This window comes from Olivibacter sp. CPCC 100613 (assembly GCF_036959255.1).
Taxonomy (GTDB): Bacteria; Bacteroidota; Bacteroidia; order Sphingobacteriales; family Sphingobacteriaceae; genus Olivibacter.
Genome location: NZ_JAWMTI010000001.1, coordinates 1,499,301 through 1,556,971 on the forward strand (window position 1 = coordinate 1,499,301; position 57,671 = coordinate 1,556,971).

The window sequence follows — 57,671 nt, forward strand, 5'->3', positions numbered from 1 at the left end:
CAGGGGAGGAAGACCAAGGACAATACGATCAAGCAGGCTATGTGAACTACGGCCCTACCACCTTTATGTTATTGGCAAGGGAAGTACTGGAGAAAGTGGGACCGATGGACGAACGATATTTCGCTTATTACGAAGATACGGATCTAATATTTCGAGCCACGCAATTAGGTTATAAAATCTATTACATGCCAAGCGTCGTAATTTTACATAAAGAGAGTTCACTAACAGGAGGACAACGCTCATCTTTTTTTGTGTATTATATTAACAGAAACCGCATTTTCTTTATTCGCAAACATATGAAAGGAATAGCTAAATTGAAAGCGATGCTCAAGGCGGCGGTCGATTTTTTACGTATGTTCAGGCACTATCAGTATACGCAGCGAAAAGTATTATTAAAGGCTATACGGGATGGCATGCTGTCAAAACGTTTCGGGATTCAAAATGCAACCAATATATAGTGAACTTGAATTGTAGCGAATTACGTTATTTTCATCGTTAGATTCGCATAGTAGAATTAGCATAATTTTTGCTGCGAGACAGCAGCTTCAAAAGCATAACAAAAATGCACTAAATGAGAACATTTCTATACAACATAACCTTCTCACTTCTTTTTTTAAGTAGTTTTTATCAGCAGGCACTGTCGCAGAGACTTTCCCTAGGTACCCCGGTACTAGACGATTATTATCGCCGTTTGCAATTGCTGGGGCAAGTAGATTCAACGATCTCGTTTAACATACGCCCTCTTAACGCTGGTGCTTTAGGTGTTCAAGATGTGTACAGGCCCGATAGTTTAAACGGCAGTTCCCGTAGTATTGTTTGGCAAAAAGATGGGCAAGGGATGGTTCAGATCCTTCCAATTATCTGGCAAAATCAATATACCAGCGGATTTCCAACGGGTTATAATGATGGCCCCATGATTCCCAATGTGGGTTATCAAACTCTTTTTAGTGCGGGGTTTTATGCACAGTATAAGTTTTTAAGCATTCAATTCAGGCCAGAGATAGTATATGCACAAAATAAATCTTACCCTATTTTTACGGGCGGTAGTGAAAATGCGATGCGCGTTTGGTATGATTTCTACAATAATATCGATATGCCCACCCGTTTTGGTGATGGTAATTATTTTCGTTTTCTCCCTGGACAAAGTAGCATACGAGCTACGTTTGATCCCGTGTCGGTGGGTTTCAGTACGGAAAATCTATGGTGGGGCCCCGGGATTCATAATTCCCTCTTGATGAGCAATACAGCTCCCGGTTTTCCACATATTACCGTTAATAGCAGTAAACCCATACGAAGTAATATTGGATCATTCGAAGGACAAGTGATTGCCGGTGGTCTTACGGCTTCAGGTTTTGCTCCCAGGCAGGTAGGCCAATCCACCGATTTTGACTACCTGTATGAACCCAAACCAAGTAGCTGGCGCTATATTGGCGGAGCTATTTTTTCTTATCAACCCAAGTGGGTTTCAGGGCTATCACTAGGTGTTTCACAAAGTTTCGTCGTATATCGCGATTCAATGGGAAATGGACTCAATGATTATCTGCCTTTTTTGGGACCATCCTCAAAAAACAGCACGGCCAATGGACCGACGAGTCGAGAAGAAAGACGTAACCGCGATCGCTATTCCTCCTTTTTCGTTCGTTGGGCCTTGCCGAAAGGTAAAGCGGAGTTTTATGCCGAATACGGGCGTAATGAACCCGCTTGGAATGGCCGCGATAAGATCGTGGAGATGGACCACTCAAGAGCCTATATACTAGGCTTCCGAAAATTAGTACCTATGAAAGGAGGAACAGAGCACCTTCAAGTTGGTTTTGAATTTACGCAGTTAGATAAAACCAGAACTTACCGAGTACGCCCTTATGAAAGTTGGTATAGTAATTCGATGGTGCGCCATGGCTACACCCATTTAGGTCAAATTTTAGGTGCCGGTATAGGTCCGGGCAGTAATGTGCAGTCATTAACACTTAGCTGGTTAAAAGGACTGAAGCAGCTGGGAATATTGTTTGAGCGGCAGGAACAACAAACTGACCTATTTTATGGCTTACTTTCCTACAGTGGAGATTATCGACGTAATTGGGTGAATTTATCAGCTACCTTGAATGGCGAATGGGATTATAAGAATTTTCTTTTTATAGCGCGGATGAAATTCATGAACGGATTGAACTTCAATTATGACATCAAGTTAAAACCCGGTGGAACTTTTTGGGATTTTATTCCCCAAGATAAGTTTAATTTCCAGGGACAGCTGGGTATGATGTATCGATTTTAGCCGATGGCTGGTAATATTTCTGAAGAAGTAAAGAATACACATGAAGAAACAAAATATACTTTTAGTCTATTTTTTAATAGCGACTTTGAGTTTAAAGGCGCAGGTACTTCCAGTTGGAACACCGGTATTAGAAGATTATTACCGTCGTTTGCAATTATTAGGTAAGCTTGACTCCACCATTTCTTTCAATGTAAGACCTTTAAGCAATGAAGCCTTAAAGCAAGCGAATATTTACGATCCTGAGGGGTCACAGGAGCATAGCAATAGCATTTATCGATCGCGAGATGGAAAGGGGATGATACAGTTAATGCCCCTAGTGTGGCAAAACCAGATTAACAGCAATTTCCCTTACGGCTGGAATGATGCAGGGATGATTCCGGCAGCAGGTTATCAAACCATGGTCGCAGCAGGAGTGTATGCACAGTATAAATTTTTGAGTATCCAATTACGGCCAGAGTTTGTATTTGCACAAAATAGTAACTTTCAGGGCTTCGAAGGACTCGATAGGAATTGGTGGGCCAAATGGTACCGCTATATGAACGGAATTGATGCGCCGGAGCGCTTCGGGACAGGGACTTACTCGCGCTTCTTTCCTGGCCAGAGCAGCGTACGTTTAAATTTTCACCCTGTTTCAATAGGGGTTTCAACAGAGAGTCTATGGTGGGGCCCCGGTCTGCGCAATAGCTTATTAATGAGTAACAATGCACCGGGGTTTTTACATGCTACCATTAACACAACACGGCCGATCCGCACATCTATTGGTTCCTTCGAAGGTCAATTAGTGGCCGGTAGGCTGGAAGACTCCGGTTATCCCCCTACACCTTTGGGGAATCCCACCCATTACGATGAACTGTATCAGCCCAAACCGGATGACTGGCGTTATTTCTCCGGTTTGACTTTGTCCTATCAGCCAAAATGGCTTCCTGGATTTAGCTTAGGTTTTAATACCGTATTTACTGTTAACCACAAAGACATGGGAAATAAATTAGGAGATTATTTACCCTTTTTCCCTTCGAATTCAATGAATGAGAATTTTGATCCGGACGATATCAATAATGTGGCCGATCAAGCCGCACAGGATGTGAATGCGTCAGTGTTTTTTCGATGGCTTATACCCGAAGCCCAATTCGAAATTTACGGAGAGTATGCGCGAAATGATCGTTCATATGATTTACGCGACTTAGCAGTTCAGCTAAATCATTCTCGGTCCTATATGTTTGGGCTACGAAAGATGTTTCCTGTCCGTATAATTGACCAGCAAGACCTGTTTGAGGTTGCGTTTGAAATGACTCAATTAGAACAATCAAAAAATGCCGATATTCGTCCTACAGAACCGATGTACTACCACTATATCGTCAGAAGTGGTTATACAAATCTAGGTCAAATCCTTGGGGCTGGCGTAGGTTATGGCAATAACGTACAGTCTCTGCACATAAGTTGGTTAAACAAGTTGAAAAGACTGGGCGTTCAGGTAGAGCGCTTAGTACATAATAATGCCCTTTTCTATGACTTGATTGGGGATCGACGACGTAACTGGATCGACCTAAATATCGGAGCCTTTGGAGAATACGACTTTAAAAGATTTATTTTTCAAAGTAAATTAATTTTTACAAAGGCTTATAATTATCAATATCAAATTGGTGAAAGTACCAATTTGTGGAGTTTCAGAAAAAAGGATAGTGGCAACATTCATTTTCAGGCCGGTATGCTGTACCGTTTTTAGTCACTTGTTAAAGTATCGATCTATGATTACTTAAATAACCGCTACCTATTTTACAAAAAAAAGTGTTTCTTTGCAAATTATATTAAAACTATTACACTCTATGCAATTAAGATCTCGGATTAAGTGTTTCTTGGTGTTTTTGGGCTTCCTTTGGATTGGTACAACTGTTTTAGCACAAAATATCAATACACAAGATCTCAGTACATTGAACGTAGACGACCTAAGTGACGATCAGATTCGGGAAATGATGCAGCAAGCACAATCGGCCGGACTAAGCGAATCTCAAATGATCCAAATGGCTCAGCAAAGGGGCATGAGTCAAAGCGAAATAGAGAAATTAAGACAACGCGTTCAGCAACTTGGCGGTCAAAGTCCGATAAGCACGACCGACACGAGTACGCAACAAAGTAGTGCCCGAAGCTATGTCACTACAGATAGCATAAGGTTCCTCAATGGTGATATTTCAACGAAGACACCGCAACAATTGAGAGAAGATTCTTTACGTGCGCGTATTTATGGCGCTAGCTTATTTTTAAACGTTAATCCGGTTTTCGAACCTAATCTTAATATTGCTACGCCCGAAAGTTATGTGATTGGCACAGGAGACGAGTTACAAGTTGATATTTACGGTAACTCAGAGGCAAGTTATACGCTTAAAGTGAGTCCTGATGGGAACATTAACATTCCTTATGTAGGAATCGTTAAAGTGGGAGGTGCCAGTATACAGCAAGCTACTACGCGAATTAAAGCGAAAATGGCGCAGATTTATTCCGCTATGTCAAGCGGAGCAACCAAGGTAAATATTAGTTTGGGAAATATTCGAAGTATTAAAATCATTATTACAGGCGAAGTATTAAAGCCCGGAACCTATACCCTGCCATCCGTTGCCTCTGTTTTTAATGCCTTATATAGCGCAGGTGGGCCAACTTCAAATGGTTCGCTCCGCAGTATAAAAGTAGTTCGAGGAGGGGAAGTAGTAGCCGATGTTGATCTGTACGATTTCCTGCAGACTGGAATCATGGAAGGCAATGTGAATTTACATGATCAAGATGTAATTCAGGTGTCGCCGTATATCTCGAGGGTGGAGATGATCGGTGCCGTTAAAAGACCATTGTTATTTGAAACCAAACCTGGAGAAAGCTTTAGCGACCTACTCGGGTATGCTGGAGGTTTTACTGAAGACGCCTATAAATCTCGTCTGAGTGTAATTCGTAATACCGGTAAGGAGTATCGTATTGAAGATGTTTTGGAAAGTCAATTCAATCAGTTCGAAGTAAAGACTGGAGACAAATATACAATAGAAAAGACTTTGAACCGTTTTGCAAATAGAGTATTGCTGAATGGGGCAGTGTTTCGTCCAGGAGCCTATGAATTAAGTCCAGGCCTCACGCTTTCGATGCTTATTAAGAAAGCTGATGGCTTAAAAGAAGATGCGTATTTGAAGCGCGGATATATTGTACGATTAAAAGAGGACTATCAAAGGGAACAGGTGAGTTTCAATGTTGCTGAAATATTAGCTGGTACGCAAGCAGACATTGAGCTGAGAAGAGAAGATGTGATTTTTATACCATCACTATTCGACTTGCGTGAAGAATATATGGTTGAGATCAACGGCGAAGTTAGGAAGCCTGGCAAATATCGATATTCAGAAGGTATGTCATTGCAAGAATTAATTTTACAGGCAGGAGGCTTCACCGAAGCAGGAAGTGCGGAACGGATTGAAGTTGCAAGACGGGTGCACAATAAAGATAAAGAAGCTGTCAATACCGCTGCGCGAACAGCAGAAGTTTTTAATGTGGATGTAGATCGCGACTTAAATACGGATGCCAGCTCTTTTGAACTACAACCATTTGACTTGATCAACGTGCGTTCTTCCGCCGGTTACGAGCGTCAACGCACGGTCCGTATAGAAGGAGAGGTATTGTATCCGGGAAATTATACATTGAGTCGAAAAGATGAACGCGTCTCTGACCTTATTAAACGCGCGGGTGGTTTTACCGCGTATGCCTATGTTGAAGGGGGTTCTCTAAAACGCCATCCACTACAACAGGTGGTAAGTGATAGTACCAGTAAAGCTGACAAGGCCGAACAAGCGTCTCTTAAAACATTAGAGGCAGAGCGAATTGCGCGTCTCCAAAATTTACAAGCGACCACCGTTAATCCAAATACGAATAGGGCAATTCAATCACAACAGGATAATTACGTTGGTATCAACTTGGAGGTAATTATACAGAACCCTGGGAAAGATAATGATCTCTTGTTAGAGGGGGGTGACGTGATCCGAGTACCTAAGCAATTGCAGACAGTGAAAGTGAGTGGCGAGGTGCTGTCACCAGTTACTGCTTTATTCGATCAAAATAAGAGTTTCAAAAGTTATATCTCCGAAGCAGGTGGCTTTAGCCAGAAAGCGTTAAGAAAACGTAGTTTTGTTGTTTATGCCAATGGATCAGCGCGTAGTACAAAGAAATTCCTGTTTTTTAATAATTACCCGCGAGTTAAACCCGGAGCGGAGATATTCGTGCCGCAGCGTTTACCGCGTGAGCGCCTTGGCGCAGCGCAGGTTGTTGGATTAGGAACCGGTTTAGCGTCGTTAGCAGCTATTATTGTTTCCTTGTTACGCTAAGAAAAGGTAAGTGAAATAATGACAGAAAAAAGTCGAGACTTTATGCAACGAACTAAGGTCGATGATGAAATCGGATTAAAGGAATTGATTGTCAAATTACAGAATTGGTGGCGTTATTTACTTTCCAAATGGTCAATTATTTTAATTGCAGCAGTAGCTGGCGCCGTTTTTGGCTTGTCGTACAGCCTGTGGAAAAAGACCCTTTATAAAGCGTCTCTTTCTTTTGTTTTAGAAGACCAAAAAGGGGGCGAAAACCTAAGCTCCATGGCTAATTTAGCGTCTTTAATCGGTATTAGTCTAGGCGGGATGGAAGGTGCAAGCTTATTTACTGGTGATAATATTTTGGAGTTTATTAAGTCCAAAAGGATGATTGAGAAGACCTTACTCACAAAAGTGGTGTTGGAAGGAGAAGAACAGTTGTTGGTTGAACGTTACGTCACAGTAAATAAACTTGCTGAAGGGTGGTCAAAAAATGCTAAATTGACCAACTTTAAATTTATCCCTGATTCGGTGGATTATTTTCTCCAGGATTCATTATTAGCTAAGTATCACAAGGCTATTGTTGAGAATGACTTGGTAATTGAGAAGCCAGATAATAAGCTATCTATCATTCAACTAGACATTACGAGTCCAGATGAATTGTTTGCGAAAGCATTTTGTGAAACGTTAATTGAAAATGTAACCAATTTTTATGTAGAAACACGGACGAAAAAATCCGCGGAAAATTTGGAGATATTAACCAAGCAAGTTGATTCTGTTAGAAGGGAGTTAAATGACGCTATCGGAGGGGTAGCATTAGCTGGCGAGGCGAATCCCAATGCCAATGCCGCTTTTCAACGTTTGCGCGTACCTTCGCAAAAAAGACAGATCGATGTACAGGCGAATACAGCGATTCTAAGTGAGCTAGTAAAGCAACAGGAAATTGCAAAACTGAATCTAAGGAATGATAAGCCTCTTGTACAGGCCTTGGACAAGCCTAAATTGCCTTTGGAAAAGGAAGTAATGAGCAAAATAAAAGGCGTTCTTTTAGGAGGATTTGCTTTTAGTTTTCTAACTATAATTGGCTTAATAGTTAAACGACTTTATAGAGAGATCATGGACGAACATTTTGAATAGTTTTAATCGAGGTAGACCGCTTTTCTTATTATCATCGAACGGTAGCTTCGGTGGATAGCACAATATACAGAAACGAATAGTTATGCAAGCATCCAGTAGAGTCGCAGTTAATACGGGCATCTTGTATGTTCGAATGATGGTGACGGTAGGTATTTCTTTGTATTCCACGCGTTTGATATTAAGTGCGCTTGGCGTTGTTGACTTCGGGATTTTCAATTTGATTGCTGGAATAATTGCATTATTGGCATTTGTAAACAATGCCATGTCAACATCTACTCAGCGATATCTTTCTTTTTATCAAGGCGCGGAGAATAAGCGTTTAATAGTAAATGTCTTTCGGCATAGCTATCTTTTGCACTTGATAATCGGAATTAGTATGGTTGTAATCTTGGGCGGTTTAAAATTTATATTATTTGGGGGCTTTTTAAATATACCAGTTAGTCGTCTTGGCGCGGCCGTATACGTTTATTACTTCATGATAATAACCGTCTTTTTTAATGTTATTTCAGTGCCTTTCGTAGCATCGCTTACAGCTCACGAAAATATGCTATGGGTAGCCGTCGTTGCTTGTGCAGAAGTTTTATCCCGTTTAGCTATAGCATTATTGCTTTTAAATATCTCTGAAGGGAGGTTAGAGATATTTGCTGCTCTTACTGCCTTAACTGCCCTGATCAGTTTCCTTATGTATGCCATTTTCTGTATACGGCGATACTATGAATGTTCGTTGCATTTACCTGTTACTATTGAGGTTAAATTAATGAAAGAGTTGAGTACATACGCGGGATGGAATTTGTTTGGCACACTATGTTTTCTAGGCAGAACACAAGGGTTAGCTGTTCTATTAAATCTTTTTTTGGGGTCGGTGGTGAATGCAGCTTATGCAATAGCCAATCAAGTTACTGCCCAGTTGAGTTTTTTTTCTACAACTATGCTCCGCTCTCTCAATCCACAAATTATGAAGAGTGAAGGCGCAGGTGATCGAGAACGGATGCTCAGACTAGCTTTAATGGCCTGTAAATTTGGTTTTCTTCTATTAGCGATGATAGCTATTCCGGCTCTTTTTGAAATGGCAGCCATAATGCGGTTTTGGCTTAAGAATGTGCCGCCTTATACGGTAGTGTTCTGTCAATTGGTGATTATCGCAACCTTAATAAATCAGTTAACGGTAGGTTTACAATCGGCTATACAAGCCACAGGCAATATTAAAGCATACCAAAGTTTAGTAGGTACGCTCATTTTATTGAATTTGCCACTAGCGTACATCTTATTACTTCTTGGTTTTTCGGCAGAATCAGTTTTGAAGAGTTATTGTTTGGTAGAGCTTATAGCCTGTGGTTTACGTCTAAATTTCGCGAGGAAGCTTGCCGGGCTGTCAGAGCGGAGATATCTTAATGAGATGCTATCTAAACTTCTTGTTCCTATTATTGGTGCAGTGACGATGAGTTATTTTTGTACAAGTCGGCTACACGAGTTTCCTTATCGCTTCGTTTTAAACTTTAGCATTATTGTTCCTTTTTTTTGTGTTTTAGTTTATTTTTTTAGTTTAGACAGCTCCGAAAAGAAATTAGTAAATGGCATAGTAATGAAAATCTTTTATTTTATTAAAATAAAGTGGGATACAGCAAGAAATAGATAATGGATATACAGAACAAAACATCGAGCATCACGCAGCTCTTTGACACAGTCGTAAGTGGCGGGTATTGCATCGGTTGTGGCGCCTGTGCCGCTTTGGAGGGATCTCCAATTAATATCGGCCTTGATTCATTTGGGAGATTAGTTGCCCAAAAGAACGTGAGTGATGGAGACGAAGCACTTAGTTCTCTTCCGGTGGCCGATGTTTGCCCTTTTTCCAATTATAGCAAAAATGAAGACGAGCTGGGAAAATCATTATTTGGACAAAACGCCCAGTATAGAGATAAGCTTGGCTATCATATTTCTACCTATGCCGGATATGTGAAGGAAAGCGGTTTTCGATCCCAGGGTAGTTCAGGAGGGATGGGTTCATGGATTGCGTGTACTATGTTGGCTAAGGGTATGATAGATGGCGTTATCCATGTTAAACAAAAACGTCCAACGGAAGATGACCCCCGATTGTTTTATTATAATATTTCTACAACAGCAGAAGAAGTTGGAGAAGGGGCCAAATCAAAATATTATCCGGTTGAGTTGTCTGAGGTCATTCATTTTGTTCGAAATAACAAGAGGAAATATTTACTCGTAGGGGTTCCGTGCTTTATAAAGGCTGTACGGCTCCTCAGTAATCAAGATCCGATCATAAAAGAGAGGGTTGCGTACTGTGTCGGGTTGGTTTGCGGTCATTTAAAGAGTAGTAAATTCGCTGAAATGTTTTCTTGGCAATGTGGTATTGCTCCGCGGAACCTTTTATCTATTGATTTCCGAACCAAGTTGGAAGGATTTGGCGCTAATCAATATGGCGTAACAGTAACGGGTTATAAAGGTGGTCAGCAAGTACGTCGAGTAAGCCCGCCCGTTAATACGATGTATGGTACCAATTGGGGACTTGGATTCTTTAAGTATCAAGCATGTGATTACTGTGACGACGTGGTAGCTGAAACAGCCGACATTACAATCGGAGATGCTTGGCTACCGCAGTACGTTGGTGACGGTCTTGGAACCAATATTATCATAGTTAGGAATCCGCTTATTCAGTCGCTTGTCGAAGATGCGGAACGTTCCGGTAAAATAAATCTTGACCTCCTAAGCCCAGACGACGTTATCGAATCGCAGCGAGCCGGTTTCTACCATCGTCGAGAGGGATTAGCATATAGACTGTTGCTTAAGGATAAGCAATCTCAGTGGCGTCCCCGTAAGCGAGTTAGTGCCAATAGCCAAAAGCTTTCCCGCAAAATCAGAAGACGATTTAGGCTTCGCGAAATAATGGCGGAGGAAAGCCATATTGGGTTTAAGAAGGCCGTTGAAGCGAATAATTTTAGTGTTTTTGAAGCGTATATGGCACCGATCGTGACCGATTACTACAGACAATATGCTGCGCCGCTATGGAGGCGGATTGGAAGTGATTTAAAAAAACATATTAAGAAAATTTTCAGAATAAATATAGTGTAAGACAGATGAGAATAGGAATAATGACATTTTGGGAGAGTCAAGATAATTACGGACAACAATTACAAGCGTTTGCTCTCCAGACATTTCTTCGCCAACTGGGACATGATGCATTTTTAATTAAGTATCATCGGCACGGGTCAGTTCCTCCTAGAAAAACACTTTTACAACGCATAGTCCAATTTAATCCTATTAAATCTGCCAAGGCACGAATAGCTCATTCCAAGCTGCGAAAATTTAGTGCGTTCGAACAGGCGCACCCACGGCATTTTAATTCTTTCAAGGATAATCGTTTAGTTTTTGGTGATCGACTATATACTTCGTTGGATGAGCTTATGACTTTTCCGCCAAAAGCTGACGCCTATATTTGTGGAAGTGATCAGATTTGGAATAATACCTTTTCGGTTTCTTGCGAACCTTATCTGCTAGGATTTGGGGACCTTAAAACGAAGCGTATAGCCTATGCCGCCAGTTTTGGACAAAAAGTGCTTTCAGCTGATACCCTTCGTTTGTTTAGACGATATTTACCTAAATTCGATGCTGTTAGTGTACGGGAGAAAAGTGGGCTAACGCTTTGTAAGAAGATTGGTTATACAAATGCTATTTGGGTGCCTGATCCTACGTTGCTTTTTGATAAGTCACATTGGACATCGCTTTTAAAGAACGATAAAGAATTTGATAGAAAAAAAAATACGCAGTTATTTTTGTATACACTAGGAAACAGCAAAATCAATCACAGGGAACAAATCATACATTATCTAAAAAATAAAGAGGCAGTAGATACTCTTCATGTATCCGCTAATCGTGACATGAGCGGTGATTATTTTCCAAGGGTTGAAGAGTGGGTACACGCAATTTCACAATCGGATTATTTGGTGACAAATTCGTTTCATGGGGCAGTTTTTAGCATTCTTTTCAATAAAAATTTCATTGTGCTGCCTAATACGGGCGTAGCTACAGGAATGAATGAACGTGTACTTAGCCTTTTAGAAAAATTGAACCTGACTGAGCATTTATTATGGCAGTTCGATCCGCAGCGAATTGATTTTCTGTTACAAAAAAAAATTCCATGGGCCAAGATTAATGCCGATATTGCCTCTTGGCGAGAAGATGCAAGGCAATTTTTAAAGAGCGCTTTAGGTGAATGAGCTTAGTGGGACGGTAATCTTATTAGGAAGTTACTTTGTCAAGTAGTTTGATGTAGAGTGTGCTCAGCCATGGAGAAAAGTTTTCGAGCGGGATCAATATTCTATTGTGAATTGGAAACTGTTTTCGTAATTTAATGGGACATGGTTTGTAAAATATCCGATATAAAAAATCGAAATAATTTTTATCAAACTTTGATCCCCTTCGTTGTTTGATGGCTGCTATAATCTTTGAAATGGCGTGTAAACAAAGTTGGTTGTAGACAAGATTGTGCGTTAGTAGACCTTGATTATACAAATAGTTGTACATCCAGTGTTCAGCCTTTAAAACGTTTAATGCGTTATCAAATGATAGATTACTAGTAATACTACTTGCCGTCCTTTTGTATCCATAAATGACGGTATCAACAGAAGTAACTCGAAAAGATGATTGTGCAAAGATCTGCGTATTAAGAATGAGATCCTCACCGTGATAAATATTATCGGGGACGGCGAGTCCATTAAAGAGGTTTTTCCGATAAAGTTTTGCCCATAAAGTACGAAAAGAATGGGTGAAGAAAAAAACGAGTTTGTCAACGGGGTCGGTTGTATCGATCATCGGAGGAATGACCCTATTAATCTGGATATCATCTATAATTTCGTATCCGCCTATTATCACATCCCCATTTGTTTTTATCTGCTGTTGGCATAATATATTGATTGCGCTTTGCGAGGGGATGTAGTCATCGGCATCCAAGAAAAACAAGAAATCCCCAGTTGCTTTTTTGATTCCTAAGGGTCTCGACTGTTGGGGCCCCAGATTCATCCGATTATGGATAACATGAAACTGAAAGTTTTCGTTAGCATAGTGATTACAAATAGCTGCAGAACCGTCTGAGCTACAGTCGTTGATTGCGATAATTTCTAGATCATCCCATTTTTGATTTAAACAGCTATTAAAACATTTCTCTAGGGTTTTTTCTGCATTATAAATAGGAATAATAATCGAGACGCGCATGTTCTTCATTTCTGTTTTCTTGTTATACTAGCGATGGTTACCTCAAAATCACCGCCACCGGATTAAAAAAGATTTCTTTTTCGGCGTAAATATAAGGTTTTCTAGGCGGGTTGGTTTTACTTTACTTAAGCTGAGGCTCAATAAATTTTCCTCAACATCTGTATACTTTGTAATGTTATTCTTACATTTGCCGTTTAGCAAATAAAGAACCTTACAGATACGACGGCAACTGATAGATCCACTTTAATGAACAAGAAAATAATTTACGCCATCATACCTGCTAGATCAGGGTCAAAAGGATTACCGAACAAGAACATCAAACTACTGAATGGTATACCGCTTATAGCCTATTCTATTAAATTTGCACAAGCACTTGGCTGTGATAAAGTAATCTGTTCTACTGATTCGGAAGAATATGCTGCTATTGCTATTAAATATGGAGCAGAAGTTCCATTTTTGCGTTCGGATTATGCTGCAAATGACACAGCAATGGAGGAGGATATTTTGCGGGATCTAGCTTTAAAATTTGAAGAATATAAACTGCTTATACCAGACGTTTTGGTTTGGCTAAGACCGACTTTTGTTTTTAGAGATCTTGAGGTTATTCGGCGCGGGATCGATTTACTCGTGGAAAACAATGATTTTACCGCAGCAAGGACGGTTTGTGAATCAGAATCTAGATTATACAGCCTTAAGCATGGTGTTTTAAAGCCTGCTTTTGACGATCGAGGAAAATCCATGATACGCAGACAGGATATCGGAAGATTTTATAAAGTATTCAGTACGGATATTATCCGTTTTAACGCGAAGTCAATTAACGACGATTTTTTAGGAAGGCATGTTTTAGGCTTGGAGATCAATAAGCTTTGCGGTCTTGATATAGATGACGCAGAGGATTTTCAAATTATTGAATCAATAATTCAAAACAATAGGATGTTGGTAGAAAAGTATTTATTTGTATAACCCGCTTATATATTGAACTGATGAATATTTGTGGAGAGATAAAGACACTTATTACGAATAATATAAAGCAAGTTTGTTCCTTAAGAAATATCAAAAGGAAAAAAGAAGACGATAGCTACGTGTCGGAGGGAGATTTACTCTTTGAATCATTGATAAAAACATATTTAGCGGTTCATTATCCTGACTTTTTTCTTGTATCGGAAGAATCTCCGGAACTCAATACACTTCATGTCAAAAAAGCTAATGTAATCATATTGGATCCTATAGATGGTACAGAAAATTTTGTGTCTGGGTTGAAAGAATGGGGCGTTGCTGTTTGTGTGTATAAAGAAGGAAAACATCAGCAATCCATGTTAGCGTTACCAGAACTGGGATGCTATTTAGTTACAGGAGAAAAAATAGAAAGATATGAGTCCCGAATAGCCGGGATATCTTCTAGTTTGACTAGAGAAGATTTGCTTAAATTAGAACCTGGATTTGAATACCGTATAATAGGTTGTTGTGTGTACAATATGTATAACGTTATTACGGGTTCTTATTTTTCATTTGAAAATCCGAAAGGAGCAAAGATCTGGGACATTATTCCAGGCTTAAATTTAGCAATCGAGCACGGATTAAACGTTATAGTAAATGATAAACCATACCATGGAGAACTACTTGACCCAAATCAGCGATATTGTTTTAAGATCTGGCAAAACTAAGCTAGCGATAATAGGAAAAGGAAATTCGATAAATGATGTCAAAGTTGCTAAACTGAAAGATTTTTTCATAATTAACCTGAATGATTCCGAAAAAATTATAGCAGGAGATGTGGCTCTGTTCTATCGTACAGATGTCTATGAACCTTTAAGAAACCTCGGTTTCCGAGCCAAGAAATACATTGCACCTGCTTATTTAAAGATTCCATCAGAAAAGCACATAGAAGTCGCTCATCATACATCAGGGCAAGATAGCTTTGAATATACTTATGATTATTTTCAGGAAGAACAGTTCTATCTAGTAGATTTCATTATCTTATCAGCTATTAAGCTAGCCATACATTACCAGCAAATCCTTCAAAAGAAAATCGAAGTTTATTTTATCGGATTCGATTTTTTTGCAAGTAGTATCAAGCCAGATGAAAATCAAATGCATGATTTAGACTATGTGAATGTCTTGCTTAAAACACAAGGTTCCTTTTTTTCTTCTATCTTAGAAACTTTTCATGAGGCGTATCCTGAAATTTCGCTGTATCATGTAGGAGATAAGAAGTATAGCAATTTATCTATTCAAGGCTTTAATAATCTATTAAGCGAATTGTCGCAACATCAAAAGCTTGGAGGAAAAATATTAAGTAATAGCGAATTATATAAGGCGCTATTAGAAGAAGTAAAGGAAGAAGACAAGGTGATTGTTGTGGCAGAATTCACCAATAACCATATTGCTGATCCGAAACGTCTACGTAAAATGATCGAATTGGCAAAGGAGAGTGGAGCAGATATTATTAAATTACAGAAAAGAGATGTGGACGCTTTTTATACGCCAGAAGAACTCGCAAAGCCTTACCAGTCGCCTTTTGGCAAAACGTTGGGCGACTACCGACGGGGTGTAGAGTTGAATAAAGAATTAATGAAATTGGTGGTGGAAGAATGTGAACGGCATGCCATACCTTGGTTTGTTTCAGTTTTGGACTGGAATTCTTACCTGTTCATGCAGGAGTTTGATACGCCGTTGTTAAAATTACCTTCTACCATATCCAATCACAAAAATTATTTGTTGAAGGTAGGTGAGAATTACGGAGGAGATTTAGTTATCTCTACGGGATTTACAGACGCTAGCTATGAGGATTTTGTTCTTGAGCATTTTTCCGACGGTCGGAATTTGTTTTTGTTGCAATGTACTTCTTCTTATCCCACCCCACCTGAAGCCTGTCAAATTTCGGTTGTTCGCCATTACGGAGAATTGAAAGAGAATAAGTATTCCACTCTTTTTCCCGGTTATTCAAGTCATGATGTTGGCAGTCTTGGCTGTATGTTAGCTGTGGCGGCAGGTGCGCAGATGATTGAAAAGCATGTGAAATTGGGAGATTTAGATTGGATTCATTTCGATGGAGTCGCTATTGATCTTTATAATAACAAATTTCGGGATTTTGTACATGATGTTAGGAAAGCGCAAACAATGTGTGGTAGCAAAAATAAGCAGATTCATGAGCAGGAACACCATAAATATTCGCCTAATTCCTTGAGCAACTAAATAATACCGTATGTCGCATCAGTCTGCAATGTTTGAACGATATAAACAAGTTAAATCGTGCTTAAGGTTTACATATAAGGGGTACGACGCCTCTAATATCATCGCTGTAGACCTCATTTCAATTATATATGGAGTACTGCCATTTAAAAGAAAAACACTGTTCAAGATGTTTTTTTCGATCGATTTTAGTCGATTAAAAAAATCATTCAGCCGGTCGGAGGCGCGTATACTTGTTACATCTGGAGATTTTAATGGGAGAAAAGATTACTACGAAATCATTTCTCATTTCCGAAAGAACAATGAAGAAACTGCTTTTTATGACATGGTTGCACCTAGCTATAGACTTAGTGTTTCCCTGTTTCTTATTGTTCGGGTTTTGGTCGCCGTGGTTTTTAACAAGCAGTTGTTGTTGTCGCTGCGTCAGCGAATACAATTGGCTTGTATGCTTTCCTTTCGTCTGAATTGTGCGAGAGCTTTGGAACGAATCGATTTATCCAAGTTCGAAAAATATGTCGCTTTTAGCTCTGTTCATCCGGAGGAGGCTACTTTTACACGCTATTTTCAAAAGCGGGGCATTCCTACGTATTCACTCCAGCACGGGATTTATCACATTTTTAAAGAGGACAAACCAATGGATGTCATATCTTACGAAAATTTTAATACCGATCATCACTTTTGTTGGGGAGCTTATACTCGGGACGAATTTATGGCATATGGTATCCCAGCGAACCGTTTATTGGTAGGCGGTTATCCGCGCCATGTGAAACGATTCAACCATAAAAAGGAAGTGGGAGGAGCAGAGCGTTTACTCGTTATGTTAGCTCGTGTTCAGTTTGCTGAAAGCAACGATTCCTTGATTCTTTTGATCAGGGATTTTGCGAAACAGAAGCCGAATTTAACGATTGACTTTAAATTACATCCGTCTTTAGATGCTCGAGTTGTAAAAAAAGCGTTAGGAGGAATTAAGGGAGAAGTTATTGACCCGGAAGTTACTGTTACACAGATGTTAAGTAGCGGAAACTATGGGGCGGCGATTGCCAATAATACCTCTGCCTATTACGAATCATATATGTACCACACACCCTGCTTACGATATGTACATAGCTCTTTTACCAATAGCATAGGAGTCTTGGATGACGAATTCGACGGGCTTTCCGCGCTTATAAGTAAATACGCGATGATTAAAGAACAGGCAGACTATGCCAAAATAGAAGAGAGATTGCGATATATTTGTGGTTTTGGAGAGAATAACTATAATCTTCAGCCTTAAAGGACGGTATAACACTTGTGGTACAAAAGTTGCCCAATTTTCACTATTAGTAAATGGTGTCAAGAGATTGTTAACTTAATATCTTTGCTTGAGTACTTGCAGATATGGAAAATAGATTACTATGAGAAAAACTAAGAGCTTTTTATTTGCATTATTGTTTTTAATGTCATTTTCAGCCTGTTCAAATAAAACGACTGGACAGACTGTTACGCTTACTGAAAGCGGGCAAAGTGATTATTCCATTCTCATTGCTGGCAAACAGAATCAATACGAACAGAAAGCAGCAGTTGAGTTGCAGAAATATATTAAACTTATTTCCGGCGTAGAGATTCCTATTAGCCAGAATAGCGAGATAAAAGGAAATAAAATTATCCTTAGTAGTGATAGACAGCTAATTGAGCGGTTTTCAGAGAAAAGCGTTGCTATAGAGCAACTAGGAATAGACGGCTATCATATCAAAACGGTAGGACAGAATTTGGTGCTTGCCGGAGGGACTGGTAAAGGTGTTCTTTATGTTGTATACAGCTTCCTTGAAGATTATTTGGGCTGCCGTTACTATAATCCTGATGTTTTCGTGATACCTGAAAGCAAGCAAATCCGCTTAACGAAAATTGACAAACGCTTTATACCAATATTAACTAACAGGATTGCTCTATTTAAACAATCATTAAATGAGCAATATCGAAACTGGCATAAGCTGGATCTTTATCGAGATACCGAAGATGGGTTATGGGGTAGTTGGGCCCATTCCTTTATGGAACTAGTTCCTCCGACCCAGTACTTGAAAAGCCACCCTGAATATTATGCATTAACTGAGGGTAAACGCCAGGCCACTCAACTTTGTCTATCCAACCCTGAAGTAGTAAAAATTGCCACAGAGAATTTAGCGAAGAAAATACAGCAAAATCCAAAAGCTAAATATTGGTCAGTAGCGCAAGAAGATAATAATAAGAAATGCGAGTGCGACCAATGCAAGGCGCTTGATCTACGGGAGGGAAGCCCCTCAGGTTCGATTATTAACTTTGTTAATAAAATTGCAGCGAAATTCCCTGATAAAGTAATCACAACCTTAGCTTATACCTATAGTCAAAAGCCTCCGAAAACAATTAAGCCGGCATCGAATGTGCTAGTCATCTTCTGTACAACAGGTAACTTCGATCGAGGTAAACGATATACAGGACAGCAAGGGGCAAGCAGTTATACACAGCATTTGGCTGCTTGGGGCAACATATCTAAACAATTAATGGTTTGGGACTATGTAGTAGATTATAAACACTTTTTGTTACCGGTACCCAATCTTCAAGCGGTTTCTACTAATTTAAATGATTTTGTTAAAAATCATGCAACGGGAATTTTTTGGCAGGGTAACATCTATGGTGGAGGCGCTTTTGATGAGCTAAAGAGTTATTTGTTGGCGAAACTCAGTTGGGACCCGACATTGAATTCGAACGACGTGATTGAAGATTTTCTCAAAGGTTATTATGGAAACGCTGCGTCGAAAGTTAGTACGCTGTTGAAAGAAATGACTAATGCTTATGCTGCTTCTGGCAAGGAGTTGGGATTATTCGACAATCCATCAGATCATATCCAAGGATATCTAAGTCTTGTCAATTTAGATAAATACTTTACTTTGCTAAATGAAGCAGCTAAAGCGGTAGAAGGACAGCCTATATTGGTAGATCGTGTAAATAGTTTGCGTGCAGGTTTTGACTATGCTTATCTCGAAAATTCCTTTTTTGATCTTCCCGGCTTGAAAAATGAAATAGCTACAAAAGTGGGTCTGGTTAATAAAGTAAAAGTGTCAAGTGGATCAGCAGTCGTAAACAAGTTGGCTAATGTTGGTAAATCCGTGTTAAGAAGTGGTGTGATGAGTAGCGGCGGCAGAAGTAAAGATCTTTCACAATTAAACAATATTATGCGCGCTCTCCAGAGTCAAAAAATAGCTTATATGAACGAGGCCGGTTTAACACCTCAGCAATATGATGATCGGATGCGACCAGTCTTAAACGACCCGAATACTATTTTGGCAACCGACAATCTGGCAATTGGAAAGAAAATAACTTTGTTGAACAAGCCGACCGACGTTCACGCTAAATACGCTGGAAATGATGCATTGATAGATGGTATACGAGGGTCGATTAGGCTCGAACTGGATACGTGGCAGGGGTTTTATGGAGGGAGTTTTGGTGCTATTGTTGATCTCGGAGCTTCTACGGATGTAAGATCTATAGTAGTAGGCTTTTTAAAACGGCCGCATGTAGGCATTGAATATCCGACTAACTTTCAAGTATCATATTCAAATGATGGAACAAATTTCAAAGAATTGGGTGCGAGTCGAGCCGAGGTGGTAGACACGTTGCCGAAATCAGCTAAACAAGACTATTCCGTTTCTTCGAACGTGAAGTGTCGATATATCAAAGTTACTGCCAAACAATCGGCCAAGGCCGCTATGTTTCTAGACGAAATTATCATAAAATAGCTGCATGCATGTATAGAATAAGGAAATTGATTACGCTATTTTGGTATAAACTTTTTACAAAAAAACTCGGAAGCCGCGCGGTTATCTATCGACCATTCAAATTTTCGTTTAAGTATATAGAAGTCGGAAATAATTTTTACTTGGGACCGCATGCACGTTTGGAGGCTATAACTCGCTATAACGCAGCGGTATTTCGTCCATGTGTCCTGATCGGCGACCAGGTCAGCATTGAACAAGGCTTACATTTAACTTGCGCGGGTTCGATAGAAATCGGTAGCGGTTCAGCGCTCGCTGCTTACGTTTCGATTACGGATATTGCCCATGGACACGAAGACATTTCGCTTCCGCCTGAAAAGCAAGATATTCAGGTTTCGCCGGTTAGGATTGGACAGAATTGCAAGATTTATAACAATGTAGTGATTCTTCCAGGCGTTATGTTGGGAAAGCATACAATTGTAGGATCTAATTCAGTAGTCCGTAAGGGAACTTACCCAGATTATTGTATACTCGTAGGCTCGCCAGCTTATATCGTAAAGCGCTATTGTTTCGAACGAAAAGGGTGGTTTAAAACAAATAAAAAAGGAGAGTTTTTAAGTACATAAATATGAAAAATATATTGATTACTGGTGGGGCCGGTTTTATAGGTTCTTCCCTCACCTGTGCACTTTATGAACGGGGATATCATGTAACGGTGTTAGACTCCCTATCACCGCAAGTTCATGGAGAGCATTCAGCAAGTTCTTATTTATTTAAAAGGATTCAGCATAAAGCCGAGATATATCAAGGATCGGTAACAAGCCGCGAGGACTGGCTTCGAGTTTTAGAAGGGCAAGATGCAGTTATCCATTTGGCCGCCGAAACCGGAACTGGGCAATCTATGTACCAAATTGCAAATTATGTTGATGTCAATATCGGAGGTACGGCCTTGCTATTGGATATTCTAGCCAATTCGAAAGCGCATCGGGTACAAAAGGTGGTAATTGCGTCATCCCGTTCCATATATGGTGAAGGGAAGTACTTGAACGCGCAGGGGGAAGCTGTTTATCCCGGCCACCGTTTGGCGGAAGACATGGACCGGGGCGATTTTGAAGTGAAATATCTTGGATTGGATGGTTTAGAATTGGTCGCCACTGATGAATCTTCTAAAATTCATCCCTCATCAGTTTATGGAATTACCAAGCAGAATCAAGAGCAGTTGGTGATGACAGTATGTCCAACGATAGGTATTGCATCGGTTGCGTTTAGGTATCAAAATGTTTATGGTCCAGGGCAATCGTTAACTAACCCATACACAGGTATACTTTCAATCTTTTCTACTTTAATCAGGAATAGCAAAGCTATCAATATTTTTGAAGACGGGAAAGAGAGCCGGGATTTTGTGTATATTGACGACGTGGTGAACGCGACGATTCTAGGCTTGACAAAAGACGAGGCAAATGGAGAGGTCTTTAACGTGGGCACGGGAGTGCCTATTGATGTACTAAGCGTTGCGCGTACGTTAGTGAACGCTTATGGAATAGAGGTCCCATTGGAGATAACCGGTAACTACAGGCTAGGAGATATCCGACATAACTATGCAGATATAAGTAAGCTGCAGCACTTGCTTGGTTTTCAGCCGTCCTACGATTTTCAGCGTGGCATCGAATCGTTTGTGAAATGGGTGAACGAACAGCCGACAGTAACGAGCAAGTTTGATTCGTCCATTGCTGAAATGAGGAGTAAAGGGCTATTAAAATAAGGGTACATGGCAGTTAGCTTAAAGCAGAAAACCGTTCTTTTTATCGCTCCGAAGTTTTACGATTATCATAAGAAGATTATTGATGCTCTAGAGGAATTAAGCTTTGAGGTGTTCTTTTTTGAGAATAAATTTTTTCGGGAAGATCCTATGTTGAATGATAATGACTTTATCAGTTGGGTTAAAAGAAGGAAGCACCCGAACTATAAAACCGATTATCAAAAGCAGATTTTAACAAAGATAAAAGACCGGACAATCGATCTATTTTTATGTATTGGTGGATTTTCCATTACATCTGGTTTTGTTGATGAACTTAAAAGTATGTATCCACAGATGCGGTGCATAGCTTATTTTTGGGATTCTTTTCGTATTTGGGATTACCGAAATCTAATATCCAGTTTTAATCGTGTTTATACTTTCGATCGTTCGGACGCTAGAAAATATCAGTTGGAGTATCTGCCCCTTTTTTATTATTTTGGTAATACAGAACATATTCCTTATCAAGATCGAACTATCGATTTTCTCTTTGTGGGCTCGGTAGGTTACTATTCTCTTAATAGGCTCAGCATTCTAAAATATTTCGAGCAGTTATCTTCGAAGCAGAAACTCAACAGCTTACTTTGGCTCTATTTTCCAAAGGCTTCCGGTTCCATTGTGAAGAGGGGGGTGAATTGGTTGCGTAGGAGGTCGCCCGGACGATATCGTGGATTACTGAAACTCGTAGGAGATTACGAGAAAACGTGTTCATTTATAAAGCATGAAGTGATAGATAGCGATACGCTGCCTCAATTAATCCGGCAGGCGAAATGTATAATTGATATACCTGTTCCAGGACAGATAGGTCTTACCATGCGTACGATAGAGACGTTGGCGAGTGGGGCTAAGTTGATCACAACTAACCAATCTATCGTAGAAGAACCATTTTACACACCGGAATTTATTCGCTTAATAGATGAGAAGCAACCCGCCGTTGACATCAATTTTTTACAAAGCGATGTCAATACGAAGATAGACATAGAGTATCTCCAATTAAGGCGTTGGCTTACGAAGCTACTGGATATTTAGAATCTTAATTGCCCAATACAATGAAAAGGCTGCAGAGTTTAAGTTATGTTTTTGTTAACTTCATCCTTACGAGGATGGTACCGCTCAGCGTTCTGTCGCCACTAATGAATCTGCTTACATTGATCATGCTTGGAAGCGGCTTGATTAATAAAAGACATTCAGGCAGTAAGATAACCATTTTTGCGATCAATGTTACTTTCTTAACCATAGCTCTTTTGTTCTCTATTGGCTTTGAACGTAACCAGCCTGTCAATGCCATCCGTTCTTATTTATTGTTGGTTATTGTATTGTTTGCCTATTTTATAACCGTAAGTCGCACTGCCTTAAAGTGGTTTGTGTATTTCAATGTTTTTCAAGCTTGTGCCATCCTTATTGCCAGTTTGAGTATGACTTATCTTTTTAATCTAGAGACATACCTTCCGGTTAGGTTCTTTGTACAGGGACGAGAATGGGGCGATGTATACACGTATAATGGCTATTTTTTTATTATTCAAATTAAAGGAAATGCGTTGCTGCTATTCACACTTATGATAATGATTAGTCCTTTTGGTAGGCAATTTTATTTTAAGTATTATAAATTGATGGTGGTTCTGCTGTTTGCTGGTGTTTTTGTAGCAGGAAATTTCGCTTACCTTATCGTATTATTCCTCTATTTGTTGTTATGGTATATACGTAAGCTCCCTGTTCGTCTAAATATCAAGCTTGTTGGTCTGCTTCTACTATTGCTGATAAGTGCTTACCCTATTGTGAGGTATGTGGGGAATACAGTAGAAGCAAAGAAAAGCTCACTGGGAACCCGCGGTGATCAATTGCAAGTATTGTCGCGAGATTTAAATGAAAACGTCTTTACGTTGCTTCTTGGTAAGGGGTTGGGAAATACCGTGAGTGTTGTAACGAAGATGCGAGATTATACTGACCAAGTTTATTACGAGTTACAAGCGTTTTATATGTTGAACCAACTAGGCTTCATTATGTTTAGTTTATACATTATGTCACACGTTCTGCTGGCGTACCTTAATTTTAGGGGTAGTTTATGGATAATAATCATCTATTTGGGATACATCGTTTATGCCTCTACTAATCCTTATATATTAGATACCAATCAGTTTATTGTGATCATTACATTAAACTCACTAGTAAGCCTCCCTCTGCTAGAAAAAGAGAAATCTTTGAGGAAATTAGTAGGAAAAGAAAATGAGAAATAGATGGATACTTGTGCAATATTAGTTCTATACAATCCTGCATGGGAACTTTTATCTGAGGTGCTGAACGGAATAAGGGTGCAGTGTAGTTATTTACTGGTGATTGATAATAGCGATCAGGATCACCAACATCGATTATCTTCCATGATGGAAGATGCGGGCATACCCTATGAATATGTAGCACTTCTTCAGAATAAGGGAATAGCAGCAGCACAGAATATAGGTATAAATATGGCACGCAGACTCAGCGCAGATTTTGTTGTTTTTTTTGATCAGGACAGCGTTCCAGCACCCAAGATGGTGCAATATCTACTCGAAGCGCATCGCACAATTACAGTTGGGGGTATACAGGTTGGAGGTCTTGGTCCTCGATCAGTTAGTAGGGAAACAGGAAAGAAATATGAAGCGAAGTTTGATAAAGGAAATATATTAGCTGGGCAGGATTATACTGTAATAAGACAGCTTATCAGTTCTGGCTCCATGGTTTCGCTTAAAACTTTTGATCGGGTTGGCCTATTTTTAGAGGAAATGTTTATTGATTTAGTGGATTTCGAATGGTGTTGGCGTGCGAATAAGATAGGATACAGGCATTTTATCATTGAGCAAGCCTTGATGCAACATATGTTTGGAGCAAGCGAAAAGCGTGTGATGGGCTTCCGTATTAGTGTTCCTTCAGCTTTTCGAATCTATTTCCAGTTTAGAAACTACCTCTGGTTAGTGACAAAAGAATATGTTCCTGTCTACTGGAAGGTATCGGCGGGCATCAAGCTTGTTATAAAATTTGTACTTTTGCCATTAGTCGGTGCACAGCCTTTGGCATATTTTAAACGTTCTATTAAAGGGATAGCTGATGGATTATTTAAGAGAAGAATCTGAGCTTAGTCACATGACTCTATTCGATGTCTGTGGTACTTTATTTTATTCCAACACCACCTTTGATTTCTTAGCATTTTATTATCGGCGTTCTAGCGGATATCAACGTAAAATTAAATGGTTAACATCTTTGCCCGCCAAGATTTTTTTTAAGGTATTCTACAGACTAACTCACTTTGATTTATTAAGATACCTTGCTGTTTACAGCTTACGGGGAGAGAAAGAAGTAGATATTCGTCAAGAAGTTAAAAGCTTTGTCGACATCCTATTTCAGAGACATGCTGTTCAACCTATCATTGGTGTATTACAGCAAACGCAGGAACAGCGTCTTCACGTTGGACTGATTTCGGCTTCTTTGGATATTATTATTGAAGAGATTGCTAAGCGTTTCAATATTAAGTATTGGCACGCTTCACAACTAGGTTTTGATAAGGGGATTTGCACGGGTAAGATCGAAGTGGATCTGTACGGCCGGAAAGATAAATTGGTTCGTCGTTATGCAGCTGAATTTGCTGATATGGTGTTTATCACAGACAATTTCAATGATCTCGCTATTCGCAACCTCGTAAATGATTTTCGTGCAGTAAGTTTTCCTAAAGACAGGCATTTTTGGGAGAAAAGACTATCTAATAATGTGATTTATGAGAAATGACACCTGGTTTTATTTGCCGTGGGCATATTTTTTAAAGACAAGGATATCCTCTACTTTCAAGCTGGTTTCGTGGGGATTTATTTATGTAATACCTACCTTTGTCATTTCGCTTTCGCTATGGGTAGACTTCAGTCTGGCCTATATCCTGTCCTATCTGATCCAATTTGCTGTCATTTATAATTTTTATGAAGTTGGGTACATCGAAAATGATAATGAGACAACAAAAAAAGAAAAGAATCCTACTGAGCGGTTGGGACCAAAAGAAAAGCTATACTACGAGAATAAAAAAAATAACATTTATATCTTTCGTATTATAATAGGATTTTCATTGCTATGTATATTAGGATATATAGAGTCTTACTCGTGCGGATTTATTTACTTTGCGGGGGCATCCTTACTCATATTGCTGATCTACTTGATTTATAATCGTATTCGAAGTTTTCTTACGTTACCATTGCATTTTCTTTTGGTCTGTCTGCGTTTTCTCTCTTATATTTTTCTCGGGACGCTTTATCTCTCTGCAACTAATCTACTTTTTTTAGTATGCATGTATCCACTTATCAATATTATCGAGCGAGCAAGTAATCCAAAGTTTAGACTCACTTTGTTGGCGCCGCTTTATTATTCGGAACGCAAATTAGCTTGGTTTAGGGCGGCTTATTATATCATTGTATCGCTTTTACTATTATGGTTACAAACGTTGAGTGTTGTTATAATGCCATGGATACTTTCTTTATATATGTTCTTTTCGATCTACCGCTTTTTCGGCTTACTATACATATTAAGAGATAGAAAAAGCGTATGAATTTCTCCGTTTTAATGTCCGTATACAATAGAGATAAGGCAAGTTATCTAAACCTAGCACTTGAAAGCTTATTAAACCAAAGTGTACGGCCTAGCGAGATCGTTTTGATCAAAGACGGCCCACTGACATCCTCTTTGGAGCAATGCTTGAGGATGTACCAACAACGGTGTCCCGGGCTTTTTAAAATAGTGAGCTTGGAGATCAATAAGGGCCTCGGAGCAGCTTTACATAAAGGGTTACAGTATTGTTCCAACTCGCTGATAGCTCGTATGGATGCCGACGACCAGTGCTATTTTCATCGGTTTGAAAAGCAATTGGCGGTCATGAGAGCAGATCCTGCCGTCGCGGTGTTAGGTACCAGTATTGAAGAGTTTCGACAACATCCTGGAGATTTGAAACAATACAGACGGCTTCCACAGAATAGTGAGGACATCCGGCAATATGCAAGATATCGTAATCCAATGAATCATCCCAGCGTTATGTTTAGGAAAGAGGCGGTATTAGCTGTGGGGTCATATCAAGATATGCCATTGTTCGAAGATTATTATCTTTGGGTTCGGCTGTTATTAGCAGGTTATAAATTTCAAAACTTACCGGATACACTTTTATACTTCCGTATTGGGAATGATATGATTGGCAGAAGAAGTGGAATACAATATGTGAAAAAAGAATATCACTTTCTTAAAAGCATTAAACAACTAGGTTTCATAAACCAGAAGGAGTATTTTATTTCACTGTTTACCAAGCAGCCTTTACGTCTTTTGCCAAAACGAATATTGGTTTATTTATATAAATTTTTACTCAGAAAACGCAAAGGTTACTGATTAAAGTAAGAGCTATTGACGATGAATATATTATTGACAGGAGGAACAGGCTTTTTAGGTAGCATGGTTGCCCAAGCTCTCAACGAAAAAGGCCATTTAATAAAAAAAGCCGGTCGGACGCAGCCTTTCAAGATGATATTACCCTATGATGTTGCTTCGTTAGAAGACATAACCTGTGATATTGTCGTTCATGCTGCTGGTAAGGCACATAGTGTGCCGCATACTAAGCAAGAGGAACAGGCTTTTTGGGATATTAATTTTTTAGGTACGAAGAACTTATGCAAAGCGATCGAAAAGAATTGTAAGTTGCCCAAAGCGTTCATCTTTATAAGTACTGTGGCCGTTTACGGAATTGAAGAGGGAGAATGTATTACCGAGATTTGTCCTCTGAACGGCCGTACTTCTTATGCAAAAAGTAAAATACAGGCAGAACATCTATTGCAGGAGTGGTGTGATCTTCATAACGTTAAACTTGGAATATTAAGACTTCCACTGGTTGCCGGCCCGAACCCGCCTGGCAATTTGGGTGCTATGATCACAGGTATGCGTAGCGGTAGATACCTAAGTATCGGAAAGGCAGACGCAAAAAAAAGTGTCGTTTGGGCGGAAGACATTGCTCGCATTATTCCTAAACTTGCAGAAGTTGGCGGGATATATAATTTGACGGACGGCGTCCATCCGTCCTTCGGTGACTTGGAAAGTGCTGTCTCCGCTGCTTTGGGAAGGAGAAATCCACCGAAAGTGCCCCTATGGGTTGCACAAAGTCTAGCGTTGGTGGGAGATGTATTAGGACATAGTTTTCCCATTAATACCGACAAACTTAGTAAAATTATCTCAACCCTTACTTTTGATGACACTAAGGCTAGACAACAATTGGGATGGGAACCAACACCCGTGTTAAGTAAGATACCAGAAATTATATGATTTATCTGTTCCTATTTGTTATTCTGCTGGCGCTGATTTTAGTTTACTTTAAAATTGCCGATTATTTTAATATCATTGATAAACCGAATGAAAGGAGTTCTCACACAGCCCTTACCATCCGTGGAGGAGGGATTGTATTTTACTTTGGCGCTCTTTTTTACTTCTTTTGGTCCGGCTTTCAATATCCCTATTTTTTTTTAGGACTCACCTTGGTTTGTCTGATCAGTTTTTTGGATGATCTTTTTACCCTCTCCAGTAAATTAAGGATTGCTGTTCACCTTGCTGCCGTTAGTCTGTTGTGTTATCAATTAGAGCTAGGCGCGTTTCCTTGGTGGATGATACCCATCATTTTAGTGGCCGTTATTGGCATTTTGAACGCATACAACTTTATGGATGGCATAAACGGCATTACAGCAATGTATAGTTTTGCTGTACTCTTTTTACTCTGGTATATAAATCGAAGTGTTATTTATATAGATATGCGATTATTGTATTGCATCGGGTTGGGAAATCTGGTATTTACCTATTTTAACTTCCGAACTAAAGCAAAGTGTTTCGCGGGGGATGTGGGTAGCGTAGGGATGTCGTTTATACTGATTTTTATTTTATGGTGTCTTATTTTATATACACAAAATTTCATGTACATATTATTTTTAGCTGTATATGGAGTAGATAGTGTCTTAACAATAGTACACAGATTGTTGAAAAAGGAAAATATTTTTGAACCTCATAGGACTCATTTATATCAATATTTGAGTAACGAAGCGAAGGGGAACAGATTGTTAGTCGCTTTTTCTTATGGCGCTTTGCAACTTTTTATTGGCTTGCTTGTTATACAAGTTGCAGATAAGGGAGTTTGGACCCAAATCGTTTTTTCTTTTACAATATTGGCAGTATTGATTGCTGCTTATATCGCGATAAAGGGCTATGTGCTCAAAAGAGCTGCCGGCAACAGCGTGTGATGGGCGATGAAATAGGCAAATGAAAACGGTTGAGTAGCTTAATGAATTGAATTTGTTTTGGAAGTTCTTCTTATTAAACGTTGATTGGAAAGTGAATGATTTTGTTTAATTTTGTATTTTAGCGAATTAAGCTTTTATAATCACATTAATGGCATAGAAATTTCTAGGAACAGGTAGGTCTTAACCTTCTATGTAGAATAAACAATATATCGAATGAGGAAAATTTTAACCGATGACAAAGTGCTTCCGAGGTGGGTCATCTTTCTCGCCGACCTTATTTTGGCAAGTTGGTCGTTTGTATTAGCCTATTTTATATCGGAGGAATTTAGATTTCCTGAAATACTACGAGGTCATTTTTTTATCTATACCAACTCATTTGTCTTTGCTTGCATACCTGTTTTTTATTTGTTGAAAACACATACCGGATTAATCCGATATTCCAACATGTCTGATATACTCCGTATATTTTTGGCGATGTTATTCACGAGTGTATTCTATTATTTATTATTGATTGTAGCTATACAGCCATATTTTAATATACATTCGTTAAAAATTAAGCAAGTCTTACTGGTTAACTTCTTTATAGGATCGTCTCTATTAATTTTTTTACGTATGGCGGCGAAAGGCACCTTTCGATACTTGAGTGATCGTGTTGAGAAGAAGGATAAAATTAATGTGTTGGTATACGGTTCGGATGATAAAGCTGTATTAGTTAAACAGGCTTTGGAACGCAGTGTAACCTCAAGATACAAAGTTGTCGGTTTTATTGATATCGCCAGGGCAAGGTTGAACAACTCCTTGGAACAGAAAAGGGTTTATCACATTAAAGATTTAGCCCATCTCAAGCGAGCGAAGAATGTAGATAAGCTTCTTTTATTGAATGACCGGCTGAATGAGCGGGATAAACAAGTAGTAATCGAACGTTGTTTACGCTCGGAAATACAAGTAGTAACCGCACCAACACCGGACAAATGGTTATCAGGCTCAATAATTGAGTCACAGATTAAAGATCTCCGCATAGAAGACTTACTGCAACGAGAACCGATAAAGATTGACAATGCTCGGGTTAAAGCGGATTTATTCAATAAGCGAGTTTTAGTTACTGGCGCCGCAGGATCCATTGGTTCTGAAATTGTACGACAAGTGCTAGCCTATCGACCAAAGCTTTTAATACTTTGTGATCAGGCTGAATCACCTTTGCACGAAATGCAATTGGAAGTTGAAGAGTTGTTTCCGACCGTAAATTGTGCCATTGTAATTGCAGATGTTCGTAATTATCGGCGTATGGAAGAACTTTTTCAGCAATTACGTCCTCAAGTTGTGTACCATGCGGCAGCCTATAAGCATGTTCCCTTAATGGAAAATAATCCGTGTGAGGCTATTACAACAAACGTTGGAGGAACCAAAATTGTAGCTGACCTGGCTGTACAATATGGTACAGAAAAGTTTGTCATGATATCAACCGATAAAGCGGTCAATCCTACCAATGTAATGGGCTCATCAAAGCGTATTGCTGAAATCTATGCGCAGAGCTTAAACAATGCTCATTTTAATAAAAACACGAGATTTATAACTACACGCTTCGGCAACGTATTAGGCTCTAATGGATCAGTTATACCGCGTTTCCGAGCGCAAATTGAAAAGGGAGGTCCAATCACTGTTACTCATCCGGAAATAACAAGGTACTTTATGACCATTCCGGAAGCGGTGCAGTTAGTGTTAGAAGCTGGTACAATGGGAAATGGTGGCGAGATATTTGTCTTTGACATGGGGCAACCGGTTAAGATTGTTAACCTTGCGAAAAAAATGATAAAACTTGCCGGGTTACATCCGGGAATTGATATCGATATTATCTATACAGGCTTAAGGCCAGGTGAGAAACTATACGAAGAGTTACTTAACTCTGATGAATTGACGTTGCCAACTCATCACGAAAAAATCGGTATTGCGAAGGTTATCAATTTTGATTATGTCGATGCGTGTATGACAATTGATTCCTTATTAGAACTGGCCAAAAAGCTCGACAATATGGCCGTTGTGAAGCAAATGAAGGTTATTGTTCCTGAATTTGTAAGCAAAAATTCGCCTTTTGAGGAGTTAGATGAGGAAAGTGAAGTATTGTAAATGATACAGAACCTCCAAGAAGCTTCAAAAATTGCTGTAATAGGGCTGGGATATGTCGGATTACCCCTAGCCTTAGCTTTTTCGAAAAAGTTTAATGTTCTAGGATTCGATATCGACCAATCGCGCGTGGAAGAGTTGCGAAATGGCTATGACAGGACAGGGGAAGCGAATGCAACAGATTTAAAAGCGAACAATCAACTATTTTTTAGCTCAGAGACGGTTTGTTTGGCTGATTGTAACGTCTATATTGTTACCGTTCCTACTCCCATCGACACGTTTAGAAAACCCGATCTTAACCCCCTTTTAGCTGCAACAAAAATGCTAAGCTTATGGCTTAAAAAGGGAGATCTGGTAATTTATGAGTCAACCGTTTACCCTGGCTGTACAGAAGAGGACTGCGTGCCGATTCTAGAACACCATTCTGGTCTTGTCTATAACAAAGACTTTTTTGTTGGCTATTCACCAGAACGAATTAACCCCGGAGATCGCATTAATACCTTAACCAAGATCAAAAAAGTGGTAAGCGGCTCTATGCCGCAAATAGCCATCATTGTTGATAGTTTATACCGCTCAATTATAGAAGCAGGTACTCACATTGCTCCTTCAATTAAAGTCGCTGAAGCTGCCAAAGCTATCGAAAATGCGCAAAGAGATGTTAACATCTCTTTCATGAATGAACTTTCGTTGATTTTTGATCGCTTGGGCATTGATACAAATGATGTGATTGAAGCCGCTGCAACCAAATGGAATTTTTTGAAGTTTAAACCGGGATTAGTTGGCGGTCATTGTATAGGCGTTGATCCATACTATCTGTCTTATAAGGCAGAACAAGTCGGTTATAGCCCACAGGTGATTCTTTCCGGCAGGCGAGTGAATGATCAAATGGGAGTCTTTGTTGCCAATAAGGTTGTAAAACTCATGATTGCAAAGGATCGCCCAATCAAGCAAGCGAAAGCATTAGTTTTAGGCCTTACATTTAAGGAGAATTGTTCCGATATCCGAAATACCCGTGTTATTGATACTTATGTAGAACTGAAGCAATTCGGTTTTCATGTCGATATTTACGATCCCTGGGCTGACAAAAGATTGGCATTATCTCAGTATGGGGTAGAATTAAAACCTGATCTTGAAGAGGGATTCTATTATGACGTCGTTATTCTAGCAGTTGCTCATAAAGAGTTTCTTTCACTTGACTACACAAAGTTTAAGAGGGAAGGTGGTATTATTTTTGATTGTAAAGGTGTCTTAGACCGCACGGTCGTAGATGGGCGGTTATAACAGTCGATTTATAAGACTAAAATGGATAAAAGCATTGGCAAAATCCCTATTTTTGTTAAGGCTGAAAAAACTTACACTAAATAAGGCATATGTTCTCAATTTTTAAGTCTTCTTTTGTAAAATTTCCAATCGGTCAATTGTTAAAAATAGATATGCATTCGCATATTTTACCTGGAATTGATGATGGAGCTAAGGATATCGACACTTCTTTACGCTTGATTAGAGGATTAAAATCTTTAGGGTATGAACGATTAATCGCTACTCCACATGTATACGCTGAATTGCATCCCAATACTCCCGAAACGATAGAGCTGGCCGCTAGCCAGTTGCAAACTGCTTTATTAGAACAAGATATACCTATCGATTTGCATTATGCCGCTGAGTATATGATCGATGAGAGTTTTGATCTTATGTTAGAAGCAAAGACTCTTCTACAATTATCTAAGCCATTTGTATTAGTGGAAACGATGTTCCTTTCCGAACTTCCGAATTTCGTTGAAACATTGTTTCGTCTACAGGCGGCTGGATACTCACCGATTATCGCACATCCTGAAAGATACCATTTTATGTTCGGTAATCTTACGAAGGCAGAGGATTTGAAAAGCAGAGGGGCTTTACTGCAAGTCAACGCATTGTCTCTTATTGGGTATTACGGTAAACACGAAAAGCATACAGCTGTTCAGTTGTTAGAAGCGGGTTTAATAGATTTTATTGGTACTGACTTGCATCACGAAAGGCATTTAGATCGATTAGTGAATTATCACATCGAGCGGAAAATACAACGTTTGTTTGAAAAAGCTAATTTTCGAAATAGTGAGCTTTCACCTTAGGTACAAAATAAAATATCTATTAACGATCCTGTTTATTAGACTGGCCTCTTTATCGGTCGTGTATGGCCAATCGATTAAAGGGGGTGCCCTGCGTGTATTAGCTATTCGTAACAGTTTTTCTGAAGACGAGTAGAACAATACTTGCATGAATTGGCGAATGCCCGCTGGAAAAAAGATCGTTGTCGGAACTTATATATCGGGGGAGCACTGCTATCGCTTCATTGGAAAAATATACAGGAGGGCAACGATGCTTATCGCTATCGGAAAACTACTGACCTTCTACTTACTGAACTTTGTTTCGTTGATTAATTATATCTTTTCATAAGTAATTGTCGTGCCGTCTGAAGCGATTGGTCCCAGGCATATTAGCAGCTGATTACCCGATATCTTAATGAACACCTTCTGGTCTGAGTCATCAAAAACAATTTTGTGCTCATATTGAGTACCATCGATTTCAGCCGATTCTTCGACAATTGCATAAGTCCCTTTGGAAACTAACGTTCCATTTTCAATTCGCTGGTATTCGTTTGCAGAAAATTCAATAACATTTCCGTTTCCTTTTTCGAAATCAGATGGAGCGTCCTTGATCTGTACTCCTAGAATATGGCGTAATTCCCATTTTCCCCCAAGGGATTCCGGCCGGTTTTTATCCTTTCCACAACTAAAAAATAATGCAAAAAATATTAAAGTTAATAAATGTAGATTTTTCATACATACAAGGGTTTAAATTGTTTGTTAAAGAGAACGGACCAAGCCGGTTAAACGCTACAGCTAATATATAAATAACTATCCTTATTTCATCAAGTTAACCACATCGTACGCTTTATGTACATAGACGGGATAGCTATTCTTATTTGATTTCAATAGTGGGTGCAGCCCATCGGTTAGTCTACCTTCTTCCAATTATTCGTGAGACCCAAAGCCAACAAAAACGGAGTCGATGGGTGAAAGGAATCTCGCGTCTCACCCGGAGGGTGTTGAACACGACGATGTGACCCCCAAAGGTTGGACGCACCGGTATGGCAGAGGACGAGCTCGCTGAATTCCATAGTGGATTGCTCATAGAATGCTGAAATTACATGGTCAGCAGCGGTGGAACTTCTACTTTGTTACAATCCATCATTTGCAAGAATAAGTCGAATCGGCCCTGATTAACTTTTTCTGTCAATTTTAAACAATCAAATTGTTGATAATTAAAATAAATTTTCTAATATCAAAACTGTTGAATATTTTTACATCAAACAACTAAACCTGTTTGCTATGCGGAATACAACTTGAACTTTGATTTCAATCTATTTTTTGGTTTTTGCGGCTGGCACATAAAATAAGGTGCTTTTTGCAGCCTCTTTTGGTTGTGTTAATACCTAAGCCTAGTCTATGGTTATTAGAAAAAGATGCTGAACAAAAGATAAATAGTGTATTTACTTAATAAGTAAATAATCTTAATAAATAGTTGAAAATATGAAAATGAAATTCTTTGCACTCATCTTTATGATGGGCGTGTACATGGCGTCCTATGCGCAAAATACTTTCCCTACTACGGGCAATGTAGGGATCGGAACCAGCAGTCCTACCAATAGACTGGATATCCGGGGTACCATTACCATGGATAACGGCACCAATGCTTCCATTTTTACCGGAATAGGAACCACAGAACTGAATCGATATCTAATCTTGTTGAATTCGGCCGGTTTAAGCTCAGCTTCGGGTCTTAAAGCGGGAGGTATACTCGTTGCGGATACCTATGCATATGCAAATCCCGGTAAGAATGATCTGGTGGTAAAAGGTCGCGTAGGAATAGGTGTTCAACAGCCCGACTTGCCACTTATGGTTTTTAACGACTATGGTACAGGTAATTCCGGATACCTGGCCAAATTCGGGGCGAAACGAAATTGGACGATCAATGATTGGGAAGGAATACAGCTGGGTTTCAGTCACATTCATTCGATCTACGAAGGTAATAGCCTATGGGGATTACGTCTCTCCACAGGTAGTTCGACTGACGTGGCGGGAAAGGAAGCGATTCGTATATCCGGGAGTGGTAATGTGGGCATCGGTACGACGAACCCCCAAGCCAAACTAGCCGTCAACGGTAATATTCTAGCCAAAGAAATCAAAGTAAAAACCGATATCTCCGTTCCCGATTATGTGTTTGAATCGGATTACAACCTACAGCCACTTACCGAAATCGAAGATTTCGTGAAAGAGCATAAACATCTACCCGAAGTTCCATCGGCGAAAACAATCGGCGAAGAAGGCCTGGATCTGGCGCAAATGAATTTGCTTTTGCTAAAGAAAGTAGAGGAGCTGACTTTGCATCAAATTGAGCTTTTGAAAGAACTGAAGCAACTAAAAAGTGAGCTGAACAATCACATAAACGAAAATCATACAAAATAATATGAAGCATCTCCGTTTTTTGGGACTAATTATCATAGCGAGCCAAAGCTTAACCGCTGTAGCGCAGACCGGAACGAATCCAAGCGTTAGTAACCCATTGATGCCCAGTCTAGACAATGTTTCACCGCCATCACCTAATGTAAGTGCGTTGAACAAATTCGGCGATATACCGGTCGGCCCGTCAACGGGGATACCTCAGGTAACGGTGCCGATCTACACCTGGAGCAACAAAAATTTTGGAAAAGATATAAATATATCGCTTGATTACCATGCGGGCGGTATTAAAGTAGATGAAACGGCCTCTGATGTAGGCCTTGGTTGGGCACTGAATGCTGGTGGTGTGGTATCCAGAACTGTAAGGGGTATTTACGATGAGTACCCAATAGACGGTTTTTTGTATAAGGCAATGCCTGTTGATATCATTCAAGGTAACGCTGGTGGAATGGTCAATGATAGAATCTTCAATAAAATAAATGCTGGTTTGATGGATAGCCAAAACGATCTGTTCAACTACAATTTTAACGGTCGAAACGGTCGTTTTCTATTAGGGAAGAACAATGATGTTTTGTTGATTGAGCAGGCAAAACTCAAAATTTCCTATACGATTAGCAACGATATTTACGGTAAACCACTAATCACGAAAATCACAATTTTAGATGAAGAAGGTTACACTTTTGTTTTTAATGATTGTGAAACAATAGAAAATAATCTGCTTTTACCTACTAAAAAACAATATACTTCGTCTTGGTATTTATCAGAAATTGTCCATCCCGCAGGAAAAGATAAAATTACCTTCCAGTATGAAGCGTATAATTTCGATGATAAACAACCGGGTTCAGCTACGCATGCTATTTCGCTTACGCATGAAGGTAAATCAGTTACGTATGGCGTCGGGGAAGACCGACGTGTTGTAGGTAAGCGAATCAAGCTGATTACTTTTCCAGATGGAAATCAAGTGGATTTCACCTATAAAACAGCCAGTCGACTGGATTTGATTTCATCTCCAACAGCGAAACTATTGGATAAGATTACAATTCGTAAGGGTATTGTAATAAAGGGTTACAAGCTTCATCAGGACTATTCCTTAAGTGGAAGGGCAACATTGCTTTCGGTTACGGAATTTGGGGGTCCCAATGAAACAGCATTAAAACCTTATTCCTTTTCCTATTTTCAGCGAGAGGTATTACCCGCGCGGTTCAGTGGAGCACAAGATCATTGGGGTTATGCCAATTATAATAATAACGGAGAACGGATACCGCGAGAATTTTTCCGTGCCCCAGGGGGGCAATACCCTCCATATAGGGAACTTTTAGGAGGAAATAGGGATACTGATCAAAATAGGGTAAAAGCAGGTAGTCTGGAAAAAATAGCCTATCCTACAGGGGGGCATACTATTTTTGAGATGGAGGCAAATAAGGCAAAGGACAACTGGTTGGAACAGAACCTTCCGGTTACAGTACAGCTACCGCCCTACACCGATCGGAGTATAAACGAGTCATTAAACAGTGATCAATCACCTTCGCAATTTCCTTTTGCTTTTAAAGGAGAGAATAATACAACCACTCAATTTAAGTTGACGGTGTATCCAGATGGAAGTGGAAGCAGTTCAGCTATCAAGTATGAGCTGTATAATAACTCGAATCAATTGCTGAATACCCAACAGGTGAATTTTTCTGCCAGTAATGTAAATCCCATTGAACGAAGTTTTAGTGTCAATAATTTGATTAAGAATGCCAATTACTATTTCAAGGTGTATACGATCAATCTATCGCAGTATTATAACTATACGGAGATTGGCTGGCGCGAAATCAACCCAGGAGGTAGTTATGATACGGTACTCCGGCATGTGCAGCCATTTGTTGGTGGAATCCGAGTGAAACGGATATCGGATTACAGTGAAAACAGTGGCTCTCCTGTTAAGGTGCGTGAATACGAGTATACGATGGAAGACGGAGTGACTTCCTCTGGAGCCCTAGGGATTAGGCCCGTTTATAGTTACTTGGCTTCCTATGATTTTGAAGAGTCTCCAAGTACACCTGGAGAACCGGTGTATAGAGGAAATCCTACTAATCCTAATTATATCGTACGCACTTCGGGAGGCGTAAATCCTGCCATTTTTGTGAATGGCAGTCCGGTGACTTATAAGCGAGTGGTAGAAAAGATTGGGCAGGGTGGGAATTATTTAGGGAAGACGGTTAGGTATTTTACTAATTTTAATGAATCGCCTCCTTATATTTCTGAAGACTTCCCTTTTGTGCCTCCGCAATATGCTTCTTGGTATTATGGGAAATTGAAAAGAGAGGAAATTTATAATAGCAGTAATCAGATTATCCGTACTATAGAGAATACCTATGGTTCCATAACGGATAGCTATGCAGCCAATCCTACGCGCGTGGAAAATTTCCGTTCGGTAATCATTTCTCCAGTACAGTTTGCAAAGGAATCTGCTTTTTGGATAAATCCCCTAGCCTATCCCCATTATTTTTTAATGGCAACAGTAAATCCAATGGAAGGGCGTACCGAACTACGGCAGACCAAAGTAACAGAAAGCGAGCCCGGTCAAACACCGGTGATCACCACTACCAACTATACTTATGATGCGGCCAATTACTACCTGAAGCAGACAAGCTTAATCGACAGCCGTAACCGGGAAGTGAAGACAGTGCTAAACTACCCCAGGGATATGGTGACCGCTAATATCGATGCTTCGATCTATCAGGGAATGATCGACAAAAATATCATCAGCCCGGTGATTGAGGAGAAGGTTTCTGTTGGCGGTATTCAGCAGACAGCCAGAACAACGAAGTATGCTAAATGGAACAACAATTTTTACGCGCCTGAGCGTGTAAAAACCAAGAAAATGGCGTTGGCGGAAGAAGACAGGATCATTTATCTCCAATATGATTCGCATGCAGCCCCCCTGTCGGTTCAACAAGCCACCGGCCCTAAGGTCTCTTATATCTGGGGTTACGGAGGTATGCATCTGCTTGCACAGATTGCCAACATGGAATATAGTCAAATCCAAACCTTATTGGGAGGCGCTACAGCCATCGAAACTTTTCGCAACAAAACGGCGCCAACGGATGCGGAGATTGACGCTTTTCTGGCACCGCTGGTGAACGGGTTACCGGCAGAGGCATCCATTGTAAGATTTAAACATGATACGCTGCGCGGGCTTACCGGTCAGCTGGATGAAGCGGGAAGGAAAACCTCCTACGAATATGATGAGTTTAACCGCCTGAAAGCCGTGCGTGACCAGCAGGGGAATCTGCTAGAGGAGTATAAATATAATTACCGTAACCAATAGGAGGCCATGATCATGAAAAAAATAAGGAAAAACTATTATCATCTTGGTCTTTTGCTGGTGGGGTTATTTTGCGGGACGGGCTCACTGCTCGCCCAACCACAGCCGAACCCGGTCTATACAACTTACAGTGGCCAGTCTACCATTTCGGCCACGCAGAGTGTAACACTGAAAAGCGGCTTTACAGTCCCCGCCGGCAGCAACCTGCGCATCTTTATTGAGGGGGCGTGGGCACCCTTAGGTACCAGCGCAACGGCGACACAGAATTACGTGCTAACGACTACTTACCTTAAGCCGTTTACGGGTGCGCCGTCAGCACCGACTACAAATGATGCAATGCAGAACATTCAGTACCTGGATGGCCTGGGGCGTCCACTACAGCAGATAGGAATAAAGGAAGCACCTGATTTTACAGATGTGGTGACACCGGTGGCATATGATGCCTTTGGTCGGGAGGAACGTAAATACCTGCCATATGTGACGTCTACCGGGGCAGGCGGTGCGTTCAAGGGCAACGCCGTGGGCGCTCAGGCTACCTATTACAATAATACGCCGCCTGCCGGGCAACCGGCTACGGCAGCACCTTTTGCACGTACGGTATTTGAGGTGTCGCCGCTGAGCCGTGTAAAAGAGGAAGGCTTTCCCGGAGGGGTATGGCAGCCGGGAAGCCGAACGGCGAGTTCCGGTAGAACGATAATAACGGAATATGCCGGCAATAACGAAGATGCTTTTACCACCTTAGCCACCACCCGACGGGTTGCGCGTTACGGAGTAAGCCTATCGGCAGCGGGGGTGCCTACTTTAACCATTGACGGAGCGTATGCTGCGGGGATGTTGTCGGTAAAGATTAGCAGAGATGAAAACTGGACGAGTGCCACCGGGTTTAACGGACGGCTGAACACCGTGGAAGAATATCGGGATAAGCTGGGCAGGGTGGTGTTAACGCGGACTTTTAACCTGAATGGCAGCACACAGGAGATGCTGAGCACCTATTATGTATACGATGACCTGGGCAACCTGACCTATGTACTGCCGCCGGGCAGGGGTACGGATTTCAATCCGGACGGTACGGCGGTGCCAAATGCTACGCAGCTGGCGGCCTTTGCCTATCAGTACCGCTATGATGAGCGCAACCGGATGATCGAAAAGCAGCTGCCGGGAAAAGGAAAGGAATACATAGTCTACAATAAACTGGATCAGGCCGTTGCTGCACAGGATGCAAGCCAGCGTGCACGGAACGAATGGACGGTGATGAAATACGATGGTCTGGGCAGGGAGATTTTACGGGGACTCTGGGTAAATACGTCCGCGGTGGATGCCGTAAGAACAGCTGTCAATGCCCAGACAACAGGAAATCTATGGGAAGAGCGTACCACAACAGGCAATGGTTATACCAATAAAGCCTGGCCCACCACTGCGATAGGCACAACACTGGTGCTGAATTATTACGATCGTTATACGGGTATACCGGGGCTGCCGAACAATGAGTCTGCCAATTACACGTCCAAGCTGAAAGGGTTGCTGGTGGCGAGCAGGGTGAATGTACTGGGCAGCAACCCGGCTTCGAACCTATGGACGGTAAACTATTACGATGACGAAGGACAGGTGGTGAAGTCTTATGCGCAGAACCACTTGGGCGGCACCGACGTGAGCACTTTTACTTACCGTTTCACGGGAGAACAGGAAACATCGGAGCGGGTAAACACAGTGGCCGGAACGGCGACGAGGATAAAACAAAGGCAGGAATATGACCACCGTCTGCGGCCGACCGGTACATTCATGTCGGTCAATAACGGGACGGAGGTGCGCATTAGCGAGAGCCAGTATAATAGCGTGGGACAGATACTGAACAGGAAGCTGCACAATGGGCTGCAAGCATCGGCTTATAGCTATAACGAGCGGGGCTGGACAACAAAGATCACTTCGCCGCAGTTCAGTGAAACGCTGACCTATAATGGGGGCGCTAATCCGCAGTACAATGGCAATATAGCTGAGCAGTCCTGGGGCGCAGGTACTTCGCTGCCCAATAAGTTTGTGTACAGCTATGACCGGCTGAACCGCTTACTGAGCGGAACGAGCACAGGCGTGGTCATGAGTGAGGTATTGACTTACCACAAGGATGGGAATATCCGAACGCTGGCACGCGATGGAGGGGTTGCCGGTACCTATCAGTACAACGGTAACCGTTTGACCGGCATCAGCGGCGGCCCGCTGGCAACAGCCGCCTACGGTTACGATGCCAATGGTAATGTGACGGTAGATGGACGGAACGGGGTGAGCTTAACGTACAATTACTTAAATCTGCCACAGACGGCCACCAAGACAGGGCTGAACATAACATATCTCTATGATGCCACGGGCAGAAAGCTAAGAAGGGTATCAGCTACGGAAACGCGAAACTACATCGATGGTATCGAGTATATCGGTACCGCCATTGACCTGATCCATACATCTGCTGGGGTAATAAAGAAGAATGGCAGTAACTACAGTTATGAATATACACTGGCAGACCATTTGGGCAACAGCCGTTACCGCTTTGACATCAACAGCAATGCGGTAAGGCGCATACAGGAGGATGATTATTATCCTTTTGGGATGAACCGGAACAAATATACGAGCGGTTATAAAAATAATTACCTTTACAACGGTAAAGAGCTACAGGATGGCCTGGGTTCCTATGACTATGGAGCGCGGCATTATGATCCGGTGATAGGAAGATGGGGAACGATGGACCCTTTGGCGGAGCAGATGAGGCGGTATTCGCCGTATAATTATGCCTTTGATAATCCGGTACGGTTCATAGACCCGGATGGGATGGCTCCTAAGTGGAATGGCAAGCATGGTAATGATGCTGCTTATTATGACAGCGAAACGGGTTTGACAGTTGAGTGGGAAGAAGTGCTGAATTACCTCGATATAGATGGTAATAATAGTGAGCAACAGGACGACGGAGGAAAAAAGAAGAAAACGGCTCAGCAAAAGGAAGAACGTTATTACGGCCCTGGTCCGGCAGAGGCAAATATGACGGGTGAAGAGCGCGCTACATATTTTAAGGAATCAGCAGAGGGGGTAGCTTGGCTAATGGGGGGAGAAGCAATAGCAGCTTTAAATTTAGGGAAATATATACCCAAAACGTGGTTTATTAGGCTTCTTCCCAAAAATTTGTTTGGAAATGCCGCTAAGGGAGGAACAACGGTATTAGGTAAATACCCTGACTATATAAACTTAGCCTCTCAGCTCAATGCAAGAAGATTTAGTATTCCTTCCAGCGTATGGAATAAAATGTCTCCGGCTGAGCAATGGGCAGCTAATGTGAAGTTTTTAGATCGAACAATTGCAAGAGGTGACAAAATTATATTGTCAAACCCTGTAAAGGATATTAATAAGGTGGGTGGATATTTACGAAAGGAGCTTGATTATCTTATGAATAAGGGATACAAACTGAATAGTAGTGGAACACAATTAATAAAATGATGGATACGGACATAAAACACATAATTAAAAAAATATTATTTCTTCCATTCGAGTTTGCTAAGGGTGATAATAATCAGTCTATTTATTCGCTGTTACAAAATACAGGTTACTTCAATGCTTATAGTAAAATAGCCGAAAGTATTATTTTACAAGAATTGACTAACCATTCAAATTGTATTGAGCATTGGCTTTCTTGGTCCAGCAATAAAAGAAGTACTGATGGTTGGTATTTTATTAAGAAAGACAATGGTAAGTACGTAGTTGGTAATATTAATTCAGATGGACAAAGGAGTGAATGTTTTGAATTCGATTCTGCTGCCAAAGCTTGCTCTGTTTTTATCAAAAGAGAAATAGAAAGTATAAGAACTAGTTGATGCCGCTAAGGGGGAGTTCAATATACCAAGTCCAGTCTGAAGCTCGGACAGGAAATGCACAACGCTTATAAAGCAGGATTATACAACCCTGCACAACAAATGTTCAAAGAATATGTCTTGCTGAGTGGTAGAAGGATAGATTCCTTAGACGCATCTAAAGGTATCATCTATGAATTGAAACCGTTTAACCCAAAAGCAATGCAGCAGGTATAAAGACAGCCTCAAATGTATATGAAAGAATTGTAGACAATGCCAATGATGGGTAAACAAATCGTATGGTAAAGGGGGGCGGTGGGCGAACTTTGTGACGACTGGAGGGGCCTATTATTGGTTGGCAGTTAATGAACAAGAAGGAATAAAGGTCTTGGAGGAAATTGTAAAGGGTTCAGGTATAGATTCGCTAACGGCAGAAACGACTTTAAGCGAATGGAAAAAAGGAAACTTGAAGTTCTAAGTGATTCAAAGTTTGACGAAAGTCTTGGCTTAGTAGAAAAATCAAGATGGAAGTAATTATCATATTTCTTAAGTCTGATAAACCCGAGGAGAAAATATTGGCAAGATATTCACCACTTGTCTATTTTAGAGGTGTTCATGAGCTTGCTTCGCTGCGGTTTGGCTAACTTTGTAAATGATAGTCCATTAGAGGCTGTCTTAACAATTCTAAAGGAAATAAAATCGGTTTCCGATGGAGATCTGTCGGAAAGTAGGTATTTTAATCAATTGCGGGTATTGGTGCAATTGCGTAAATTAGAGAATCAATTGGATATAGCTATGGAAGCGATAACAAAATTTTTTAAGGAAGAACGGGATCCGCTTTTCCGTAGAGGTGAAGTAAAAGGTGAGACCAAAAAAAGCCAAGAATTTGTAGCGAATCTGTTAACTAAATTTGGATTCAGTGTAGAAGCGGCAGCCGAGGCGGCTAATGTTTCTACTGACTTCGTCCAAAAAGTTCGCGCTGATCTAGCTAAAAAGAAAAAATAAAGATTTAATACAGACGTTTAAAGCCGTTTCTTTTTAGGAACGGTTTTTTATAATGTGATTGCTCTTTCCGGACTGAAACGACTTATTTGCTTTTTTTTTAGTTTTTCTTTAAGGATGTTATTCTCCTGGTATTGTTTTGTGTATTCTTCTTTTTAAAAGTCTCTATCCTTTTTCATTCCTTCAACAGTATTAAGGAGCCTTGTCGAAAGAAAACTCGTTGAGTCTTTTTCCGAAAAGCTAAGACTAAACCGCAAGGGAAATTATCCCTTTGTTACAATCCATCATTTGCAAGAATAAGTCGAATCGGCCCTGATTAACTTTTTTTGTCAATTTTAAACAATCAAATTGTTAATAATTAAAATAAATTTTCTAATATCAAAACTGTTGAATATTTTTACATCAAACAACTAAACCTGTTTGCTATGCGGAATACAACTTGAACTTTAATTTCCATCTATTTTTGTTTTTTTTATGCTGAAACGTAGAGGAGGTGCTTTTTTGTAGCCCTTTTGCTGTGCTAATACCTAAGCCTTGTCTGTGGTTATTAGAAAAAACGCTAAGCGAAAGATAATTAACGGATTTGCTTATTAGTAAATAATAGTAATAAATAATTGAAAATATGAGAATGAAATTTCTTGTACTCATTTTATTAATGGGCACCGGGGGGATATGTTATGCCCAAAATACCTTTCCTGCTACGGGAAATGTCGGCATCGGCATAACTTCTCCCCTCGAAAAGCTAGAGGTTATGGGTACGACAAAAACGAACCTCTTAAAAGTTGCTAACGCAGGTGTTGTAATGCAATTAAGTCCTACCGAGCTGCAAGCAGGTCTGGGATCAATGGATCTGACACAACGGACGCTTCATTATGAAATATCGTCTAAATGGGATGCTTCCCAAATACAGTTAAGAGCAGGCTCATCCGCCAATGTAATGTCTACAATACGTTTACAGGCAAATTGGAATGGAACGGTGAAAGACAACAGAGGGGGAATTTATTTTGGGCCGAACGGAAACGATCAACACGTTATGTTGAATAATGGCAACGTAGGTATCGGTACCATAAATCCACAAGCGAAGCTGGCAGTGGAAGGAAACATTGTTGCTAAGGAAATCAAAGTAAAAACCGATATATCCGTTCCCGATTATGTTTTCGAACCCGATTACAAAATACAACCACTTGCAGAAATCGAAGATTATGTAAAAGAGCATAAGCATCTCCCGGAAATTCCCTCAGCGAAGGAAATAGGAGAGGAGGGACTAGATTTGGCAGAGATGAACTTGTTGCTTCTTAAAAAAGTAGAGGAGTTGACTTTGCATTTAATTGAAAAGGAAAAAGAAAATAGCCGTATGAATAGAAGACTTGAGCAACTGGCTTCTGAAATGAAGAGGCTTCAAGATAAAATCCACTAGAGTAACACATAAAAATATGATGATGAAGAAGCTTCTATTGTCCATCCTTTTAATAGGTTTTGCGAAAGTTTACGGGCAAACCAAACTTACCATTTCGGACACACGGGATGCGGTAACACTACCCACTTCTTATGCCCAGGCTTTTGAGGTCCATTTTAAGCGGAATACATCTATCAATCTTTCATTTCCGAGTATGTATTCAACGGTAGTCGGTTTGCGTGGTTGGAGAGATGACTCCGGTGGTAAGGCACATGAACTGGCTTTTACCAATGGGGATATCTATGTAAGATCCGGATTGAACGCCGGTTGGGAGGCCTGGAGGAAAATGCTGGTTGAAGATCTGAATGGCAGAGTGGGAATAGGAACTACTTCACCAACAGATTTATTGGAAATTAATCATGGTGCAGAGCGTAAAGGGATCACCCTCATTGGCGAAGGGAACGCAAGTGCCTACACCGATATCGGTTTCAAAAAAGAGAGTATATCGGCATTACCGGATGGAACGGTTTGGGCATGGTATATTAGTCATAGAAAAGATGGGTATTTTTCAGATAGCGCGTCACCAGGCACCTCGCTCGAGTTCTATGGAATAAGGAAAAATACAGGTTATTATGCACCTCTTAGCTTTAAATCTAACGGTGATGTCATTCTGGCTTCTGCTAAGGGGGCAACAAGCGGTAATGTTGGCATAGGCACAACAAATCCCCAAGCCAAACTAGCCGTCAACGGCAATATCCTCGCCAAAGAAATCAAAATAAAAACAGACATATCCGTTCCTGATTATGTGTTTGAACCGGATTACAACCTGCAGTCACTTACCGAAATCGAAGATTTTGTGAAAGAGCATAAACATTTACCCGAAGTTCCATCGGCGAAAGAAATCAATGACAAAGGTTTGGATTTAGCGGAGATGAATCTGCTGTTACTGAAGAAAGTGGAGGAGTTGACTTTGCATTTAATCGATAAAAATAGGGTGATCGATCAACAGCAAAATATACTTACAGACGTGCTGGCGAGGCTAAAGCGGTTAGAAAATAAATAACACATTAAGAACTACATGATATATTAAAGGTTTGGGTAGAGATGAAACACATGAAACAAAAACAATATTTCTTATTTAGTTTACTGATGCTTCTGTGGCTTGGTACATTAGGGCAGACTGAGCCAAAATATATCGGCATCAAAACACCGGAAAGCTATGCTTTTGGCAAAAATATCGAAACACCGGTTTCCCACTATTCCGGTCGACCGTCCATTTCAATTCCTATTTACGAGATCCAGGTCGGCAACGAGATCATCCCTATCAGCGTCAGCTATAATGCCGGCGGTATCAGAGTCAATGAACGAGCCACAATAGTAGGTTTGGGATGGAACCTGGATCTGGGTGGCCAGATATCGAGAAAAAGGCGGGGAGGTGCAGATGAGAGGGGATTCTATACAAGCAATTCCATTGTGAATTTCAAGAATTTAAAGAACCACGTGGCTGATCCATACCTCACGGATCGGGCAAGCTACGTGTGGAATGCGAAATATAATCTCAATAATGTAGACTTTATGCCTGATGAATTTTATTTTTCAGCTCTGAGTTATTCCGGTAGGTATATGTTCAGTCAAAGAGCGAACAAGTATATCCTATTCCCAAAAGACGATATAGATGTCGTGCGGAATGCAGATGGTTGGGAATTGAGACTGCCCAACGGAAACCGTGCAATTTTTACCGGTAATGGAGCGGTTTCTGAAAACATTACGGGTATGACAGAGCCTGGCTCCAATTCATGGAATATCAATCACCTTGTCACGCCGAAGAATGATAGTGTTACCTTTAATTATGAATCTTTCAGCTATTTCCTAACGGAGATAGGCCGGGAAGTCCGAATGGTTGGCGTTGGTTCAAGTTACGATCTGAGTTATAGTGAGAACAGGTTTTCAGATAAAAGGATTGAAAGCATCAAATTTCCATCGGGACGGATGACCTTTAGCTATATAGCCCGGGAGGATCTACCTACCAAAGCATTGGATAAAATCAGGGTAACGAATAACAAGGGTGAGTTGATCAAAGAGGTGAATTTTCATTATAGTTATTTCCAATGCGCTAATCATTATACTACAACTAACGTAAGTTTTGCTACTTACGCTGTGAAACGTCTAAAGCTCGATTCCGTTTCGGTAAAATCATCAATTACAACTGATCTACCGCAGAAATATCGTTTTACCTATTATGAGGAAACAAATATGCCTTCCCGTTTCGCGTATAGCAGTGATTACTGGGGCTATCATAACGGGATTAATAATCCTTCACTTGTGCCGAACATCGAACCGGACATGTTTGTGGGCGGTAACAAAAAAGTTGTGGGGGAGCGCGCTAAAGTTTTCTCTTTAAAAACCATGCAATTTCCCGAGGGCGTAACTCGCGAATTCATTTATGAAGGTCATACTGCATTATCGAATAATGTTCCCGCAGAAATGCTTTTAACTTATCAGGATGATAATTTTGTTGAAAAGAGTGAGCAGATTTATTTCAGCGGTTATGACAGGACCTATTTTGTGCCGGGGCCAGATTCGGTTTCATCCCTGAACGAAAGAATTTGGAAGAAAACCTTCGATGTGCCGCAAAACGCGTTTCCCTATCTTGGAAAAGGCTTGGAGATAACTACAGATTTTGGGCAAAGCCAGTTGGATAAGATGCTCAATTGTCAAGCTTGCCGTGCAGATTTTGCCTTATATCGAGTAAATGCGGGACAACGAACGCTTATTGCGTCATTCAGCGCTGTTGATTGTAATAGCAATACACGCGCAGGCTCTTATTCAAAAGCTGTCCGTATGTATCCAGGCAAGTACCAAATGGAAGTGAAAATTTTGTATCGAACAAGCAGTACCGATCATATAAACCAGCGGCATAGTACCAATTTTGTAGTTAAATGGCGGGAGCTGGATTTTATCGAACAATATGTTAATGTGGGGGGCCTACGTATAAAGGAAATAAAGGATTATGATAAAAGTGTTCTGATCAGACATAAAAGGTATACTTACGAAAATGGACGAGTAATAAGCTTTCCTATACATCATAAGCTTCTTATAGACATAAAAAATCCTCTCGGTGGTTATGGAAGTGGTTATTATTCAAATTCTGTTATACCGTTGGAAACGACCGCAGGAGCTTATACCGGATATGAATATGTTACAGAAGAACAGCTAGGTATAGGTACGACCCAAACTTTGAAAACGAAGTATAGATTTTCCTATAAGGATCCGTTATTCAGTGAATATTACGGTAACCGCTCAATGGCCATGTTAGAGCCGAAAGAATGGGAAAGAGGTAATTTGTTGCGCAAAGAAGTGTATAGAGGTAATGATATCATTTATGCCGAGAATAATGAGTATTATTTTTATTCACCTCATTTGGGAGGTAACAGTTACGAAGAAACGGTAGAAGAAATCAACACGGATTTTATCAGTTATGCGAATCTTTCAGGTTTCAATGCCCAAATCGCCCCCATAGATTTCAGAGATGCTGTAGGTATTGACTATAACGGGTTTTATTACGGTCTTGATGATTATTTTGTGCAGGGTACTGGCTACCCAGGTACTGACGTGGGCTATCCCGTGAGGTTGCCCTATTTTGAACGTTATACCGGTTTCGGAAAATTGAAGTCACGTACGGTTACACGATATGACGGTGGGACAAGTTCGAGTACCACAATCAACTATTACGATAATACAAGTAAACACTATCAGCCGACTCGCATTGCTGTAACAAAAAGTGACGGCAGTACGGAAGTAAGGGCAAATGTGTATCCCGAAGATTACGCGAACGGTACGACCTTCATCGATAATATGAAGCGAACAGGCAGGCACCTCATGGCCTACCCAGTAGAGCAGGTAAGATACCGGGAGGTGGGTACGGCGAGGACCATCCTTTCGGGCACAATTACTAAATACCTGACGGGAGGTAAAGGATTGGTGGACCAGGTGCTGGAGCTTGAAACGGCCAGTCCCATCACCCAATCTACGTTCAAGTTCAGCAACACATTCGCAGGGCAGCTGCCCATTGGGACGGGGACGGGGCCTTTCGCACCTGATCCAAGCTATGCCGTTAGATTGACTTATGGTAATACATATGACGCTTTCGGCAATCCGCAACAGGTACTGCCGGCAGCAGGCATCCCTGTAACCTACATTTGGAGTTATAAAGGGCAATACCCCGTAGCTGAGATCCGTAATGCAACATTTACCCAAGTGCAGACTGCATTTGGAGGAAGTGCTGCATTAACATCCTTTATAGCTTCCGATCTCACAGATGCTCTAGTGAAAAGCAAGCTCGATCCGCTCAGGGCCGCGCTGCCCAATGCCGCAGTCAGCTGGTATACCTATAAACCGTTGGTGGGTATGAGCAGCAGTACGGATCCTTCGGGCAGGACCACCTATTACAACTACGATGGCTTTGGAAGGTTGAAGGAAACAAAGGATACCCAGAGCAAAACCACCGGAACCTATGAATACCATTACAGGCAATAGAGTCATGAAAACAGGAAATAAACATACGCTATTTATTGACCTTAAACGTATCAATATGAAAGCAATCAAAAAGCTTTTCATCGGAGCGATGGCCGCGCTGACCCTGCCGTTGGCTGCATCGGCACAGTTGGTGCTGAGCACGCCCACAACAGGTGTAAAGACGGACCCGGTGAGCATTACACTGAAACCGGGTTTCAGCACGACGAGCTTCCATGCCTATATCACGAGCATATTACCGCCCATGGCGCTGGGCAGCAGCCCCAGTGCAGACCGGAACTACATCCGGACGCGGACGTACCTGAGCCCCACTGTCTCGGCCACACCGCAGACCAATGAGATCATGGAGGATATCAGCTACTATGACGGGCTGGGGCGGCCTGTTCTGACAATCGGCACCAAGGCAAGCCCGAGCTATAAGGATATCATCAGTGCCCAGAGTTACGATGCCTTCGGGCGGGAAGACCGGAGCTACCTGCCCTATGCCACGGCGGCAACGGGCAACGGCGCCTACCGAGCGGCCGCGGTAACGGAGCAGGCCGCTTTCTACAATGCACCGCCGACAGGGGTGGTAACCATCGCCAAACCGGCAAGCGGCGCCACCCCTTCATTCAGCAGGCCTGTATACGAGGCCAGTCCGTTGAACCGGGTACTGGAGGAGGGCTTTGCCGGCGCGGCCTGGCAACCGGGCACAAGGGGCACCAATACAGGCCGTACCGTGGTAACGGAATACACCACCAACAACACAACAGCGATCAGCGACCTAGCTAATACACGGCTGGCCAAACTGTATACTGTCACTTATGCAGCTGGCGTTCCCAAGCTGTCACTGACCGGTAATTACGGAGCGAACCAGCTATATGTAACGGTGACGAAGGACGAGAACTGGGCAGGTGGCAGCGGCACCTTTGCCTCCCGGCTGAACACCACGGAGGAATATACGGATAAACAGGGCAGATTGGTGCTGAAACGGACCTTCAATACCTATAAGAGCGGGACGACGGATGTGAACGAGATCCTCAGCACCTACTACGTGTACGATGATTTCGGCAACCTGTGCTTCGTGCTGACACCGATGGCGAACGCGGATGCGGCACTTCCCGCACAGAGCGTACTGGATGCACACTGTTACCAGTACCGTTACGACAGGCGGAACCGGATGACACATAAAAAGGTTCCCGCCAAGGGGATGGAATACTTCAACTACAACCCGCTGGACCAACTGGTGTTCCACATGACGGCGCGGGACTCGACGGAGGCCTACAGCACATTCCCTAACGAGAGCGGCAAAAAATACCACCGCTTTTACAAGTACGACGGGCTGGGGCGGATGATCATCACGGGCTGGGAAAAGGGCCGATCGGGTACGCAGTCGCAGATAGACCAGTGGTTATCGGCCCATACGGCCCATTGGGAGCAGCGCAGCAGCGCCACGGGTAACCTGCACGGTTATACCAACAATGCCATGCCGCAGGACGCCTCGTTCTTCGATATACTGGAGGTGAACTACTACGACCGCTACGACGGCATCGGCCTGCCGGCCAACCTCAATAAGACCACGGCCGCGGGCATCTCGGCAAAGACGCAGGGTTTATTGGTTGCCAAAAAGACGAAAGTGATCGGCTCGAACAACGTTTACCTGTGGACGGTGTACTACTATGACGAGCGGGGCGACAACATCCGCACCCTGAGCCAGCACTATAAGGGCGGGGCCTATAACCTGAACAACTATGATGATATCATCAACGAATATACCTTTACGCACAAGCTGAAGAAGAGCACCCGCAACCACTATGCGGGCACTACCACGGTTGCGTTGACGGTGACCACGGAATATACCTATGACCACCGCGACCGCCCGATCGACACCTGGAAGACGGTAACGGGGGGTACCAGGACGCTTGTGGCGAGGAACGAGTACAATGACGTGGGGCAGCTGCGGGCAAAACAGCTGCACAGCGAGAACGGGGGCGGCAGCTTCGGGCAGCGGATAGGCTACTCCTACAACGAACGGGGCTGGCTGCGCTATGCCAATTCGGAGCTGCTGCAGCTGCAGCTGCAGTACAATACGGCTACGAACAAATATTACAACGGCAACATCGCCTACCAGGTATTCTCGCGGAAGCATACGGACGGGACTACCGCCGGCGGTACCTACGGTTATACCTATGATGCAATAAACCGGCTGCGCGAAGGGATCATGGCGGGAGGAAAGGGACGCGAGGGGATCGCCTATGACAAACTGGGCAACATCACGGCACTGAACCGCAGGGCGAGCGACGGGAAAACGGCCGACAGTCTCGCTTACAGTTACAGCGGGGGAAGACTGGCCTCGGTGAACGACCGGAGCACCAATACCGGGGCTGCCTATATGCTGCCGGGGACGACGGCCTACACCTACGATGCCAACGGCAACATGAAGACACGGGTGAACCCGGCCAATACCGCGAACAACATCACGGCCACCACCTACAACTACCTCGACCTGCCGCAGACGGTAACGGCAAACGGTACCGCGGTAAGCTTCGTTTACGATGGCAGCGGTAAAAAACTGCGGAGCGTGAATGCGGTGAACGGACAGACGCGGGATTACATTGATGGGATCGAGTACAGCGGCACGGCACTGGAGCTGATCCATATGGAAGAGGGCCGGATACTGAAGGGAACCAGTGGATACACCTACGAATACGTATTGAAGGACCATCTGGGCAATAGCCGCTCGGGCTTCAGGGGAACCAACGCCGTGGCGACCACGGCCAACTTCGGTTCGGACTATTATCCCTTCGGGCTGCAATATCAATTGAAAATAGGGCAACCGAGTCCGAAAAATAACTATCTTTACAACGGGAAGGAATTGCAGGACAAGCTGAAGGCTTATGATTTTGGATTCCGTTTCTACGATCCTGTTATAGGAAGGTGGGGAGGGGTAGATCCACTTGCAGAGAACCATCACGAATTTACGCCGTACAACTACGTGCTGGGGAACCCAGTAAAGTATGCTGACTTTATGGGACTGGACACGATCGGTGTGAACAACCTTGATATGGGAACCTACAAGGAGGGTGTGGATGTTGTACAGTTGGGGGAAGCGCAGGTGAACTCGTCTGTTTCAATGACATCAGGCGAACGGATGGAGTGGAGAAGCTCACGAGGAATGGATCCTTTTACGAATTTGAACGGAACGCCGGATTACGGGGCAAAGTATGACCATGATCGGTATATTGACTATCGTCAGAAGATGGCTTCGGTTTGGGATCCACAGAAAGCCATTTATGAGGGAGTAATGTTCTGGGCCACGGGGGAAGTTGGCGGTGTGGTTGGAAGCTATGCGCTTAAAGGTATCAGGGCAGCAATCGGTGGATTGGCGGCAAAGGGTGGAGTACAAACAGCAGAATATACTTTTACAAAATCGGCGGGTAAACATTTAACGGAAGTAGTGACTAAAGGTGCAAATAAGGGGCAATTAGCAAGACCTTATATGAATTCGCCATTAACTATTCAAGAGATTATGTCAACAGGTAAAGGTGCGGCTGATGCAACTTTCAAGGGAGGGATGAATTGGAAAGTACCGGGTACATTTAGAGGCTCGCAAGGAATTTGGGAGTTGGGCATTAATCCTGAGACAAATGTTATTTATCACTTCAACTTTGTTCATTGATTATGAAATTCCAAATAGAATATACTGGTACAGCAGAACAGAAAACTTTGATATATGATATTGAAGAATGTTCTTTTGATACGGAACCGACTGTTCGGGAAATTGCTTTTGATGTTGTTTTAAACAAACTGAATCTTACAGTAATTGATGATGATAATAAAATTGTTCAAATATGGGGATTTAGTGGTTACAACGAATGGATTAAATCTAATTATGAGGTTCCTGAGAGCAAAAAAGGTACATTAAAAGTGTTAGGTGACTTAACGTCAGGCATAGGTTCCTATTTAATAAACAAAAAAGATTTGCCCATTTATGTCAATACTCAATCGGGCTGGGTATGTGTAGGCGATCCTGAAGGAAAAGGTAATGCAGTTGAGTTTATTAATAACTGTGTAGCTGTGATAGATGATGATAAAGAATTTGTATCGCTTTGGTTGAAACCTCAATCAATACCTATTATTTAAAACAATAAGAATGTGAAGCTATTTATTAAAATATCGCTATTTGTTTCACTTGCTGCTAATATTGAGTATATTCCTTCGATGCAATCAATGAGAAGCTATTACGCTACCCGTTGAAATTGTTGCTTATCTGTTTTGGTTGAGCCTAGGGGTTTATTTAGGCTTTCAGTTATGTAAGTATCTTGTATTTAAAAAGAAAAGGAATAGTAGATTGCCTAAATAAAGGGCCATTTGTAAAATCAATGGGCCTTTTTATTGGGCACAGGCCTGCCATTCTTTTGTGCCCCTTTATACGACATCAATCAGGAAAAACAGCTTTTCCTTGCTACGTTCTTAGTATTAAATACTTCATCTGGTTTCATTATCACATTTGAGATATACGCGCTAGTCAGTTTTATTGCGCAGTATTGTCCCATACGTTACACCTTGCTCTCTCAATAACTGTTTTTCTCGTTCAATTTCCGCCACGAGTTCCTCCTCGGTGGGAAGGTAGGGTAAATATTTGCTAGCAAACAATTGTTTGCTTTCATTCAGTACTGAATATTTTGCTATAGTTCGGTCAGTTTCGATACAGAGTAGGATGCCGATAGTCGGATTATCACCTTCTTTTCTTTCCAGATCGTCAAACATACGGACATACATATCCAATTGGCCAATATCCTGATGGGTGATCTTATCTGTTTTCAGCTCTATGATAACGAAACATTTCAAGATATAATTGTAGAAAACCAGATCAATAAAGAAATCGGAAGTTTCTGTACGGATATGCTTTTGGCGCGCTACGAAAGCGAAGCCCTTGCCCAGTTCCAATAAGAAATGTTGTAGATTATTGATCAGTGACTGCTCAAGCTGTTTTTCTGTGTACCCATAATTTGTAGGGATATTCAGAAATTCCAATACAGTTGGGTTCCGAATAAAGTCGTGGTTGTCATGCTGAAATTCTTTCGTGTTTTCCAGCATTTCATCTTTTATTGGCCGCTGATGTTGGGAAGATATAAGACGTTGATAATATAGCGTGTTGATGTTACGTTCCAATTGCCTTACACCCCAATTCTGTTCTGCTGCTTCTTTAAGATAATAATTGCGAGCATTTTTGTCGTTTACTCTCATAAGTAATTGAAAATGAGACCATGTCAATTTAGCAGACAGTGTCTGCTGAATTTGATAGATAGCTGGAAAGGTGAGATAAAACAGTCTAAAATTACGGATATTGGTTTCAGAGAAGCCTCGGCCAAATACAGTAGAGAGCTCAATAGAAAGTGTTTTGATTATTTCTGCACCATACTGGGCTCTTTCAGCTCCATGCTGCTCTTCTTCAATAATCCGTTTGCCTACTGACCAATAGGCTTCGACCATTGCTGTGTTGGTTGCTTTATAGGCTTTTTCCCTCGCTTGGTTTAATAACTGTTTGATTTCTTGGACAAATTCTTTCATTAGGCTGATTTGTTAATCTTAGTTGAAATATCCCCAAAGATAAAAAACCGATCATCTTTTTGCTAAAAAAATTAGATTTTATATATTTGCTATAACCTGAGCCTGAATCGAAATGAGCCAAAGTAAACAGCAAGCGAATCAGTATGACAAGATCTTCCGTGAGAACATGGAGCTGGTGTTGCTCAGTATGATTGATTTATATGGTAATCTGTAATTCGTTAGAAAAATAAACTAAAATGCCTAAAAAGAAGCCTATTGCCAAAAGCATTGATGATCCGAGACTGAAACAACCTATTTATCAGTTTTTCTTAGTTTTTCAAGTTCCTCTTTAAGGGTTTTGTTCTCTTGGTATTGTTTTGTGTATTCTTCTTTCCAAAAGTCTCTATCCTTTTTCATCCCTTCGAAAGTATTAATCGGAGCGTTACCTAAAGGGAACTCACTTAGCATCTCGGGAAAATTAATGCTGAAATCGTAAGGAATGTGTTTGCCATAGGCGTTTAATATAGCAAAGTCTAAATCGGGTTGTTTTATATGGTAGTAATAGGTAGTCCTGTCGTAGCCCGCTTTCTCCGCCAGCTTCGTTTTATTAACATTATTTCTTCGAACAATTACATCTAAAAACTCACCTCTATGCACCTTATTGTATATTTTATTTAGTATAGTGTAAGTTAAGATGAAATTTTCTACAATACATGTTGTATTTTTCTACAAAATTGTTTGTTATATTCAACATAAATGTTGATATTTGTTGAATTGATAAGAATTAAGAATCATAATTGATCGAATGACGTGATTTTTTAGATCTATTTTAAGATCATGGTTACTGAAATTCTCGTTCCTCCCAGGCAAATAAGAGTGACGCGAGAAGAGAGTGTAGCCCCGTATCGTTTGATTTATGTTGGAATATGCATAAATTTGATGCGGGTGCTCACTCGCTATGTCCAAACATGCCTGGGAGGAATAGCGAGCAGAGGCCCGTATCTGATTTACTCCCTCTGTTTGCTGTTAGGTATAAATTACTAAATCTAATGGACAAATATGAACAACCAAACCAATTTCAATCGAATCCATGAGTATGTTCTAAAGAAGAATGCCGTTTTTTCATTAATAGGAAAGAAGTCATCTATTGATATCCTTTTTGCGCGTAAGCCTAAAAATCCCATTTAGACAGGTTTAGACTCCGTTTCACTCGAAATGACATACGGACTAATGAATTAAAATCTTAACCTATTCAAAAAAAATGAACGATTTATACGTAAGGGGATTACTATGCCCTTTCTGGAAGTTAAAAAGTAATAATAATTGTAGTAGTAGAGTAGGGCGTTTGATGGCCTTCGCTCGGAGATCTCTCCGCAAGGTCGAAATGACGAGGGGGAATGCCCTGCGCGCCCTTAAGCCCTATGCCATATACCTTATAACCTTAAAGATCTTGTTCTGTGTTTGTTTGGCACACGCCCGGCAGTCCTCCTCCCCGGAGGCTGCCTACGGCGTGGCTTTATCCGCAGATTCCATTAAACCGCTACAAATTGGAGACACCATTCCCGAAGCGTTATGGCACATGCCTCTGCAAACGGTAAAAGCAGGGCGGGCGGGAAGCACTACTATAACACTCAATGATTATAGAGGTAAGCTGATTATACTGGATTTTTGGGCTACGTGGTGTGTTCCTTGTGTTAAATCTCTAAAGAAACTTGATAGTTTAAAAACTATGCTTGGACAAGACGTAATTGTCATACCTACGGGTTATGAATCAGAGGCTAAAGTTTCCAATCTTCTTCAACGGCAACATATTGAATTGCCGTCGGTATACGGAGACACGGTGTTGAAGCGATATTTTCCACATCAAATTGTTCCGCATCAGGTGTGGATAAAAGATAATACACTCCGTGTTATTTCCGATGCAGATTTTACGAATCTGGCGAATATAAAAAAAGTATTAAGAGGCGATTCCATAGAAGGAGATGTAAAGAATGATTTTCTGTATCAGCAAGCTTTCCTGCAGCTTAACAACGCCTATGGTAAAAGATTAGGCAATGCTGTTTATTACACTGCGCTCACGGGATATGTACCTCAAATGAATGCTGTTTCCAATATTGTAACGGACACGATCAATAAAACCCGAAGGATAACGTTTATCAACCATTCGTTTTATACACTCTGTAAGAATGCGCTTTCGCTGGATTGGTTATTGCCCAATCGCATGCTTTTCATCGGTGTAGATAAGAAATCTGTCTTTTATGATGAAAGTTGGGGTTTAACTATTGACGAATGGCGTAGGGAGTATGCAGTAAGCTATGAAGGTGCCCTGATTCAAGGCATGGGAGCGAATGAATTGAAAGAGCGCCTGTTTGAAGATTTGCACACCTTTAAGGGAATTGCTGTGAGGATAGAGGAGCGCCGAGAGAATTGTTATCTATTGCAAAGATCAAAACCTTTCAACAAAACAAATATTGAAAAAGGAGCTTTCATGACGCAAAAGCGATTGCTCAA

43 protein-coding genes and 1 pseudogene (2 of these 44 cut by a window edge) are annotated in these 57,671 nt (G+C 41.2%); 40 read left to right on the forward strand and 4 right to left on the reverse strand.

Annotated elements, in window-relative coordinates:
- From RYH73_RS06100 to RYH73_RS06135, 8 genes are all read left to right on the forward strand, one after another.
- On the forward strand, positions 1-458 hold the 3' portion of the coding sequence (locus tag RYH73_RS06100) for a glycosyltransferase family 2 protein (RefSeq protein ID WP_335312511.1). Its footprint begins 454 nt before the window's first position; 458 of the gene's 912 nt are visible here — the last part of the coding sequence; its start codon lies beyond the left edge, outside the window; it ends in the stop codon at positions 456-458.
- Positions 459-571: 113 nt separating this feature from the next.
- Positions 572-2,269, forward strand: coding sequence for a capsule assembly Wzi family protein (locus RYH73_RS06105; protein ID WP_335312512.1), 1,698 nt, complete (start codon positions 572-574; stop codon positions 2,267-2,269).
- A 40-nt stretch (positions 2,270-2,309) separates the two neighbouring features.
- The gene (locus tag RYH73_RS06110; RefSeq protein WP_335312513.1) at positions 2,310-3,992 is read left to right on the forward strand and encodes a capsule assembly Wzi family protein; all 1,683 of its coding nucleotides are present in this window, start codon (positions 2,310-2,312) and stop codon (positions 3,990-3,992) included.
- A 100-nt stretch (positions 3,993-4,092) separates the two neighbouring features.
- Positions 4,093-6,615: an SLBB domain-containing protein gene (locus tag RYH73_RS06115; RefSeq protein ID WP_335312514.1), complete on the forward strand. Its 2,523-nt coding sequence runs from the start codon at positions 4,093-4,095 to the stop codon at positions 6,613-6,615.
- A gap of 42 nt (positions 6,616-6,657) precedes the next feature.
- Positions 6,658-7,731, forward strand: a complete 1,074-nt coding sequence (locus RYH73_RS06120; protein ID WP_335312515.1) for a lipopolysaccharide biosynthesis protein — start codon at positions 6,658-6,660, stop codon at positions 7,729-7,731.
- Positions 7,732-7,867: 136 nt separating this feature from the next.
- Positions 7,868-9,367: a hypothetical protein gene (locus RYH73_RS06125; protein WP_335312516.1), complete on the forward strand. Its 1,500-nt coding sequence runs from the start codon at positions 7,868-7,870 to the stop codon at positions 9,365-9,367.
- Positions 9,367-10,815 (forward strand): Coenzyme F420 hydrogenase/dehydrogenase, beta subunit C-terminal domain, encoded by a 1,449-nt coding sequence (locus RYH73_RS06130; protein ID WP_335312517.1) that lies wholly within the window; start codon positions 9,367-9,369, stop codon positions 10,813-10,815. The genes RYH73_RS06125 and RYH73_RS06130 overlap by 1 nt, the downstream gene beginning before the upstream one ends.
- Positions 10,816-10,820: 5 nt before the next feature.
- Positions 10,821-11,960, forward strand: coding sequence for a polysaccharide pyruvyl transferase family protein (locus tag RYH73_RS06135; RefSeq protein ID WP_335312518.1), 1,140 nt, complete (start codon positions 10,821-10,823; stop codon positions 11,958-11,960).
- Positions 11,961-11,982: 22 nt separating this feature from the next.
- Here the strand turns inward: RYH73_RS06135 and RYH73_RS06140 are convergent, their stop codons facing one another.
- Complete coding sequence (locus RYH73_RS06140) at positions 11,983-12,963, reverse strand: glycosyltransferase family 2 protein (RefSeq protein ID WP_335312519.1); 981 nt, start codon at positions 12,961-12,963, stop codon at positions 11,983-11,985.
- Between the two features lie 237 nt (positions 12,964-13,200).
- Between RYH73_RS06140 and RYH73_RS06145 the strand changes: the two genes are divergently transcribed.
- From RYH73_RS06145 to RYH73_RS06235, 19 genes are all read left to right on the forward strand, one after another.
- Entirely contained in the window at positions 13,201-13,917 is a 717-nt protein-coding gene (locus RYH73_RS06145; RefSeq protein ID WP_335312520.1) for an acylneuraminate cytidylyltransferase family protein, read from the forward strand.
- A gap of 20 nt (positions 13,918-13,937) precedes the next feature.
- Positions 13,938-14,618, forward strand: a complete 681-nt coding sequence (locus tag RYH73_RS06150) for an inositol monophosphatase family protein (RefSeq protein WP_335312521.1) — start codon at positions 13,938-13,940, stop codon at positions 14,616-14,618.
- Positions 14,548-16,149, forward strand: a complete 1,602-nt coding sequence (locus RYH73_RS06155) for an N-acetylneuraminate synthase family protein (protein WP_335312522.1) — start codon at positions 14,548-14,550, stop codon at positions 16,147-16,149. Before RYH73_RS06150 ends, RYH73_RS06155 begins: the two co-directional genes overlap by 71 nt.
- Positions 16,150-16,315: 166 nt before the next feature.
- A complete protein-coding gene (locus RYH73_RS06160) occupies positions 16,316-17,419 on the forward strand; it encodes a hypothetical protein (protein ID WP_335312523.1) in 1,104 nt (367 codons plus the stop codon).
- 121 nt (positions 17,420-17,540) lie between these two features.
- On the forward strand, positions 17,541-19,898 hold the full coding sequence (locus tag RYH73_RS06165; protein ID WP_335312524.1) for a DUF4838 domain-containing protein: 2,358 nt from the start codon (positions 17,541-17,543) through the stop codon (positions 19,896-19,898).
- A gap of 8 nt (positions 19,899-19,906) precedes the next feature.
- Positions 19,907-20,500 (forward strand): hypothetical protein, encoded by a 594-nt coding sequence (locus tag RYH73_RS06170; protein WP_335312525.1) that lies wholly within the window; start codon positions 19,907-19,909, stop codon positions 20,498-20,500.
- A 2-nt stretch (positions 20,501-20,502) separates the two neighbouring features.
- On the forward strand, positions 20,503-21,636 hold the full coding sequence (locus tag RYH73_RS06175; protein ID WP_335312526.1) for an NAD-dependent epimerase/dehydratase family protein: 1,134 nt from the start codon (positions 20,503-20,505) through the stop codon (positions 21,634-21,636).
- 6 nt (positions 21,637-21,642) lie between these two features.
- On the forward strand, positions 21,643-22,698 hold the full coding sequence (locus tag RYH73_RS06180) for a hypothetical protein (RefSeq protein ID WP_335312527.1): 1,056 nt from the start codon (positions 21,643-21,645) through the stop codon (positions 22,696-22,698).
- Positions 22,699-22,718: 20 nt separating this feature from the next.
- A complete protein-coding gene (locus RYH73_RS06185; RefSeq protein WP_335312528.1) occupies positions 22,719-23,903 on the forward strand; it encodes a hypothetical protein in 1,185 nt (394 codons plus the stop codon).
- A complete protein-coding gene (locus tag RYH73_RS06190; protein WP_335312529.1) occupies positions 23,904-24,776 on the forward strand; it encodes a glycosyltransferase family 2 protein in 873 nt (290 codons plus the stop codon). It abuts the gene before it with no gap.
- Positions 24,751-25,425, forward strand: coding sequence for an HAD family hydrolase (locus RYH73_RS06195; protein ID WP_335312530.1), 675 nt, complete (start codon positions 24,751-24,753; stop codon positions 25,423-25,425). The genes RYH73_RS06190 and RYH73_RS06195 overlap by 26 nt, the downstream gene beginning before the upstream one ends.
- A complete protein-coding gene (locus RYH73_RS06200) occupies positions 25,415-26,230 on the forward strand; it encodes a hypothetical protein (RefSeq protein WP_335312531.1) in 816 nt (271 codons plus the stop codon). Before RYH73_RS06195 ends, RYH73_RS06200 begins: the two co-directional genes overlap by 11 nt.
- Positions 26,227-27,054, forward strand: a complete 828-nt coding sequence (locus RYH73_RS06205) for a glycosyltransferase (protein WP_335312532.1) — start codon at positions 26,227-26,229, stop codon at positions 27,052-27,054. The genes RYH73_RS06200 and RYH73_RS06205 overlap by 4 nt, the downstream gene beginning before the upstream one ends.
- A 21-nt stretch (positions 27,055-27,075) precedes the next feature.
- Positions 27,076-27,978, forward strand: coding sequence for an NAD-dependent epimerase/dehydratase family protein (locus RYH73_RS06210; protein ID WP_335312533.1), 903 nt, complete (start codon positions 27,076-27,078; stop codon positions 27,976-27,978).
- Positions 27,975-28,940: an MraY family glycosyltransferase gene (locus RYH73_RS06215; RefSeq protein WP_335312534.1), complete on the forward strand. Its 966-nt coding sequence runs from the start codon at positions 27,975-27,977 to the stop codon at positions 28,938-28,940. Before RYH73_RS06210 ends, RYH73_RS06215 begins: the two co-directional genes overlap by 4 nt.
- Before the next feature lie 213 nt (positions 28,941-29,153).
- Entirely contained in the window at positions 29,154-31,064 is a 1,911-nt protein-coding gene (locus RYH73_RS06220) for a polysaccharide biosynthesis protein (RefSeq protein WP_335312535.1), read from the forward strand.
- The gene (locus RYH73_RS06225) at positions 31,065-32,342 is read left to right on the forward strand and encodes a nucleotide sugar dehydrogenase (protein ID WP_335312536.1); all 1,278 of its coding nucleotides are present in this window, start codon (positions 31,065-31,067) and stop codon (positions 32,340-32,342) included. It abuts the gene before it with no gap.
- Between the two features lie 152 nt (positions 32,343-32,494).
- Positions 32,495-33,172: a tyrosine-protein phosphatase gene (locus RYH73_RS06230; protein WP_335312537.1), complete on the forward strand. Its 678-nt coding sequence runs from the start codon at positions 32,495-32,497 to the stop codon at positions 33,170-33,172.
- Positions 33,173-33,322: 150 nt separating this feature from the next.
- Complete coding sequence (locus RYH73_RS06235) at positions 33,323-33,481, forward strand: DUF4886 domain-containing protein (protein WP_335312538.1); 159 nt, start codon at positions 33,323-33,325, stop codon at positions 33,479-33,481.
- On the opposite strand, the gene RYH73_RS06240 is transcribed toward RYH73_RS06235, so the two are convergent.
- A complete protein-coding gene (locus RYH73_RS06240) occupies positions 33,482-33,883 on the reverse strand; it encodes a hypothetical protein (RefSeq protein ID WP_335312539.1) in 402 nt (133 codons plus the stop codon). It lies immediately after the preceding gene.
- 750 nt (positions 33,884-34,633) lie between these two features.
- On the opposite strand from RYH73_RS06240, the gene RYH73_RS06245 reads away from it, so the two are divergent.
- From RYH73_RS06245 to RYH73_RS06300, 12 genes and pseudogenes are all read left to right on the forward strand, one after another.
- Positions 34,634-35,569 (forward strand): hypothetical protein, encoded by a 936-nt coding sequence (locus RYH73_RS06245; protein WP_335312540.1) that lies wholly within the window; start codon positions 34,634-34,636, stop codon positions 35,567-35,569.
- A gap of 1 nt (position 35,570) precedes the next feature.
- On the forward strand, positions 35,571-38,876 hold the full coding sequence (locus RYH73_RS06250; protein WP_335312541.1) for an RHS repeat domain-containing protein: 3,306 nt from the start codon (positions 35,571-35,573) through the stop codon (positions 38,874-38,876).
- Between the two features lie 12 nt (positions 38,877-38,888).
- Complete coding sequence (locus tag RYH73_RS06255) at positions 38,889-42,347, forward strand: DUF6443 domain-containing protein (RefSeq protein WP_335312542.1); 3,459 nt, start codon at positions 38,889-38,891, stop codon at positions 42,345-42,347.
- Positions 42,344-42,721: a hypothetical protein gene (locus tag RYH73_RS06260; protein WP_335312543.1), complete on the forward strand. Its 378-nt coding sequence runs from the start codon at positions 42,344-42,346 to the stop codon at positions 42,719-42,721. The genes RYH73_RS06255 and RYH73_RS06260 overlap by 4 nt, the downstream gene beginning before the upstream one ends.
- Before the next feature lie 33 nt (positions 42,722-42,754).
- Positions 42,755-42,934: pseudogene (locus tag RYH73_RS06265) on the forward strand (hypothetical protein); the annotation flags it as partial.
- Positions 42,935-43,025: 91 nt separating this feature from the next.
- Positions 43,026-43,175, forward strand: a complete 150-nt coding sequence (locus RYH73_RS06270; RefSeq protein ID WP_335312544.1) for a hypothetical protein — start codon at positions 43,026-43,028, stop codon at positions 43,173-43,175.
- Positions 43,176-43,312: 137 nt separating this feature from the next.
- Complete coding sequence (locus RYH73_RS06275) at positions 43,313-43,702, forward strand: hypothetical protein (protein ID WP_335312545.1); 390 nt, start codon at positions 43,313-43,315, stop codon at positions 43,700-43,702.
- Between the two features lie 619 nt (positions 43,703-44,321).
- Positions 44,322-45,116 (forward strand): hypothetical protein, encoded by a 795-nt coding sequence (locus RYH73_RS06280; protein WP_335312546.1) that lies wholly within the window; start codon positions 44,322-44,324, stop codon positions 45,114-45,116.
- Between the two features lie 16 nt (positions 45,117-45,132).
- Entirely contained in the window at positions 45,133-46,158 is a 1,026-nt protein-coding gene (locus tag RYH73_RS06285; protein WP_335312547.1) for a hypothetical protein, read from the forward strand.
- Positions 46,159-46,208: 50 nt separating this feature from the next.
- Positions 46,209-49,631, forward strand: coding sequence for an RHS repeat domain-containing protein (locus tag RYH73_RS06290; RefSeq protein WP_335312548.1), 3,423 nt, complete (start codon positions 46,209-46,211; stop codon positions 49,629-49,631).
- Positions 49,609-53,286 carry a DUF6443 domain-containing protein gene (locus tag RYH73_RS06295; RefSeq protein ID WP_335312549.1) on the forward strand — a complete coding sequence of 1,226 codons (3,678 nt, stop codon included), beginning with the start codon at positions 49,609-49,611 and terminating at the stop codon, positions 53,284-53,286. The genes RYH73_RS06290 and RYH73_RS06295 overlap by 23 nt, the downstream gene beginning before the upstream one ends.
- A gap of 2 nt (positions 53,287-53,288) precedes the next feature.
- A complete protein-coding gene (locus tag RYH73_RS06300) occupies positions 53,289-53,750 on the forward strand; it encodes a hypothetical protein (RefSeq protein ID WP_335312550.1) in 462 nt (153 codons plus the stop codon).
- Positions 53,751-54,131: 381 nt separating this feature from the next.
- On the opposite strand, the gene RYH73_RS06305 is transcribed toward RYH73_RS06300, so the two are convergent.
- The gene (locus tag RYH73_RS06305; protein ID WP_335312551.1) at positions 54,132-55,181 is read right to left on the reverse strand and encodes a PDDEXK nuclease domain-containing protein; all 1,050 of its coding nucleotides are present in this window, start codon (positions 55,179-55,181) and stop codon (positions 54,132-54,134) included.
- 291 nt (positions 55,182-55,472) lie between these two features.
- Positions 55,473-55,817 carry a hypothetical protein gene (locus tag RYH73_RS06310; protein WP_335312552.1) on the reverse strand — a complete coding sequence of 115 codons (345 nt, stop codon included), beginning with the start codon at positions 55,815-55,817 and terminating at the stop codon, positions 55,473-55,475.
- 604 nt (positions 55,818-56,421) lie between these two features.
- Here RYH73_RS06310 and RYH73_RS06315 point away from each other — a divergent pair.
- Positions 56,422-57,671 carry the 5' portion of a TlpA family protein disulfide reductase gene (locus tag RYH73_RS06315; protein WP_335312553.1) on the forward strand. It continues 190 nt past the right edge of the window, so the window shows 1,250 of its 1,440 coding nt (coding positions 1-1,250); its start codon is at positions 56,422-56,424; its stop codon lies beyond the right edge, outside the window.

Bases quoted from the DNA above. Each gene is read 5' to 3' on its own strand.
- RYH73_RS06110 (WP_335312513.1), top strand. From the start codon at position 2,310: ATGAAGAAACAAAATATACTTTTAGTCTATTTTTTAATAGCGACTTTG.
- RYH73_RS06135 (WP_335312518.1), top strand. From the start codon at position 10,821: ATGAGAATAGGAATAATGACATTTTGGGAGAGTCAAGATAATTACGGA.
- RYH73_RS06200 (WP_335312531.1), top strand. From the start codon at position 25,415: ATGAGAAATGACACCTGGTTTTATTTGCCGTGGGCATATTTTTTAAAG.
- RYH73_RS06155 (WP_335312522.1), top strand. From the start codon at position 14,548: ATGATAAACCATACCATGGAGAACTACTTGACCCAAATCAGCGATATT.
- RYH73_RS06160 (WP_335312523.1), top strand. From the start codon at position 16,316: ATGTTTTTTTCGATCGATTTTAGTCGATTAAAAAAATCATTCAGCCGG.
- RYH73_RS06290 (WP_335312548.1), top strand. From the start codon at position 46,209: ATGAAACAAAAACAATATTTCTTATTTAGTTTACTGATGCTTCTGTGG.
- RYH73_RS06285 (WP_335312547.1), top strand. From the start codon at position 45,133: ATGATGATGAAGAAGCTTCTATTGTCCATCCTTTTAATAGGTTTTGCG.
- RYH73_RS06210 (WP_335312533.1), top strand. From the start codon at position 27,076: ATGAATATATTATTGACAGGAGGAACAGGCTTTTTAGGTAGCATGGTT.
- RYH73_RS06175 (WP_335312526.1), top strand. From the start codon at position 20,503: ATGAAAAATATATTGATTACTGGTGGGGCCGGTTTTATAGGTTCTTCC.
- RYH73_RS06170 (WP_335312525.1), top strand. From the start codon at position 19,907: ATGTATAGAATAAGGAAATTGATTACGCTATTTTGGTATAAACTTTTT.
- RYH73_RS06280 (WP_335312546.1), top strand. From the start codon at position 44,322: ATGAGAATGAAATTTCTTGTACTCATTTTATTAATGGGCACCGGGGGG.
- RYH73_RS06115 (WP_335312514.1), top strand. From the start codon at position 4,093: ATGCAATTAAGATCTCGGATTAAGTGTTTCTTGGTGTTTTTGGGCTTC.
- RYH73_RS06105 (WP_335312512.1), top strand. From the start codon at position 572: ATGAGAACATTTCTATACAACATAACCTTCTCACTTCTTTTTTTAAGT.
- RYH73_RS06165 (WP_335312524.1), top strand. From the start codon at position 17,541: ATGAGAAAAACTAAGAGCTTTTTATTTGCATTATTGTTTTTAATGTCA.
- RYH73_RS06230 (WP_335312537.1), top strand. From the start codon at position 32,495: ATGCATTCGCATATTTTACCTGGAATTGATGATGGAGCTAAGGATATC.
- RYH73_RS06240 (WP_335312539.1), bottom strand. From the start codon at position 33,883: ATGAAAAATCTACATTTATTAACTTTAATATTTTTTGCATTATTTTTT.
- RYH73_RS06145 (WP_335312520.1), top strand. From the start codon at position 13,201: ATGAACAAGAAAATAATTTACGCCATCATACCTGCTAGATCAGGGTCA.
- RYH73_RS06125 (WP_335312516.1), top strand. From the start codon at position 7,868: ATGGTGACGGTAGGTATTTCTTTGTATTCCACGCGTTTGATATTAAGT.
- RYH73_RS06180 (WP_335312527.1), top strand. From the start codon at position 21,643: ATGGCAGTTAGCTTAAAGCAGAAAACCGTTCTTTTTATCGCTCCGAAG.
- RYH73_RS06225 (WP_335312536.1), top strand. From the start codon at position 31,065: ATGATACAGAACCTCCAAGAAGCTTCAAAAATTGCTGTAATAGGGCTG.
- RYH73_RS06255 (WP_335312542.1), top strand. From the start codon at position 38,889: ATGAAAAAAATAAGGAAAAACTATTATCATCTTGGTCTTTTGCTGGTG.
- RYH73_RS06140 (WP_335312519.1), bottom strand. From the start codon at position 12,963: ATGAAGAACATGCGCGTCTCGATTATTATTCCTATTTATAATGCAGAA.
- RYH73_RS06150 (WP_335312521.1), top strand. From the start codon at position 13,938: ATGAATATTTGTGGAGAGATAAAGACACTTATTACGAATAATATAAAG.
- RYH73_RS06220 (WP_335312535.1), top strand. From the start codon at position 29,154: ATGAGGAAAATTTTAACCGATGACAAAGTGCTTCCGAGGTGGGTCATC.
- RYH73_RS06215 (WP_335312534.1), top strand. From the start codon at position 27,975: ATGATTTATCTGTTCCTATTTGTTATTCTGCTGGCGCTGATTTTAGTT.
- RYH73_RS06205 (WP_335312532.1), top strand. From the start codon at position 26,227: ATGAATTTCTCCGTTTTAATGTCCGTATACAATAGAGATAAGGCAAGT.
- RYH73_RS06120 (WP_335312515.1), top strand. From the start codon at position 6,658: ATGCAACGAACTAAGGTCGATGATGAAATCGGATTAAAGGAATTGATT.
- RYH73_RS06185 (WP_335312528.1), top strand. From the start codon at position 22,719: ATGAAAAGGCTGCAGAGTTTAAGTTATGTTTTTGTTAACTTCATCCTT.
- RYH73_RS06300 (WP_335312550.1), top strand. From the start codon at position 53,289: ATGAAATTCCAAATAGAATATACTGGTACAGCAGAACAGAAAACTTTG.
- RYH73_RS06295 (WP_335312549.1), top strand. From the start codon at position 49,609: ATGAATACCATTACAGGCAATAGAGTCATGAAAACAGGAAATAAACAT.
- RYH73_RS06245 (WP_335312540.1), top strand. From the start codon at position 34,634: ATGAAAATGAAATTCTTTGCACTCATCTTTATGATGGGCGTGTACATG.
- RYH73_RS06305 (WP_335312551.1), bottom strand. From the start codon at position 55,181: ATGAAAGAATTTGTCCAAGAAATCAAACAGTTATTAAACCAAGCGAGG.
- RYH73_RS06190 (WP_335312529.1), top strand. From the start codon at position 23,904: ATGGATACTTGTGCAATATTAGTTCTATACAATCCTGCATGGGAACTT.
- RYH73_RS06250 (WP_335312541.1), top strand. From the start codon at position 35,571: ATGAAGCATCTCCGTTTTTTGGGACTAATTATCATAGCGAGCCAAAGC.
- RYH73_RS06130 (WP_335312517.1), top strand. From the start codon at position 9,367: ATGGATATACAGAACAAAACATCGAGCATCACGCAGCTCTTTGACACA.
- RYH73_RS06260 (WP_335312543.1), top strand. From the start codon at position 42,344: ATGATGGATACGGACATAAAACACATAATTAAAAAAATATTATTTCTT.
- RYH73_RS06195 (WP_335312530.1), top strand. From the start codon at position 24,751: ATGGATTATTTAAGAGAAGAATCTGAGCTTAGTCACATGACTCTATTC.
- RYH73_RS06275 (WP_335312545.1), top strand. From the start codon at position 43,313: ATGAGCTTGCTTCGCTGCGGTTTGGCTAACTTTGTAAATGATAGTCCA.